Genomic DNA, 52,295 nt, shown 5'->3' on the forward strand with positions numbered 1-52,295 from the left:
AATTCCGCTGACCTACTGCTGCCCGATAAAACCAAGTGCCTGGCTCCAGGTCGGCGACTACCAGCCCATCGCGATATGCAGTATCCAGCCAGTTACGCGCCATACCAATTGCAAGCACCTGGTAGAACAGGAACGAGCCACCCGCGAGGACACCCAAAGTCACCAGCACATTCCAAAGCCATCCCCAAAGTTGCCGCGGCTCGAGAAGCCCTCTGAGCAAAGCCTGCAGGTCAGCTGCGAACGCTGACAACCCTGCGCCCCCCCAGGGCAGAACGAACGCCCACTCACACAGCACTACCCCGCCCAGCGCCCCAGCAACCAACATGGGCAAGGCTTCTCGGGCCGCGGCATAATGCGTCAGTGGCGCCGCAACCACCGAAGCTCGAAGAGCCCAGGCAGCCCTTGGGCCGAACACCAGCAGCAACGCAACCCCGACCACCAGGCAACCGGCCGCTGACTTTTTGGCGAAGCACCCGAACCCCAGGAACGACAGCACTGCAAACCAGGCGGTGACTTTCCACATTGGCCAGATTTCAGCAAACCAATTCCCGACTGCATTGCGGGAGTAGTAATACTTGAAGGTCTGCTTGGCCCCCTCCCCTTTCCGGGCCAACCCGAGCAGCCCATAACGCTGAGCCAGCAGCAGCAAGACCCGCGCCTCACCACCCAGTAATTTTGTAGTCCATGGCATTCGAGCCGCGCCAGCTGGCGACTTAGCCACAGCCAGAGCAGCAGCATCAATCAAATTGGTGCAGTCCTGGTAAGAACTGCGACGCACATCCCCCATGCCTCACCTCCTTGCATGACTAGAAGCGGAGCGCTTCCTTATCCGTACCTCATTGTGCATGAGGGCATAGGTCACGTCAAATACATTCGCGCGCCGCGACTATATTATAAATTCAACTCCAACGTGCTATGCTCGCCGCAAGCTGCCTCCACTATGAGCGGCAATGCTGGTGGGCTGCCAGCCCAATGTTCAATGCGCAGAGGAAACCATGACTGCTAACAAAGTCGGGCGGCCAGAGATTTTCGGTGCCGAGTCAACACTAAAAGCTTCGTATCGATTTCGAGAGGACCTCTACGAGATCCTCTCCCGCGGAGCTGAGCTTCAAGCGAGATACCTAGGAGCACTACACCCCAAAAAGCGGGAGTTGAAGCCCAGCCACAGTGCGTGGATTCGCGCACTCGTTGACTATGCCTATGACAACAGGGGGCAACACTGCATCGAAACTGAGATCCTGCCTGGAATGGCCGCTGCAGTGATTGAAGATGAGTCGATGACCAGGGTGTCAGTAAAGATCCCAAATCAGACTCGTGTCCGACTCAGAAAGTACGAGTGCGAAATGCAGGCGCATGATTGGGATATGGACTTCGACCGGAATGCCAGCATTGCGCTGATGGTCACTCTCGACGGCGAAGCTCTCAACAAGTCGTTTGTGTGAGTGATAAGCGGGGCGCCTTGCCCCGCTATCGCAAATCCCGATTCACCCACCCATAGCAGCCAATACCCCAGCCCCCATCTTTCGCTTGGGGCTCGGAGCGCCGCCCGACTCAACCGCTGGCACAGGAACTGGATCAACCCGTGCTGGCGCTGGCTCGAGCTGGCGCACCAGCAGCGAATCGATCAACGAATCAACTTGCGGTGGTAAACCCTCTACCTCGCTTGCCGCGGGCGCCATGGTAGGGCGGCTCGGCGATGAAACAGCTGGATTGGATGATGGTACTTGCACCCGATCCGATTGTTTTTCTGCAGCTTCGCTTTGATTGGCAACTTGTTGCAGTGATGGAGCGCGAGGAGCAGCCTCAGCAGCCGGCAAGGGTGACTGAATACCGGCCTCATCAAGCCGCATTTGATTGAGCATTGCTCGGAGCACGAAGGACGAGGTATCCCCCGTACGCTCATGCTTCACGAGCAGATCAATCAAGCGGCTAACCTCAGAGTTCGTTTCTACATCATGCTGAGTCGCTCGTAACGTAACACCAGTCCGCAACTTCAGAAACTTGGCAGAAAGTATTTTTCTACGAGCCATTATGTTTACTCGCCGTCTTCTTCCTGAGCAATCATGTATTTCAGAACCCCGTTTGCGATGGAGTACTCATTGCCAAAGCTCGAGCCAGCAAGTACATCCTTCAGCCATTCTCTGAAAAGTACTGCGCCGCCACCAACGATGTGAATGACCTGGTACTCGGAAATATTTCCGACCTTCTGAGTGATGAAGCCAGTGATTCTCTGCGCAAGGGCCCACATAACGGCGTCAACCTTGGATGTCCAATCCACTTTTCCGCCCGGAGTGACAAGCTGTTTGGTTTCGAGAATTTTCTTTACCATACGTGGAGACAGCGCCGAGTTGTGTCCTGAGCCAAAAGCCTTCTGATACTCAAGGTTGATAGCCTCGCCGGCATCCAAAACGCCCAGCTTAACCGAGCCAGACTTATCATGGGCGATCTTAAGATTCCCCTCCACCATTCGCAACGAAACGATGTCAGTTGTCGAGCCGCCGATATCGACGATAAGCATGCTCCCGTCAGTTTCTTCGAGGTACTCATAGCCTTTGGTGATGTTGCCACTCTCATCGAGACCCCAGTCATAAAATGCGCTGAGAGCCTCGGGATAGACGCGCACTTCGACGACTTCAGGGTTTGATGCAGCCCCATCGGCCTTAACGTTGTTCTGCATGAAATTGTCAATGCATCGTTGTTGTAGTTCTTTATTCGGCGTCCCGTCCGCCTTGAAAAAGTCACTGAATGGCAAGGTTACGCCAACGCGAACCTTTTCTCCTGCCAGTCCAGACCTGTGAAGAGCGTGGTGCATCAGCACCCGGTTCGCTTCACTTACAGGATAATCCTGGTTACGGATATGCATGGGCTCTGTAACTGCAACACTGCAGCAGTATTGCACCGAACCTGCCTGCCCACCTTCGGTCGCTGCTGGCCTCTCGGCATTATAGGTATCTTCTTTTGCACCATCGATGGAGGTCAGCGAAGAACCACCGATTTGAATCAGAGTAGGAAACTTGCTTTGTAAAAACTTACCATCTTGACCTACCTGAACGATCTTGTGATCGGCGAAGCCATTATCATCGGCGACCAGGCGTGGGCGAACACTACTTTGAGTTTTTTTCACTATATTCTCCAGTATCAATATTTGCCCAGACGGGATTTTTCCATCGGGCTAGTTTTGGTGCGGTATGGACCGGCAGCCCATCGCCTGAAGCGACGGTAGAGATACCCAATCGTCCAACCACGTCGCTCTAACAAAATCATCGCAATGATTGCGCAAAGACAAAGTTTTCCAACAAATGGGAAAGGCAGCATCGGCCAAATCAAGAGTGGAACTAGCACGCCACTGTGGACCTCAATCACCTTAAAGTTGATTTTGGACTGCTTACTCACAAAGGCAGTATTGATCTCCTCATCTTTCTCAGTGCGTAGGATCATCTGTAGTCACCTCTTCAGCTACTGCATCGAGTTGGGCCTGGGAAATATTTCCGAGTTTCCACTGCTTTTCAGCTGACGCGAGCAGCGTGATCCCGTGGCTCTCCGTATATTCCTTTACCAAAATCGGAATGTGGTCTACTGACGCGCGGAGTAGTTCGTCCCGCATCGGCCTGGTAACGTTCAATGCAGACCTGATGCCTACAAGACCGAGGCCATCACGTTTCGGCAGAAGCTTTTGTGTCACGATTAATCGGACCTGCTCGCAGAGCGCCTTTGAAATTCGCACTCGTTCAGCGCCGAACTCATCAGCCATTCGGGGTATTGTCATGTGAGTACTCGAGGCGTGCGAAGTCGTGAACGTCAAGTGTCCAGACAAACAAGACAGAATGACGCCCTCGATAGTTGCCTTGTCGCGCGCTTCACCGAATAGTACTGCATGCGGATGACGCCGCAGAAAATTCTTAACCGCTTCCAGCCAGGTCTTGACATGCCCGCCTTGCCCAGGAAGGCCAATGTCATGCTGAATGACTTGTCCAGTGCGCCCCACTACGAGGCGGAGATCTTTTTCAATAGGCGCACAGAATGTCAAAAGCCTCTTAGCCTCTGGGCTTTGAAGCAATTTCATCATCATCGCGTCAAGCAACACAGATTTACCTGTACCTGTCACCCCAGTAACAATTACCAAACCGTCTGGAGGATTGCAGTTGTCCGCTATGTATGGCTCAACGCCCAGCGCATCGAGACTTTCCACCTTGTCGCCAATGCCACGGAAAGTGATCTCAAGCCCAGGGCCACCGCTAGCCATGTGGGCAGTAGCGTTCACGCGAAATCGAATGTACTTCCTCCGACCGATCTCGACTGAATAAGCTCTATCAAGGGGCTCACCTCGCCCCACTGCCATCGATGCTGTTGGGTCGCCGTACATCTTATCCAGCAACGCGCTGATCTCTTCGTACTCTAACTCGCGAGTATCAAAGAACCGAATAGACTTTTGCCACATCACAGCCACAGGGTCTCCTGTGGCCAGGAAAACATCTGAGCACTTTTTGTCAAAGCAGAATTTCAGGAGCTTGTCTAGGAACTCGATATTAATTGCTGCCGGCAGCGGCTCAGGTAGCGCCGGCAACGGCTCAGTCGAGTTCAACGACGCGGCAACCCCAGGAACGACCATAGATGGCGAGGTGGCTATCGTGTCCATACGGGGGCCCAGGTCTGCATTTGAGTGAAGTTACCTTGGTTGCGAACAGTAATGATCTGCTCGCCAACGTTCATGGTCCGCCCCTGGAACGTTACCTGTGAGTTCACCACCTTGAGATCCGCTGGCGTAAACATGCCACGCGCCTCAAGGGTCAGGTACTGATAACGGCCCTCCACTGCACGAGTCAGCTGGTTTAGACGGTCCTGGAAATTCGCATCAGCCTGATAAATGCCAGCTTCCCATCCTTGCTTCAGAGCTGCCTTCCAGATTCGCTCTTCAACTTCACCCACCGGGTAGAGTGTTTCATGAGGCAGTTCGGGCACGTCGTAACGCTGGTACACATAGTCTCGCCATGTTGGGGTGGAGGAGATCACGTCTGCCTCTTCAGTCACAGTGATACCCGCCTGTACGCGACGAATCTCCCCATCCTCTTTGGTGAACTGGTCGCGAACCTCGGTTACAGCTGGAATCAGCAAATGCACGTCTCGCACGAACTGACTGAGGTTCCACACCACATTCATTTTCGCCTCGACCGAATCGCAGTAGTCCATGAGCATTCCGTAGCGGTATGCCAACCCAGACTGGGCTCCGACACGGAGGGCCTCTTGCTTGAGCGAGTCGGCTCTTAGCTGTATCGACTCGTCCTTGGCCATGTCGGATTGTGTGCGCCCTTTGATTTCACTCAAGCGGCGAAGCTCTTCAGGCTCCGAAGGGCCATTCTGCGCGGAATGAGAAAAAACCTGAGCTTGGCCAGCGCATCCCGCAAGGCTTCCCACTGCAACACAAAGAGCCAGCTTGAAACTGATTCTGGAGGAAACGGTGAACATCAAAAACTCCGTAGGATGTAATTAAACCTTGCGATGATGGGTCAAAAATAAACCCTTGCACAGGGGCCAGGGCTTACGTGTGGTACAGTACCACAGCGATAATTGTGATGCCACAGGAATGGCAGCATTTCCATATGCATAAAGATTCCTTCCTTTAGGGATGGTCTGAAGTAGTCATGTCTTTCTGGCCGACTTCAGCCCCAGCTGTTTTTGAAAGCGGAGAATCGATCAAAAGCGATGCGATCATCCGCTCATTGCTGCGTTTTTAGCCGCCGAGAGCGCAGCAGCCATTGCTCGCCTTACAGGCGCACCTCTCCTGCAATGGTCAGAAACTGTCGACGCGCCATCCACAGTAGGTTCGACAGAGCGAACAGCGTCAGCTGCGCGGTGTTCTTCGCCAGACTGCGGAAACGCACCTTCACGTAAGCGAACTGGCGCCTAATCACTAGAAACGGGCGCTCGACCTTGGCGCGCACCTGCGCCTTGGCCTTCTCGATCTTGCGGGGCTGCTTGTAGAGCAGGCTGCGCTTGCCGTGTTTCAGGTAGGTACTGCGCCGGACCGCGACTGCCAGATGACCTGGCAGCCTTCATGCTCGAGGTGCTTCTCCACGCCGGTTTAGCCGGCATCGGCACAGACGTTCTCTTCGCCGCGCAGCAGTCGGTCGACCTGAGTGACATCGGCCACGTTGGCCGCCATGCCCACCACGATGTGCACCAGGCCGGACTCGGCAGCGGCGCCGATATGTGCCTTCATGCCGAAGTACCATTGATTGCCTTTCTTGGCCTGGTGCATTTTCGGGTCACGCTGGCCGTCCTGGTTCTTGGTCGAGCTCGGCACATGGATCAGCGTGGCATCGACGATAGTGCCGTGGCGCAGCGACAGGCCGCGCCCCCCCAGTTATCCGTTGATCACGGGCAGAATCCCCGCCGCCAACTCATGCTTCTCCAGCAGACGGCGGAAGTTGAGGATGGTGGTTTCGTCGGGAATGCGCTCCATGCTCAGTCCAGCGAACTGGCGCAGGATGGTGGTCTCGTACAACGCTTCCTCCATCGCCGGATCGCTGTAGCCAAACCAGTTCTGCAGCAGATGCACGTGCAGTATCGCCCTCAGCGGATAGGCCGGACGACCACCTTCACCCTTCGGGTAGTGCGGCTCGATCAGGGCAGCCAATACGCGGCTCATCACAGTAAGGGTATCAACCTCAGCTGGAAGATTCATGAGTTGGCAATCAAGATTTCAGCCAGGTGCAGGGCTGCCAGGTGTTGCGTCGACTTCGCGTGCTCGCCCACAAACCAGCCAAGCTCGTCGCGTACACCTGCCGATGCCAGGATGGCTGAAAGTTGCGCCGGCGGTGCTGATGCCCCATCAAATGTCGCCAGCGACACAACCTCTAGAGGTATTTCGGCCCCCCGCGAAGAGACAGGCCAGATACATCGCCAACCTCCGGACCGTCACCGTCGTCTAGCCAGCGGCTACTTGAGCCAAAGCTAAAACTGAGTGCAGTACGGATTTGACGCCATGGGGCGGCCAAGAGCCCTGCCTGCTCCAGCATAAAACGTGGATATGCGCAAAAGGGGGCAATTCGCCGCGCCCCGCTGGACGACGCGTGTAAACCATAAGGGCCACACGAATAGCCATGACTTGGACAGCGCTCTGTGCATTATGTCCACAGGTTCCAAATCAGCGGCCGACCTCAGCGTGCGTAGCGCTGCGCTGCAGGTCTATAGAAGGCTTAGCAGTAGGGCCTCATTGAGGGAGCCAAATCCGCACAGAGGACTACCAGTAATAGATGTCGCTGACCGGCACCAACGAACTGTCGATCGGTATGCCGTTCTTGGTCTGCGAGCTGCAGTGCTCGAACAGCCTATACACGCCGTCGCCTCTAATGTCGTCAGCGCTGAGAGGCCCGCAGGGACCTTGCAGTTACAGCCGCTGCCCAGGGAGCAGACACTCAAGATCCTGCCGGAGGGTGCCAGCCAGGCCCCATCGCTGGTCACTACCACCGAGCCTGTCGGGCTCACTCTCATGCGGACGTCGACCGCTCTGCAGGCCAGGCAGGCTGCCATCCACTTACTGGGCAGCCCTGCACATTGGTGGTGCCTGCGAGGCCATTGGTGCCACTCAATTGCCCTGCCTTTTTCAGTGTCGATGTGCCGTCGAAGGTCACGCCCTGCGCACCCTGGATGCTGCCAGCAGCAATCAGTTCACCTCCAGCACCCGCGAGGGCGTAGCAGATGGCGTGCCGTATGAAGGATGCTGCTATAGCCGTTGCTGCCCGACAGGCCAAGTTCAGCAGAATTGGCCTGATTCACGATGCCAACGGCGGCGAGCAGCTCCGCCGGAACGCGGCGCCCGTTGAAAGGTACTTTGAGTGCGCCGCTGACGGCGATGACATTGCCCAGCGTGATAGCAGTACTGACATCAAGGTCGTTGGTGTCGCCACTCCCAGTCCCCCGACATCCAGCACTGGGTTGTTGCCGCCTACAAGGTGGCCAGCCTGCATATCGGTGCCGCCACAGTAGGAGTTCCGCCGGTGAGGTCCAGAAGGGACCTGCGCTGTCCACGGTACCGGAAAGCGTCAGGTAGTTATTACCCTGCACACTGTTCGGCCACTCGATGTTGACGTTACTGGCCGCGGCACTGATCGCTCCGGTCCCAAGCACTGTATCGCTGGGGACGATCAGACTGGCGGTGCTGCTGGTGGTGCTGGTGTTGCTGGTGTTGCTGGTGTTGCCGGTGTAGCTGCTATTGCTGTTGAGCGCCATTGTGCCGTTACCGCGCTTGTTCCGCGTACTCCTTCCAGCCAAGGCCTGGCCAGCATCCGGTCGTTCCATAGTGCATTTCTGACGCGCTCACGGCCGGACCAAAACAATGGCGATTTAACGCCATTCCAATGCCATAGGAATGTCAAAAGAGCACCACATCCGATCAAGAGGCCCCTGCTCGCTCTCCGATTCGAATCTGTGCCATTGAAATGGCGTACATATGGTTTTCTAGCGCCGTATCTTTGCCGTTTGAATACGCCCCTTACCCTCCCCCTACAGTCCGTCAAACACGTTGGGTTCTAACGCTGGTCAACTCTGAGTTTTCGATGATCTTCATCGCGTTCGTATCGGGCTATGGACATTTTCCGTATCAGCCTTTGGACATTTCATGTATCAGCCTACGGACAGGGCCTTGTATCGGTGTCTGGACTTTTTTAAAATGTCCCGAATCTATTACGTTTTTGGTTTTTTTGGTGATACAGACATTTGCGTTGGCAGCTCAGCATCACCTGGGCTGTCACCTCTTCGTATCTGATCGAGGTGGTTTGTGGTGATTAGTTCTGACATTGCTTCCCGAGCCAGTGGGATCCTCAAGACCTTCTTTGATGAGAGACCTCAGTGCATGCCCTCCTCCGAGCTAGGCGGCGCAAATCGGACTGCCGCAGAGATTGCTCGCGGTGTACGGGTCAGTGATCTAGTCGAGTGGCTAGATGACCGGGTGCTTTCCAAAGGGCTATCGGGCTCTACCGCCCTTTGCTATCGACGTTGGGTGGCCAGTTATCTGGAGTCGATCGGCTGTGAGGAAACGGAGCGGCTGCGCTCATGGATACCCCCGGCGCAAAGGGATGAGAAAGTGATTGTTGCCGCTGAGAGCGCGGACTATGTGCTGCGGAACGAGATTGATGACGAGGCATTCTTCGTCGCTTCGTCGAAAAACAATCACCGTTACCTGTCCTTTGTGAGTGAGCCCGTACTCAACATGCTCATCGCTGAGTTGATGCCTCCAGAACCCGCTTACAGCAAAGGAAATCCCTCCAGGAACCAGATCGCTGGCATGGAAACGGCAATGTGGTTCATGTGCACGGTGTGGACAGGCCTCCGCCCACACGAATGGCCCTACGCGCGGTACCTTGAGAACCACTTCGACCCCGACACAAACCGCACGCAGGCGAAGGTGCTGGAGGTCAAGTCGCTAAAGCAGTCTGGTCGCCGCGAGGACAACCCGTTGAAGGAAAAACGCTACCTGGTACTTGATGGGTGGCCGCCGCAGCAACTGAGCGCGCTTCAGATCTTCCTGGGTATTGTCCAGAAGCATGAAGATGAGGGGGCATTTGACGAGTTCTATGAGCGCAGGCGGAAGCTCCTCGGAAGGACATGGAGACGAGTGCTTAAAAGCGCACAGGTGCCGATCACCCACGTCCATGCAGAAATATCAAAGGCCAACAGGGCTAAGCTTGTCGGAGCGGCGCGCTCAACATCTGGTCCGGCTGTTCTCGAAGGTAACTCCATCAGCTTCGTCACTGCGCGCCATGTCTTTGCAGAGGAGGCCCGCCGGTCTGGCGCCTTCACCCACTATGAGATAGCGGCCCTTCTGGGGCACTCAATGATCACCAACCAAAGTTATTACGGGCCGCGGCAAGCCACCCTTGATCGAGAACATTCCTTCATGCTTCCTGCACCGTGGCCAGGTGACGCTGATGCCATTGAGTTATGGGATCGAACAGCCAACCCTCTGCGGGACCAGTTCATGAATAGGGAGTCTCTGGCCCAGGCATTGCTTGACACGGAAGCAAGGGCTCGGGCAAATGGGCAGCCGGATGGGGTTGCCAGTTTCTGGATCGGTTCATAAATTACGGGGGTGGGGTAGATTTTATCGATGCCCTGCCCCATAATCCTGGCACTTACACCTTCACCCCGCCTTGGCTGAACTCAAGTCATTTTGGATCGTACGATCCAAACGCAATGATTAGGCAAGCCACCACTGTTGTAACCTCGCTTCCTGCCCTCCACCGCCCTACCCTATCCCTACTTAAATTATCTTCCGCTGAAGACATGCGCGCCATTCGCTATACGGCCATGCCTTCGTGCCGGTGGGTCCCTCGCTAATTCTTAACCGTCCATCCAATGCCTCAAAGCGCCAAGCTATGCCGCTGTCCAGGCCTAGTGTTATTGCGCATCAGGACGCTGCACGTACTTCAAGTCGGGTCGTACCATGGTTGACCCATAAAGCGCGCCTGGTGAATGATCTGTGAGTACCGGTCAATTCTCATGCGTGGACGCCGCAGATTGATGCTGTGCAAACAGGGCATGCTGGGCGGCTACCGCACGCAAGTTCTAGAGTCGCAGTGCCAACATGGAATTTATAGTCCTACCGAACTTGTTCAAGCAGGATCGCGCGTCGACGCTCACTGACTGCGCCGGTCACCCCATTATCCAACCATAAGTGGGCAGCACAGAAACTCCGTATCTGGCCGGTTGGCGCCCCGCTGATCTGTCGCGCCAGGGGTCAGCATTGCCCTAAACAGTCTGTATCGATGCAATAGCAGCCTGGCGTCCGCTTCCCTTAAGGCTCAGGGCTGCACGATGGCTGGCACCCCGTGCTAGCGCCTAGAATGCGCTAGCACGGGGTGGGAGGACTGTAGCGTACAGCTTCGCATCACTAGGACTACTCCTAAGTGTGTACGCGGCCCAAGATGACTGGTTACGAAGAATTCCGCGAGGATACGAACCCATGCAATTCGCATTAGGCAACTATCAAATACCTATGCATTTGCCAGTATGTGCAGAAAAGTTCCACCGTGGAACTATGATCCGTGTTGGGCAGTTGATACCGTGCTGCGCAATCACAGTGAGTTGGCGCCTGCTGCTCGCTGTGTGAGGCAGCGCCATGTGTAGCTTTGCAATTAGTTTGGCTCTGCCGCGATGCAGGCTTAGCGCCTGGGGTTGGTGTGATGGCTAGCAATAGGTGATGTCCTTTAGAGGTGGACATCCAAAGGGCCCAGTCCCACTTAGCATTCATTCGAAGTGATCGACCTGGGCGCTAAAGCTTTGAGACGTCGGCGCGCGACGGAATGATCAAAGAGGATGTCAATGCAGGGCCACCCTCCCCACCCTTGATCTGTAGTGTCTAAGCCGGCATCGCTGGCCCTTCGGCGTCACCAGCAATGGGGCTTCGAGCTTCGCTATGTTCATTGGGAGGAGTAATTGGGTAACGGTTGCGGTCATGCCAGTCACACCTCAACCGATTGTTCAGGATCAGCACAGTGCAAGCCGCGGCATCCAGTAGTCGAAGCACATTGAGCTACTACTTTCCTGAGATTGGTCGCCGCCGGCCAGGGCGAGTCTCGAAGCTGATTCTGAGACCTCTTGCATGGTAGTGGCGTCTATGACCAGGGCGCAGTGATCATGTGAGTGTTGCGCTAACACAGAAAGCTGTAGCCAGCCGGCCGGCCGCTGATCGGGACTTCCATTACTCGCACCATAGTGCTTGCCATGATTAGCGCTGGGTATGTCAACCAAGCTAACTGACAGTGAGATTGGCCCCCGCCCTAGCAGCATCCGCCTTGTCCTCTGACGGTACACGTCAGATGTGGCTGCCTTGTTCCAGTGCTGTGCTTGAGCGGCGCGAAAGCTGACCCAAGATCATGCTCTGCGTGGGTCGTCGTTTGTATGCATGAGGGATACCTACAGTTCCACGGTGGAACTGCAGGCAAAAAGACCTTGGCATCCCTCGTCCCCGCGGAGTAACGCCAATGGTGCTTCCCGCTGGAGTCGCCCTTGAGGGAAGCGGGCGTCGTACGCTGCGACAGTAAGCTTGCCCCTCCAGCTGCCAAGCAGCATCTGTATTGCCCACCAATAGTGAGCCTGGGCTTAGCTGGCTGCTCAGCTTGACGCAGATGGTTATCGGCCTTCTAGCCCTTTCCTTGCGCTGGATATTTGTGGGTCTGAAGCTTCGTTCAGAGTTTCACGGTGGAACTTTGCCGACCCCGCTTGCTGCCTACCTGCCATTGGCTCTGAGGGGCAGTGTGGATCGTGCGCAGCGGCTGTAGCTGATGAGTGTATGCGCACACCGACGTGGCCTTGCCATTACGTTGACATGCGCTGCATTGCTGAGATGTAGGAGTGCCTCCACCCCATTCTATCCACGTGCCATGTTGGACCTAGCTCGCATCTCCTTCATTCCCTTCAGCACCGCCAGGTGACAAGGTGCGGCATGGCTATGCGCGGTTATCGCTGGACGACTCTATTGTCGCCTCGGGCAGACATTGGGCTAGAGTTCCACGGTGGAACTCAACCATGGCTGCTGTAGTTCCGCCGAGGCTCTCCATCTAAGCGCGAACACTGCTTGCAGAAGCGAGCCCGGCAGAAGGATCGCTTTGGCCCAGCAGTGTTTCACTGTGGGTTTTGGTTGCCTCCATCGATTGCTGCCAAGGAGACGCCTCTGCGCCTCGAGGGTGTCAGCTATGATCTTTTTAGCCCAGGTGGATCGTACGCTCCGATGGGGGCTCGACAGTGAAGCCTTCACCTGCCTAGTTCCACCGTGGAACTTTCCTATTGCGACGGGTCACAAAAAGCCAAATCGTCGCCAAAACCTGTTTGCAGCGTAGTGGAGTATGGTCTCGGTGGATGTTGCTCCTTGGTAATAGGCAGGCCGCATGCGACTTTCAATGGCTGCTACGAACATGCAAGGGTATGACAGCTATCCAAGTCTCCTGGTCTTAGAGGTGGTCGAAGGCCTGCGTGTAGTTAGGCTTTGAACCGACGCCGACTTGCAGTCGATTGAGGAGGCATGCTGGGCTGTTCGTGCCATAGCTTGATTAGGGCAGTTAAGCTCGCAAGTTCCACGGTGGAACTCGTTGTCTATGGGGCTCGCTCAGCTTCAACCAGTTGCTGGAGGCATGCTCGCCGGGCTGATTGGGCATGCAGTAGCACAGTCGACCGGCGTCCTGCGCGAGCGCCAGCGCAGAAGAGATCGTGGCTCTGGTGTGGCGTACATCGCCAGAGCCGCAGTGGGCTTAGGTGTGCGAGCCTTTTGGCCAGGTTACCTGCTAGAGCCTCAACTCGTCGGCATGCATGAGGGAAGCGGTGGTTGGTCCGGTTGATAGCGGCGGTGTGGCGTCTACCGATTGAGATGGATGGTTCCGTGGCACCGCTTGCGACGGTCACCGTGCTACCAAGCCCGTGCTTGTCTGCGACCGAATAGCCTAGGCGCGGGGCCAGGGCAGCTGCTACTCGGCGATGGGGTTCGGTGGGTTCCACCGTGGAACTCACCTGGCTCAAACCGCATTCTTTTTTGCGCTCGGCCACCTCCGTGCGTCGAGGCGAGCGCAGCGATCTGAGCGATCTGGGATATGACCCGCCTAATGGGTCGCGGGTCGATTCTCTGCTCCTTACTTTCTTGAAGCTACGCTTTATAGAGTGCCTGGTTTGAGCATACTGGGGTGCCTGATTTTGTGGGTACATTGACGCCGGCTTAATGGCGCCAGCGCAAACAAGCACCATTCAACGAGAGTTTTGGTCAGGGCAGGGCGGTAAATATGGGTGCGGTACAGTGGTGCTGCGCGCCGATGCGATGTCAGTCGCCGAGAGGGATGCAAATGTCGTAGCGGGGCTGTTTAGGAGGCGAGCGGATCCGCGACTGCTTGGGTCAGTCGTTCAATATCCGTTTCAGGCTAGCCAGCGCAGTTATGCCAGTGCGCTTGTCTTTGTCGATCTGCCCAGCGGGAGGTGGGCCGGTCGCGGGCGGGGGAGGGGCGGTACCAGAGGTAGAGTTCCACTGTGGAACTTCTTCTTTTGCCGCAGTTGGCGCGGAAGCTAATCCGCCTACGCTCAGGCTTGCAATCAACTTGCGGACTGATGGGCGAAGGGCGCCAGCACGATTGAAGCGATGGAAATTCCTGTGAGGGACAATCCCCTCAGGGTTTACCACCAGGCCTCGGTAGCCTGGGATGCGAGCCAGATCCTGCAGGCTGCGAACAATTACCTTGGCGGCGGTCATCACGCCCATGGCTTTGTAGAAGCGTGGCGTGATGCCAATCAGCGCAACTCCACGATTGATCAGCTGATGCTTGGCGAGGTTACTGAGCGCCCGCTGGACAGTTCTCTTGCCAAGCTGCGTTGCCTGGGCGATCTCTCGAACGTACAACTCCCGATATCGCCTCTTGCGAACACTAAGGCAGAGGCCGCTCACCATGTCGCACCGATCAACCAGGTACTGCATGACCTGGGAGATGCTGCGGCGCAGCTGCTTGTGCATCATGTGTCCACCGCGAGTGTCACGCTCTATCTGAATGCGCGCCTTCAGCGGATAGCTGCTTGTATCGGCCTGTGGAGAGTTCCACCGTGGAACTGGACGACCGGCCTCCTTGGCTTCTCGCATCGCGCGATAAGCCAGGTAATGCTTGCGGTTACCGTAGTAGTCGGTGCTGGCGTCCCAGCGCGTACGTCGCAGGGATCGCAGGTAGGCGAGCTCTGGGAGGATCTCGGGATCTGTCTCGAAGAGGCCGAGCCGCGCTTTTAGGGATGCCTTGAAGTCGAGTACGGCCTGTGGGCGCTTGGAGTAGTTAGGGCGGGTCATTGCTTTGAAGAGCATCAGTGCGCGGCAGGCACGGTTTACAAAGCAACTTGGGTGAGGAGGGGAGGTATTTGAGAGGAAATGCAGGTTTTCGTGATTCAAGGCTTGACCTGAATTCCACGATATTGGATTATTGCGGCTACAGGGCTCCGCTAAGCTCTGTAGGTCCAGAATAACCCGGCTTTTGCATTTCGACCGATCCGCCTGCCAGCGATCCTAAGGTCTCTGATGTAACTGCCGGTTTTTTTTGCTCGAATCCCCCCTAAGCATGACAAGGCACTGCCACAGGCAGTGGAACTAACAATGGGAAAGTTCGCCCTCCGCTAAAAGAGCGCACTTAACCCCACCCTCAAGTTTCACACTGTCGGGCGTGCGTGTTGCTGTAGTACGTTTTTTCTATTCGTGTGGTACAACGCCGCAGGATACTACAGCAGTGATCTTTGATTTTCCTACTGGTCATTCATACAGTTACACGATTTCGCTAACAACGTACAATGCCATCCTATCGAGCTGATTGCAAAACCAGCTCATCCACGGCATTAGCGATCAGCGAGGTGATGCATGGGCGACCGCTTGTTCAATGACGAAATCCAATACGGTGGTGCGGTCAAACTGCACGGTCTACGCACTCCATGGTTCGCCCTGGAGTGGTTCAGCGTGCGTGGATCGGCGAGCAGTGCTGATGAGGGGCAAGGGGTCTTGTCCAGGATGTGCACCCCAGGATGGAACGGGCTGCTGGCAGCGATCAGAGGCCCATCACTCACTCACAGGCTGAAAGCTGGCAAAGTAACCGCCAGCCCGACACCACTGGTCCAACGCATTCGGCGCCACCAGTTTCTGGCCATGACTCCATCAGCTCCGAGCGTTTTATTCATCGCCATGCGTGCAGGAAAGCGTGGCGCCCGATACCAGGCGCAGGAAGTATTGGGCGATCAGGTGGCGAGCGTGAAGATTGAGGAGGGGGCAGTGCGGGATCGCTTGATAGAGCCACCGATTGAGGTGGTTCACGAGGAGTGAGGAGCGGGGAGGGCGGGGAGAATACCTCCCTGCCCATTCAGCAGCCAAGCTTTCCGAGGTTTCCAGGCCGCATGCGACGTGGCCGCGCATCGGAGGCGTCGTTAGCCGGCTCCACAATCGGTTCGGACTCTGGCGCCAGCGACTCTGCAACCGTTGGCGTATTAATCGCCTGAACGGGATCTTGGGTGGGCAGGGACAATTCAAGCCTTGCCTTCGCCTGTTTTGGAGGCACGACTAGACCAACCCACTTCGGTGGTGCCTGGTCGAGCATGCCCTTGCCGCTGCTGATCTGCGCGATAAAGTGCCTGACCGAGACCTCATGCTTCACGACCACGAACCCCTTGTCGCCGAAGACCTTTCTACGGACCGCGGCATATGCTGACGAGGCCTGCTCGACAAGCGTGAGCATCGGCACCTCCCTATCGTCGACATAGCACTTCAACTCCACAAAAGCGTCACCATTCACGCGGGCGTGCTCGTTGTAGAGAGACATGAAGCGATCGGCAACCATGATAAGGTTCTCGGCGCTTGTGTCCTTAATCAGGATCGTCCTGGGCGAAGGCCCGCCATCTGCGAGGGTGATGCACACCACGGTAATTGCCATCATCTGCTCCGAATTAACAACATAGGATTATATTACGCGCTGTAAAACCTTCGCTCAAGCAGGCTGGAGGCTTACGACCCATTCTCTCTAGGTGGAAAGGGTATGGTCAAAGCGCGTAATATCACCGTGCAATGTAATTGTACGCTGTCAATCGCTATCTGATAATTCATTCTGATAAACGCTACTTGCGAACTTTGAGGCCCCCCCTATGACATCTCTCGAAACGGTCGCGGATCTAGCCCAGGGCGAGGAGGGGGTCGTGGTCGACCCAACCAAGGACACGTACGCGGAGTTGAGCCGTGCGTATCGTTTCTACAACGAGCACCTTTTTGAAGGTCGTTTGCCGCTCGTGATGATTACCCTTCAGCGCAAGCACAACAGCCTCGGCCATTTCAGCGCCAATCAATTTGTTCCAGCTGCAGGCAGCGGTGACTTCGCGCATGAGATATCACTCAACCCCGTGTGGTTCGCTCTTCATCCAATTCCACGGACGCTGAGCATCCTCGCGCGCGAAATGGTTGCCCTGGACCAGTATTTGAATTCTCACAAGCCTCCGCGCCGTAGGTACCGAAACGGCGAATGGGCCGACATGTGCGAGGCCATCGGACTGATGCCGTCTGAAACAGGCATGCCTGGTGGAAAGCGTACGGGCGAGAACGTAGATGTCTACATCATCGACGGGGGCAAGTTCGACCAGGCAACAACTGAGTTGGTCGACACGGCATTTCGACTCTCGTGGCTAGACCGCTATACGCCGGCGGAGGACGACCCGCTTCTACAACACACCCCAGCGGCGCCAGCCATGGATCTGTCCTCGGCGCCAACTGCCCTGGAAGAACTTACCCAAAATTCAAGCCCAGCAGCATTAGTCGCCGCTCCGCTTCTCGAGGAAGTGGGCGATGACGCATCCTCACCTCAAGAGTTCGAGGCGGGCACCGTGAAAGGGGAGGGTGGCAGCGGGCTCATGGCGCCAGCACCAGCCGAGGTGATCCCTATCAGTCCCCCAGCGCCAGCTGATGATGCACAGCCCAGGATGAAGGTCTTTGCTCGGGCTCCCCTTGAAAGACTGCAGGAATTGGGGATTGAGCGTGTCGATACGGCGAAGAAATCCAGTAAGACGAAGTTCTGTTGCACCGTGCCGAAATGCAAGGGTAATGCCTGGGGCAAGCCTTCGCTTCGCCTTGGGTGCTTCGGCACTGAAAAGCACCCACATGAAATGCGCATGATGGTGATCGAAGAAGCCGGCAAGCCTGCACCGCAGGGTGGTACCCCCGACAGCGAAGAGGACGGCGAAGAATGACTGCCGAGGCCAGGCTGAAGATCAACTCAATTGCTAATCTGCTCGTTCGCTACGGCTACAGGTTCAGTGATGAAGCAGACCTGCAGGCGCGAATGGCCGACGTGCTTCAGCAGCACGGCTATGAGTGCACTCGGGAGTACAGTGTGGATGCCAAGAACCGTGTCGACCTCTGGGTGGGTAACGTCGTGATAGAGGTCAAGGTAGACGGATCAATGTCGCACGCGCTGCACCAGGTCGATCGCTATATCAATCTTCCCCAGGTGCATGGCGTGATCCTAGCGGGCACCCCTAGGTGGGCAGCAGAGCCCTTCACACATCGCCCTGTATGGCAGGGCAAGCCGTTCGAGATGATCAAGCTCACGAGGCAATTCTTATGAGCATGACCTATGGGGCCATAAAGCGAACCAGCACTGATTGGGCGATATCTTGCGAGCCGCAGGTACGGGCGAGGCTGAAGCGTGTGTTCCCTCGTATGCCTCAGTCAGCCGGCGAGACCCAGCACCTGAAGGCGACAGCTGAGAACAGCCGCGAGTTGCTCTGGTTTATGGAGCGCTACCCCATGGAGGTTTCACGGGCCGACAGAGATGAGCTCGAGGCCTTGGCGGAACAGCATGTCCAGCTCGAGGTGAGCATGGCGGAACTGGTCGCCGGGCGTATGGAGTTGCCGCCTTTCGACTTGTCGAGGCCTCCGCGTGAGTACCAACGCTATGCTGCCGCTCAACTCGGCATAAGGAGCGGTATGCTCCTCGCTGATGATGTAGGGCTCGGGAAAACTGTTACCGCCATGTGCCCGATGACGATCCCTGGCAACCTTCCAGCGGTGGTCGTGTATCCAGCGTCGCTTCCTAACCACTGGCCTGAAAAGTTGGCGGAGTTCTTGCCCAATCTGCGGGTGCACCGTGTCCGGACAGGTGCACCATATCCCCTCATCAAGAAGCCGCGCCAGCGCATCAAAGATCTTTGGGACACTCTCCCCGATGTCATCCTGATCAGCTATCACAAGCTCCGTGGCTGGGCCGATGTGCTTGGCGAGATCGTAAAGTACTTGGTATTCGAGGAGTGCCAGCAACTGCGAAACCCTGGTACCGAGATCTATAAGGCGTGCGTTCACATGGCCGAGAGAGCCTCCCCTCGCATGGGGCTGAGCGCAACGCCAATCTTCAACTACGGTGGCGAGTTCTTCCATGTCGTGAACGTCCTCTCGCCTGGCGCGCTGGGCAGTTACCATGAGTTCCTAAGAGAGTGGTGCATCAGCGCTGGGTCGAATGAGAAGCCGAAGCTCAGGGAGCCTGAGGTGTTCGGTGCTTACCTACGGCGTGAAGGCATCATGTTGAGGCGCACACGTCGAGATGTCGGCCGTGAACTTCCAGCGCTCTCGAAGATCGTTCACGAGATCGAGCACGATGCGAAAGTTCTGGATGCGGTAAAGGGTGATGCGATCGCTCTGGCCAAAACCATTTTGGCGAGCCACGAGGGTTTCCGCGGGCAGCGCATGCAGGCGGCCGGTCAACTGGATGTGTTGCTCAGGCACGCTACTGGCATCTCGAAGGCTCCGTACGTGGCCGAGTTCGTGAAGCTGCTGGTGGAGAGCGGCGAGCAGGTGCTGCTTTTTGGGTGGCATCGAGACGTGTACCAGATCTGGGCCGAGAAGCTCGCAGAATTCAACCCAAGCTGGTACACCGGCACCGAGTCGCCAACCCAGAAGCAAGCAGCAAAGCTGGCGTTCGAGACCGGCGAGAGCCGCGTCATGATCATCAGCTTGCGCGCCTCAGCTGGCATTGACGGACTCCAACACCATTGCAGCACTGTGGTCTATGGCGAGCTCGATTGGTCGCCTGCTGTGCACGAGCAGGGAACAGGCCGTGTCCACCGCGACGATCAGCTGCACCCTGTCCAGGCTTTTTACTTGATGTCGAACGAAGGCACCGACCCGCTGATGGCTGAAGTGCTTGGAATCAAGAAAGAGCAGATCGAGGGCGTCCGTAACCCTCAGGACAACTTAATTGAGCGCCTAGACACGGGCGGCAACTCGCTCCGGCTCCTAGCTGAGAAATTCCTGATCGAAAACAATATCCCCATCCCGAAACGCCAGGCCACCCCGATCCCCATCAGCGCCAGCGTACAGCCCGAGCAACCTGAGCTCGCCTGGTAGGGTGAGGTCGGCGCCAGCAGCGCACCCCATACATACATGGTTGCGATTCTGCTGGCGGGGTCGTAAACAGATATGTGTATACTCCCGCGACCATCAGACCGCGGGATTTTTATGAGCGAGAACGAAGCACCACCCCTGGCAGCGCCACTGACCCCAGGTTCAATCACAGCTGACCACCTGGACGGACTGGTCGCTGGAACGGGCATCAAGGGTAAGGAAGCCATCCAGGCACTGCATGACCACCTGGTTAAGAGTGAGCCGGCGGCGGCAGTCATTGCGCGAGCTGGCTTCACCAAGGCTCACTTCTACAGTCGGGTGAAGATTATCGAGAAGGCGCATCAATACGCCGCGAGGATGAGCCAGTATTACGAGCCCACCGCTGAAGGTGTTCGGGTGCGCCCCGTCACTACGCAGGGGTAACCACCAACGCTGATAGCCACCTGAATGGAGCACCTCGACCGGATAGTTTGGGTGGGGCGGTCTGCTGTTGCGGTGTAGAGCGCCAAGAAATTAATTTGGTCGCAGGATGCGAATTTATTTGCATGCCCCGGGGCTGCGCGCTACTATGAGCCAACAGAAACAGCACGCAATTAACTTTCACAAGGGATTTGAAGATGACCGCGAAAAACCCAGCCGTAAAGCCTGCAGCAAAAAAGCCTGCAAAAAAGCCTGCAAAGCCTCGCGAACAGGCGCAGAGCATCAGCGCACTCAAGGAAGCAACTGACGCTCTTGTGGAGGACAAAGCAGCAGAGTTGATCAAGCGTGTCGACGCTTGGGACATGGACTGGAGGATCATTCAAGAGGAAACCGGGATCCTCAAGAACCGTCGCACCTACACATCGCCAGCAGTAGTTGCTCATATCCGGATGCTGGCTGACGGCTACAAGCGCGGCGATCGGTTCCCGCCCTTTAAGGTTGTGGTAAGGAACGGCGTCGTCTACATGCGTGACGGCCATTGCCGCGTACGTGCCATTGCCCTGGCGGAATCTGAAGGTGCGGTGATTCGTCGACACCGTGTAGAGCAGGTCGATGGTGACGAAACCCAGCAGCTGAAGGTGCAGTTGCACGCGAACGGCGGCCTGCACTTCACCCCGATCGCTCGTGGCGACATCTACGCTCAGTACAACGCGTGGCGCTGGAGCGATGCGGAAATTGCCGCAGAGTTTGGTGGCACGCCTGAGCGTGTTCGCCAGCTGCGAGCGACTGTTAACTTCCCTCTCGCCCTCAAGAAGCTCATCAACGAAGGTTACGTGAAGGTGACCCTGGCGCTTGAACTGTTCAACATGTTCGGTGACAAGTGCGTGAACATGATCCAAGGTGTGATCGACGCGCGTGAGAACGACATGAACGCGCTGACCAGCAATAGCGATTCGGCAAAGGCCGCGCCTACGCAACAGCCGCAAGCTGCTCTGAGCTTGGAACCAGAGCCAGTAGAAAGCACTCCACAGGTGCCTGCTGACGAGCAAGAGCAGAACTCGAAGGATGGCGCGCAGGAAATCGAGCAGACTGAAGCCCTGAATCCGCCCCGCCCAGTGCAACGCAAGGACCTTATCAAGAGCGGCGCCATCAAGGCCAGCCTGCCGAAGAAAGTGGTCGACAATATGCGCAACAGCTTCACCAAGCTCACTGGCCGCCTGGATCAGGTCAAGGTCGAGGGCGACAAGCTCTATCTCCCCGTCACCGCCGACGAACTGGACGAGCTCCGCGCGCTGAAAGCTGAACTGGATGCGAAGAACCTCGCCACTCCTCCGACCGATCCTGAGCAGGGCAAAGAGGCGGCGCCAGCGAACGCTGACGACAAGCAGCTGAAAATGCTAGAAGGGGCTGAGGCCGTCAGCTGAGGCTGTGCGCGCACCAGCTAATCCCACAGGGGCCTCAGGGCCCCTTTGTTTTGTCCGCGTTTTGCTCTTGATCTTCCCCCCGCCAGGTCCGAAGGACCTACCCTGACCACCACAAGCGCCAGCGCGCTCCTGCAGGTGGTTACCGGTGTCTAGCAGTGCCGGCTCGACCAAGCTTGACCGGCTGCACAAACCTGAAGTGGTCACACAGGATCGTTGTCATCTTGCGATAGATGTCTGGGCTCACAGCGTCCATGCGGCCCATAGGTCGCAGGTCAAGTGCTCGACGATCAGCGCGCCGCCTGGGCGTTGTTCGCGAATGATAGAGTGCCGTTGGCCACAGACTCGAGGACATCCGTCAGGGTGGCCTCCATCTGGCGGTCAATCTTGGCGCTGATGGTGCTCTTACGCTGGGTGCTAATACTTGCCTCGCTGGCTGGGTTAGGTCGCCTACAACAGCATACCGCTGAGGAGACATTCCAGACTCTACCGCTGCCGCGGAGGCGCTCCAAGCCCTATCTTGCCTTGGTCCTGGTGGGCTTCAGTTGAGCGCGTATCCAGTCAACACCCTTCTCACCCAGCGCTTTCCATTCGTCCGCGTCGAGGGGGAGTTCGGCGTCCAACACGTTCCTGAGGTACTCGGTTCCGCCGTAACTCATCAGGCGTCCGTGGTGTACATCGTCAAGGCGGACAGAGCGGATCTTTACTGGCCCGTTCTCGCCGGTCGTCCGCCCAGCTCCAGGCCGCACGCCGCCCTGTGGTGGGAAGGAGGCAGCCTTGCTGGCATTCGATATCTTCTTCCAGCTGGAGCCGCCTGGCTGAAGACGCCACACCGCCCCTGGATCAGAAAGCGCAAGCTCGCACTCGTCGCTGGCGCTGGCAGTGCCGACTTCGGCGAACTTCACTCCAAGCAGCTTTGAGGCCCTGGTCGGTGAGGTCGTGGCGACGATAGTGCGGGAGCCGTCTTCGGCGTCGGTGGTGAAGGTTTTCAGCTGGCTCAATGGTCACCCCGTGGGCCTGATCTTGGAGAGGGCTGCACGATACGCACCTTAAGTGCCCGTGGCGAGTTGTGTCTCAGCGCCAGCAGGATGGCCGCCCAGGGCAACGCGCATCGCTGTTGCCAGCGAAGCACAGCCCTCTGACCGTTCACCGCCAGCGCTGACTGCAGACCAGCCGTCGGCGCTCTCGCGCGCAGGGAACACCTTGGCGCCGGTTTCATGCCGATAGTGGCGCGGGCGGGTCCGTGTCCAGCCGATCAAAGCACCCATCACTCGACCTCCGCCGGCGGGAGCTTGCGCGCTCCGTCACCGTTGTTCGTTTTGTCCCACCCTGCCACCCACTGTTCCAGGGCGAACTCGTTCGGGCGCTGATCAGGGTCGACCTGGCCGATCATGTAGCTGCAGAACTCTGTGACGGCCTGCAGGCGGATCGCCTGGGTGTCTTCGCTCAAAGCGCCAGCTACCGCTATGAGGTGCGGGTTGCCTTGGGCAGTTGGCGCGACCTCAAAGTCGAGCACCGGCTCGATGGCCGCGTACAACAGCGCCGCCCACTTGGTTGGGGCTGCGCTCGACTTGAACCCAGGCGCCAGCTGCAGCACCTCGACGAACTTGCTCTCTAACGTGCTGCGCAGGTCGGCACTTGCCGGCAGATTCGCTTCCATGGGAAATGCCTCCAATACTTGTGAACCGTGAAATCAGTCGAAAGCCGCTCTCGTGGGAAAGGGCTTTCGGCTGGCCCCGCGTGAGCAGGGCCCGGCATTAGTGGGTGAGGTAGCGACAGCCCTCGAGCGCCTTGATGACAGACTGCTCTGTGAAGGCTGGCAGGCGCATCAGCGTGTGGTAGTCACCGACCGTGACAGTCACCACGTAGAGGTCGCTGTCATCGCTTGGGCTCGGCTCGATGACATCCCATGCAGCATGTGCTTGCCGGCCGTTGAACGAACAGGTGATGGTTTTGGGCGTGCGCAGGAAAATGGCGAGCTCCTGCAGGCGGAAACGGTCACCTTCAATGCGTATGCCATTCAGGTAGCGGCGGCAGCACTCGCGGTAGTCTCTCGGGATGTTTGGCAGCGTCAGCACGTGGCGAAGTACTGCGCCATTCCAGGTGGCGTCACTGGCGATCGCGTCGAGTTGGCCAGGCAACTCATCTACAGCCGATTCGAACTGCTCCTCCACGCCAAGCGCTTTGCGCAGGTGCTCGCCGGCATCGAGGGCAGGGCGCTCGAAGGGGCTCATGCCAGCCAGGCCGATCACGCTTACCGAGTCGATGATCCAGCGACCTTCTTCTGCCTGCGCGGCCTGGTCGTATGTGACCTGCACCAGTGCGCCTTTGGCTTCTGCGCGACGAATGAGGCGGTTGAGTTCTTCGCTGCTAATCATGATGGTGATGACTCCGTGTGTACGTTTATGGTTGATAGTGTATATACAGAATCAAGTGAGAGAAAGTGCTTTCGTGCAATAAAACTGGCTGTTAGTATTATCGTCATGTAATACAATTGTGTTCGCGAGGAGCACCATGCGCCGCTTCGATGATCGTCAAAAATGCTTTCTGTCCGGCAAGATGGTCAGCCCACCTACGAACGAGCGGCGCCAGTGCGCCTGCTGCGGGCTTAGAATCGTCAAGGGCCACATTGTCGAGATCGGACACGTGGGCGAGGATTGCGCGGACATCATCCGGCGGTACCAGTACGATGCGAAGCTGCTGGGGCTGTCCGTCGATGACTTCGCCGCCAAATACAAGCGCTCCACCGGCTGGACGCTGAAGCCTGTAGTAAAGCGGACCCTGAATAGTCACTACGCCCCAGCTGTCACCCAGGAGTAATCGTCATGAAGGAACAGGAAGTAATCGCTTGGACTGGGGCCCTCAAGGCCGGCGACGCGGTGGGCGTCTTCAGTGGCGCGAAGCTGGTCTTCAACACCACAGTTGAAAGCGTGACTAAGTCCGGTCGGGTCGTGTGTGCAGCTGGCGGCACCTTCAAACCCAATGGTGAGATCTATGGGCGCCTGGCGGACCAGTCACGCCGCATTCGCCCCGCACCTCAGAAGATAGGTCAGTAGGCGCCAGCCTCTACCTTTGGGAGACCGTACCAGATGAGCTACTGGCCAAACCGACTCGGACCTTTGGCGCGGCGCGTTGTTGAGGCGTTGGACAACGCGAACCATGCGCGCTGCATGACAGGCCTCTATCTTGGGTTTGGGTGCAGGCAGGGCGCGGGTTGAAGCCCACGACCAATCACACGACAAAAGGCGGGCGTCTACCGCTCGCGCTAGTCCGCACCGAAACTGTCAGGTACCTTGATCTCATCCAGGTACCAACCCCACCCGTTCGGCGTGGGGGTCACTCCAGCAGCAGCGGCAGCAGAACGTTTGGCTTTCGTCTTCACCAGCAGCGTTAGGCCGCCCCATAGCACCTCAACAACTGGGTCTCCCAGCGCGGGCTCATGTGCGATTGACACTCTATGCGCCAGCTTCAGGGTGCGCGCTTCAAGGTCCATTTCCGCCATCACGTAATGGGTTCGGTCGGCCGGTATCTGGTGCACCTGGTTGTCGATGTACAGGACGTGCTCTGGATAGGTGCTGACGACCAACAATTGCAATTCCTCGCCGGCGCCAGCGAGCTGGTGGCGCTTGGTCGAAAGGTGCTGCATGTAGATGGATTCGCTGGTCCGGCGCTCGCGCCGGGGACGCTGCGGCTCAAATCCCATCTGACGCCAGAACTCCACTGACCGTTCAGGCATGCACTGGATCACGAGCACCGCGTTGTTCGCCCGTTCCTCGCTGGCCAGGGCTCGCTGCACCAGCGCTCGACCTATGCCGCGGCCCTGGTCCTGGCTCCGCACCTGCAGAATGGTGTCGAGGGTGATCCCACGAGTAAGGAACCCGACGGGGGCGCCCAAGTTGCCCCACACAAGCATCTCCCGTTCGATACAGGCTGCAGTGATCCCTTCCCAGTTGTTGATGAAGCCTGCGGCGCCATGCGCCTCCCTGGTCAGCCAGGCATGGATGTAAGGGAGGTCGGCGAGCTCAGCTTCGCGGACGTGCGCAGCTGGGTCGATGGTGGGGGAGATATCTTTCACGGGGTCCTCCTGTCCAGGTGCGGCCGGCGGTGGCCGTTCATTCATTCGCGGCGTACCTGGCAGCCTCGCGCCAGCGATCTACCGCTTGGCTGCTCGAGCAGCCATGGGTGACTATCAATTTGCTGCGGAACGCACCCCAAGCCCGGTAAGAGCGCTTGTCTTGTGCGACCCAACCTTGGACCTGGTCACCGTCGATCATTGCATAGAAGGGGGTTGCTGCGCTGCTCATCGGTGGATGCCTCTGCTGTGATGGAATGAACCTGCAGAGTGGCATCACGACTGTTTGAGAGGGTAGGGGATAGGTGCGGGGCGCATGCGGCACCCGTTCGCGATGGGGGAGGCTTCACCATGCCCGCTGGCGGGCTGTGCGCCGTTACGGGCAGAGTTGTCCGGTTTTGCTCACTCGCCTTGCGTTACGTCTCCCGATACCGAGCTGGCGTTGCCTCGTATGGCTCTGGCCTCGATGCTGCCCGACATGGTGTTGACGCTGCCCTGGATGTCTCCCTTGGTGCGCACGTTTCCACTCATTGTCTCGACCTGGCCAACGTTACCCGTTACCTGGACGCTCCCTGAACTGGTCTTCACCATCTCGGCATTGCCATTTACCACGATGCTGACAGGGCCTGACAGGGTGCCATCCTGGCGCTTCCCGTCGACAATGACGTTGTCGCCGTCGACGGTGATGTTGCTACCCGAGTAGCCCTTGCCGTTGATGACAACGTTCGAGTCGCCGGTGACCACCACCGAATTGGCAGCCATGACCGTTACAGGCAGGAAAGCCATCAGGCCGATGAGCAGTACTTTCATGAAAACTTCCTTCACTACGCGCCGAACTGTCCGGCGCTTCTAATGGCTTGGCCCCGGTATCGCCGAGGCTTGTGGTGCAGCTGAACAGCGCCATCAGCGCTTAGGGCGTGGCGGCCGTCTTCCGTTCGTGCGCCGTTGCAGGTAGCGCAGAACTCCAAGGGTCATCCTGGCGTCGGCATGGGCGCGGTGCGCGCCGTCCTCAAGCACGCCGCACTCTCGAGCAGCCTCTGCCAGCTTGATCCAGCGCCACTGCGAACTGCCGTAGCGACCTTCCACCCACTCGCCGTTCCATGAGGCATACAGCAGCATTGCGCAGGCAGTAGTCACCTCTGGCGCTGTGAGCCCGTGCAACTGGTGCGTCTGCGCCAGCAGCCGCTGGTCAAAGGGGGCGTTATAGGCAACGACCGTTCGACCTGCCACGATCGCAGCGTACTGGTCAGCAACTTCTGGCCAGGCCGGCGCGGTGGCAACCATATGGTCAGTGATACGGTGGATCCCTGTAGCCTCGGCTGGGATCGGTTGGGTAGGGCGCACCAGCGTATCGAGCAGCGGCGTGCCCTTCGAGTCCAGGATCGTGATTTCACAGATTTCAGCGTCATGCCCCACTCCCGTGGTCTCGGTGTCGAGGACAACCGCCAGCCCGTCGCCGCCAATCAACTCCTGGGCGCGCGCAGCTACAGCCTGTCGGCGAAGCTGCGTCGGGCCTGGTTCCCATTTCCAAGGAACGCATTCGGCTGGATCGTAGACATCGTAGGCGCCACGACCTTGCCAGACGCTTCCAGCAGGCCGGGTGTGTAGCCCAGGCATCAAACGGTCGGCCCTGAGGTGCTTTTGGCAAAGCCACCCTTTCGCCGCGGCTTCGGCCGGCGTGAGGTGGATTCTCTGCTTGGCCATCCCCGATCCCTCAGGCTTCGTCGGTGAGCTGCAGCACGCAGCTGGCCGAGCCGATCGCGCCGTAAGCGCCAGCCACCTCCTCGGCACTGGCCAGCGTTGGGAACGGCGTGGCCTCCTCGGGGTGGTACGTTCCGCCATAATCGCCGTCTTCACCGCGCAGGAAATAGCCTGCGCCAGTACGAGGTGTGTGGTAGACCACAAAGCTTGCCATGGTGTCGCCCTCTCAATTCATGATGTTCGCAGCTTTACCTATCCAAACCCAACGAGGTTGGCCCGCACCATCGGGCCCCCTGTTGGTACCAAAGCATGTCAGCCGATCTTGGCGGTCCTCTTCGCTTGTCTTTGTGCGTCCCAATAACCCGAGTCGAAAGATGCCTGTAGCTCTGTGTCGAGCGTTCGGCGGGCGTAATGAGGCGCATAGACGGCGGATCCATCGGCGCAGAGATGACGGTTTTCAGGCTCGTCGCGATAGGCGCAGTACCCATCTACCCACGCTTTAGCGTCCTTCCGGCGCGCGAGATCAACCGTACCACTCCGCGTGTTGTTGCCTGAGTCGTAGCCCCCGGTGGCTTTCTTCCCCTCGGAATCAAAAACATACCAACAGGCCACGTGGTTATGCCCAGCATGGGAACCCCAGCAGTAGATACGCCAGATGTAGGCGGGGGTATTCTCAATGCGAAAGCCTTTGTAGTTCACGGCTCATTATCCTTGTTGGTCCAACAAACCGCGGAGCGGGTCATTCGGAGTTGGCTTCGTCTTGTGGCTGGCAGTCGTCACAAAGACCGATCTGCGACTCCTCGAGCTCTGCCTGGCAGTAAGTACATTGTTCGATGGGCATGGTATTTCCCGGCGGGACCTGGAACAGCAGAGCCCCGCGGGGCTCTGCTCAGGCGGTGATTGTTAGGCCTCGACCACTTGGCCGTCTTCGTCGATGGTCACCCATACCAGCTGGGTGACGTCGAAGCGGTCGCCGTAGTAGTCGCGAGCCTGTTGCTCGGTGAAGGTCATGCCTTGCAGATTCAAAAGTACTTGGCGGTTCATCGTCGCTATCCTTTGGGTGGGGCGCTGTATCACATGATCCATTATAGTTCCGTTAAACGGAACTATCAAGGGTATTGCATTACTCTCCGGCTAAGCCGCCTCAACGATCAACCTATCTCGCCAAGCGCCAGCAGACGCGCGGCGGCCACGTCGTCGACCAAGATAAACAGCCGCTCAATGCGCTCCGGCTCCAATGCCCTGGCCAACTCCAGGCCCCCGACCAAGCCAATCGCGAGCTGTTTGGCCAACCGGCACGATTCGACACTGGGCGCTTCCTCGATCTCGGCCAGTGCGATGCGCAAGCGTTGCTGGTAGCTGGAGGGCAGAGTCAGCTTAGGGGCTAGTTCACCAACACCATTACGGTAACCGCGGCTCATGGCAGCAACGTCGGTGTGCTGGTGTGGGGCAGGGGGTCGGCATGCTGAAAACGGCTTTCGCTCATTGGGTCCACTCATAGAATGCGTAGGGGCGCAGGCCCTGGGGTTTTTGGCCCATTCTAGCGGTATGAATGGAAAGGCCCCCACCTCGCTAAGGAGAATGGGGGCCTATTCCGATCAATGCACTTGGGCCTAGATGACCCGGCGTGCGGGCCACTGACACGAGGCGCCGGCTCAACCTTGGGGCTGGCGATCGTCGTGAGGCGCAGCAGGGAGCTTGGAAATCAGCTGTCTAGCCACCTCGCTAAGGTCGGAGATGAACTCACCGAACAAGAAAGCACCATCCTCTTCCTCGACGATGCAAACTGAGCGCGGATCCTCTGGAACCTGTACACGGATGCTGGGGGTGATCGTGATATCGCCATCGCACATTTCGTCGGGCTCGAAGCACTCAATCACTGGCACACCGTAAAGCCTCAGTTTGGCTGCAATCTCTTCAACGCTGGTCATGGCAAATCTTATCCGGGCGGTTTCTGTGGAGGTGGTTGCAGGCCGGCGCCGTCGCTGCTGGCGCCAGCCGGCCCTGGTTGTACTTCAGGCTTCTGTAGACGCGACCTTCGTGGCTTCGATGTAGGCGAAAAGGCCTTGGCTGCTCACACCCTCTTTGGGCCAGTAGAAACGCGGGTTCTCGATGTACTCGACGGTTTCCTGTTCTGCGCCGCTCCAACCACCGCGCTCGTCGTCAAAGGCCGATCTGTCGAAGTCGTAGACTTCGGCGAGCACGATTTCGCCATTGACGAGGGTGCAACCCACCAGATCGCCGTCGAGCATGAACGCTACGTTGAATTCGTTCTGAAGGATGACTTTGCCGGGGTTCTTTTCAAGGATCGCGCGATAAGAGTCGACGGTGTGCTTGAAGGTGTACTTCGGGCTAATCACTTCCGGCTCGTCGAGGTCCTCCACCCGCAGCACTTCGAATTCCTCGTCGAACTCTTCTTCGAGCAGCTCCGCGAAATCTTCCTTGCCGAAGTTGTTGATGGCCGGCACGAGGTACAAATAGAGGCTCTCACCGTGCTTGTGCTCGTGAACGCCCAGCTTCACCTGCTGCTTGCGACTCATGAGCACCTCGACCTCGCGGAGCAACCCTTGCACCGCCTTGGCGCGCTCTTGCTCCTCACGGATGAGGGACTGGAGGGCAGTGGACGGGGCGAGTTCACGAACGAACGCCTGGAGCGCCTCGGATGGTTCTTGCTGCAACGCGCCGATCATCTGGAAGAGTTGGTTGACTTGACCGTTCGAGTACATGATTGATCCTCTTGGTGAACTTGGATGCGCCGCAGTAGGGGCGACTTGCTTGAATAGGGCAGATGTTGCCCGGCGTACCGGGCGGGACCTGTTAATGCGGCGTCGCGGTGAACGTGACACGCCCCTTACCGCCACAGAGGTGGCCGTCGCGATCAGCAAGGGCTCGCGCCCAGGCGTTCGCCTGCGCCTTGGAGTCGGCCAGAATGTCGGGGTAGCGAATGCCTTCGACCTCATCCCACGCTGGGTACTCAAATCGCAACACCACGTTGAAGAGCTGTTTCTCGGCGCCAGCGGCTTCAGGCATGGCGACTTGAGCCTCAGGGCTCCGAGGCAGCCCCAGTGCGTCCTCAACGAGGTGCAGCGAGCCGACCACGGGCTCCGCGGCGTAGCCTGCTACGAAAGCGTAGAACGAGCCGTTGTTCAGCATGCCAATGCGTGGATCCATGGTTAGCCATCTCAGGAAGTGGGGTTCGGTACGAGATAAATATTACCCATAGCGGAAATATTAAACAAGAAGAATATCACCTTTATCGGAAATATTAATCCGGCCCTTGTCCAGGCGTGAGCACCTGTAATGCGTTCGCTGAACCATTGGCAACTGCGCCCCTTGGCCCCGGTCATTGCCCGCTTGTGCGTCATCACTGAGAATGCTGAGCTCACCAGTGACCACTATCGAGCAACCAATGACAACGCGTATTCAACGCTCTGCGCTTCTTCCATACCCAGCGCGAGCCCTTTATGACCTGGTGAACGATGTGGCCAACTATCCAGCGTTCTTGCCCTGGTGCTCGGCCGCAACTGTGCTCGAGTCGACCGAAACCGGAATGGTGGCGAAGCTCGATATCTCGAAGGCCGGAATGAGCCAGCAGTTCCGCACCCGCAACAAGCTGGTGCCCGGCCAGTCGATCGAGATGAACCTGGAGGAGGGGCCATTTTCGCAGCTTCACGGCCTGTGGGTTTTCAAGGCCCTGGGCAACAAGGCCTGTAAGATCAGCCTCGACCTTTCCTTTGAGTACGCCGGCCCTCTGGTGCGCACCACCCTCGGCCCCTTGTTCAACCAAGCCACGAATACGATGGTTGATGCGTTCTGTGAGCGCGCCAAACAGGTATGCTGCTGATACTGATCGAGTCGCACCCGAAGGTATCCGTCTCTCACGCCAAAAGCCCCGAAAACCGGGGCATTGAGCGCTGATGGCGAATTGCTTTTTAGCTTACGGCTTAAATTGCTCAGCCCAGGTTTCGACGCTCCCGCCGAGTGCTACCACCTCGGTAGCTCGGCCATTGGAGCAATCCACCCCGAACTGAATCATCGAGTCGATACCCGCCTGTGCGATGATGACCTGGCGGACAAGTTCAGCTTTAGATGCGGACTTACTCATGGCCAGTTTGCGGACCGTCGCCAGCGTGCAGTCGGTCAAAAATGCCAGTGCCCCTGATGCGTCGCGGACAAGGTTCTTAGTCATGATTTCATTCCTGTACAGTTCGTAAGCCGCGGATGTCGGCGTGAAACCAATATTACCGATAACGGGAATATTGGTAAAGATAAATATCTCCTTAATCGGAAATAAATCTGCACCCCATGCGCTACCTCGACAACACGACTGCAACCCATCAACGCTCCGTGGAAGCCCGAGAGCATGGCCGCAGTTCGGTCTATCCTTCAACGCTGTGCAAGCCATCAATGTCCAGTCCATCACCGTGAGCCCACCCCTAATGCTCTACCTGCCGTTGGCCAGCAACGTGGCCTCAGTTCTCGCCAGAGCCGAGGCCGGCAAAGTCGCACCCATCTCCGGTGTGATGGAGGCAACAGCGGTGCTCTTCGTCCAGAAACTTTCGCGCCAGCGCGACACAGGTACATCCGAAAAGCATGAGCGGCGTTTCGCGGAGATGCTGCGCATCGCAGATGAGGTCGAGGCTGCGGCACCAGGTCGTTTTGCCAAACAAGTTGTGGACCACTTCGACGCTGGCGCCTTCAGGGATGGGCTGGCCGTACTCGAGGAGAACGGCATCGCGCTTCTGGTACCGGACATCGAGTTCGACGTGACCCAGTTGCGTGATGAGCAGGGAGGGTGGAACTACAGCTTTGCGGTGTCCTACGCGCAGCGCCTCAATCCCCGCCACAGGCTCAAGGTTGATAAGCTGCAGACCGACCTGCTACTCAGTGACCAGCAGCATCGGTTTGTGCGTGAGGTGCTCAGCGCCCCCGATGAGTCGGTGGTGGTGCAGGGCTTTGCCGGTACCGGGAAAACCTACCTGATTGACCGGATCGTCCAGGTCCTCAACCCGGCCAGCACCTTGCTACTCGCCCTGACCGATGGCCAGCTACGAGCTCTGCAGGCGCGGATCGCTGGCGGTGAGGCCTTCACCGCTCGCACATTTGGCCAGATGGCCGACGATCTGCTTGATCGTGACCTGACCAACAATGGCTGGCGCCTGCGAGACCCATCACGAGCGAAGCTCTCCTGGCGACCGTCTGAGGCCTCAGTAGCGAAGTGGCTGGGTATCAGCAGCGTCGGCCCCCTAACGCCGCGGGACGTGATCGCCATATGCGTGAGGTCCATTCGCACATTCTGCCGCAGCAGCGACCTGGTGCCGATGGATCATCACCTGCCCAAGGCTGGCCCAGGTGTGACGGCGGTGGATCGCGCGGTTCTTGTCGAGATCGTTGGGCGGTATTGGCGCGAGCTCATCCGTCCATCGGCGAGGGATATTCAACTGCCGGTGCGCGACTATCACCGCATCAAGCTTCTCTCGCTCACCGGCGAGGTGATCGACGCGAGGTTCACCCACGTGATCGTCGATGAGGCGCACGAGCTCTCTCCGCCGATGCTTGCTTTTCTCGACCGCAGCCCACAGGCCGTTATTGCCTTGGGCGACCAGCTGCAGAACCTGGGTGGGGTCAGCGCCAGCAATAGCAGCGGTGTCCGCCGGCGGCTCATTGAGAGATCGCTACGCGCAGGGGCAGCGATGGATGGGATCCTGAACCCGCTCATCCAGGCGCACCCTGCCGGCCTCCAAGCTGCTTTTGCTGGCGCGGCAGGGCACACCACCCGCCTGACATACTTTGATGCCCTGCCGCTCCCACAGCAGCTCACTACGCTGCTCGTCCAGGACGAGTGGGGGCTTTTCGGCTGGTTCCAGCGGTTGAGCCACCAAGGCGTTCCCTTTTTGCTGTTGCCTGGCGCCCGCAAAGAGTTCGAACTCTTCGTCGAGGACTGCATTGAGCTGTACCGGTACGGCACGCGGCCACGGCACGGCATGCTCTTTCGTTACACCAGCTGGTCAGCTGTCGAGCAGGACATGGCCGGCGACAAAGCTTTCGCCGCGGTGGCCAGCATGCTCGCCAAAGGGTACACGCCCGAACACTTCGCCAAGGCCAAGGCCCAGTACCGCTGGGCAAAGTCGCCCCTGGTACACCTGGCGCGGGTCCGCGATGTGAAAAACATGGAGTTCGACAGGGTGATGATATCGCCCGAGCTGGTGGACGCCCTGGGCGGGGCTGCATCACGGCCGGATCAGGCGAAGGTGCTGGCGGGGCTTTACACGGCATGCTCGAGGGCGCGGCACGAGCTGATCCTGCCTGGTGAGATGCTGGGGAGGGTGCAGGACCTGGTGCGGGGATGAGCAGATGAGGGAGGCCCGGTACATTATCTAGAGGGCCCCGCGTTTTCCATTGTTGAGGTAAGCGTAACGGCTCAGGCGCGTGAACGCTGCCAGTCGCTTCGGGCACGGTCCAGGCGGTCGAGCCACTGGGAAAATTCCGGCTGGCTAATCAGGTCAGCATCAAAGGCGTCACTGATTCGGCGATCGGCGTCGTTATCGGCCTGGCACATGTCCGCAAGGGTCGCAGCCGCCGTCACCTCGTCCACGGCGGCTGCCAAGCGGGCTAGCGCGTCGGTGCGAGATTGCTCATAGGTCAGTTGCATAGGTGGTACTCCTTTCCGTTTACCTAACTGTTTTTTTTCTGTTCTATTTTCCAAGCCCAGTAGATGATCCAGCCGCCCAGTAGGCCAAACTCGAAACTAATCGCCGCCGACCGTACGCCGAATCCCAAGTTCTGCCCCACCAGCCAGTCCTGCGCTAGCTTACCTACGACCACAAGCAGGAAGCCGCTCAATACTCCGAACCGCCTTGATGCAAGGAACGCCAAGATCCCCGCTGGTACTCCGAACATGATCATTGCTACTGCGTGTAAAAGGGATTCCACAAAATACTCCTCGATCAGTTGCTCTACGGGCACACCGCGACGGCGGCAGCAGTAGCTTTTTCGCACGCACCATCACGCTCGTCCTCGGTGATGATGCGCGTGCCACTCAGAAAACTCGTTAGATCCGCCAGGGAAAGCCAATCCATTTCCGCCAACTCAATTTCGATCGATAGTACCCGCTCTGCCCACTCGGCAATGCGGTCTTGAGCGTCCTGCTCATCTCGCAAATCTTGTTCGGTCATTCCAAAGGACAGCATCATGTTCTCGCAGCAATACCCGCAGCTGCAGACGCCATGAAGCTTGGTGCCGGAACAAACGTCCACGAGTCCAGCACAAAATACACAGGGGCAGTCAGCTGCCAGCGATTCAGTAGCCATAAGAAATTCCTATGCGCTTTTCGACGCCAACTCTAGGGCAGCTGCATTCAGCCGCAGCCGAGGGGCACCACGCACCTCTACGGACGCCGAAACGGTGTTACCGCACAGATCGCGCAACTCGTGCCAATGGCCGTTACCGTTGCGCCCTTGGGAGCGACCAACGAGCACCGCAACCTTGCGACCATCGACAAGCACGTCATAGCCCGCCGGCTGGTACTTGGCGCCGTAGTTGCTAGCTGCTGTCGTCTTGCGCAAGGTTACTCGGCTCACGGCACTCACGTCCTGGGTTCACATGGTGCGTTGGCGTTGTTGTCACGCACGACGAGTGTCATGACGTTGAACAGCACCTTTTCGCGCGCTGTGCGCACGCCGTCCAGGTAATAGTTGACCCGTGCGCCGTGCCGCTTGGCTTGGAGGCTAAGCCCCAGGATTGTCTCCGGCACACTCGCACCGACTCGCGACGCCTCAACGCGGTGGTCGTCCACTGCTTGAAGCACCGCCATGCCGGGCGTCTCGCGGGCCTTCTCGCGGTTGAATTTGATTTTTTCCATGCCCCATTGCCTCTTGACTTGTAAATCCTGGCCCTTGCGACTCAATGCGCCGCTTGGCAAACGTGCGCGAACTGAAAAGCCCCCGAAGGGGCTGTTGTGTGATCTAGGCCTGCTCGGCTTCACGTTGAGCGCATGCCCAGCCTCTTTTCCAAAGGCGATCGGCCTCGGTACCGACCTGGTAAGGGGACTCGACTATGTCGCAGTTGACGGGTTGAACCCCAGAGACGTAGAGGTCGAAGTTGAAGGATTTGACCCCAGCGAAGTAGAGGTCACGCTTCATGTATTCAGTGAGTTCCAGCTCCAAATCCATCTCTCCAGGTGTTCGCTTTAGAGACTGTATATTACCTTAAACGGAAATCATGAAAAAGCAATAAATTACCGTGTTCGGAAATAATAAGGACGGCGCTAGGGCTCCAATCTCTTGGCCTTGAGGGGCTAGCGCATCATCTCTAGCTGCGGGTAGGCTTCCAACAGCCAACCCGATCCTGCGGGGAAGTGCGTGAGTGACCTCTAGCAAGCTACCAGTGGGATGGCAGCGGGAAGCAGTCATCCACATCGTATGGAATCGGGATCACTTTGAATCCCATCAGCAGGATGTTCAGCAGCGTCGCATCGTCGTCCGGCAGATCGGACCAACCGCCTTTGCCGAAGCGCCTGGCGCTGCTGTAGTCATCCCACAGGCGTTCGATATCGTTCTCGCTGGCCATGTAGCCAGCTTTGGCCAGTGTCGCCCGCATGCGGCGCACGTCAGCGCTGTACTGCGTTTGAGCTGGCCTGTACTCAAGGTACTCCATGATGACGCCTCCCTAGATCAAATCGACTTCAGGGCATCACCGAGGCGCGAGTGCAAGTCGCGGGCTTCATCCGCCGTCATGATCGCACGCAGCTCAGCGCGCTCGTTGTCAGCGGCTCGAAAAGACAAGCTGATCTGCTTCGCCTGGCGGTTGGTCTCAACGCTGCGCAGAACGGCTGCGACAAGCTGGGCGTTGCGGATGGTGAACCTGCGGAACAGCTCCATAGCGATTTCCTTTGGGGTGAAAGACTCTCGGCAGCCGGCTCGTTGTGAGTCGGCTCCCGACAGGCCCCGCCATCGGCAGGGCAAGAGTACTGCGGTCTAGCGCGATGGTTGGCCAGGCCAGTTCGAAACATAGCCCTGAGGCTGTTGCTGTTCGCAGCGGACATTCACCACTGCCTCCGTGTAATCCCAAAGCTCGGCCTCCAGCTCTGCGCGAGCGTCGGCCTGGCTAATGCCGCAGGTTTGCTCAAGCGCAATGACGAAGCGCATCTGTTGCTGGGTGAGGCCTTTGGCGACCGATGTCGAAATCATGTTTGTTCTCCGGTGTAGGGCGTAGCAGGGGAGATCATCTCCGCTGGGTTACATGTAGTGGGACTGCAAGTAGGCCATGCTCTCCCGCAGAGCCTCCTGCTCGGACTCTTCAGCGCCCCAGCCGTAGCCATTGGCACCAGACACCTCCCACCCCCACATGTCAGGGTGGGAGGTGTGCAGAGCGTATGCAACACGCAGACTGGTCTCTTGTGGGCTTTCTGTGGTTTCCATGCCTTGCTCCTGGCCGGTCAGGCAGTTGGGGTTGTAGCGGGAGCCAGGTTCAGGTTCCGCGTGGCCCACTGTTTTGCTCGGCGGACGTAGGTACTGCGAGTCTCCTGCGCCTCACGCTTCGAACGATTCGAGAAGGTACCGGAATTCTGGCGATACGGCTGCTCCACACCAACCAGCTCGACGGTAACAGTGACCGAGTAGCCTGGGGTGGTGTAGGACTGGTACAGATCGCGAATCTGGCTGCTGATGCTGCCGACCTCCACGCCATCGCGTTTGATGACCCAGTTCTTGCGGGCAACATTGTCGCCCGGCACCTGGTACTCGGCGGACTCGGGCTTAAAAGTAACTTTCTGGGTCATGGCGATTCCTGATCTACCGGGGAGCGCGCCAGCGCACTCTACTACGGGCTCAGCCCCACACTTGGCGGGGCTTGACGCTATGGGTGACCTAGCGGATCACCCCAACTCTGCGAGTACGCCGTACACATCCGCAGATGACCGAGAGGCGACGAAGGCCTGGGCCCGCTCCTTGGCATCGGAAAGGAATTCAGTCACCAGCGCTGCGTGCTGCCCACGAGCCTTCGCGTCCTGGGCACAGGCAAACGAGCTGAACGCGCCCTGACCAATCGTTGCAACCACTTTGGCGCTGCCTACCCGCGCAACAGCGGATTCGAATTTTTTCAATTTGTCGGCGTCAGTGGCGGTGCTCATCGTTCAGCCCTCCTGGGCAATGATCGTTTCGATGAGCTAATTGTAGTTCCGTTTAACGGAACATGTAAAGCCATTTCTAGAGCTTCGCGTTCCCAAAAACGAACAACCCGAACTATGAGTCGGGTTGTTAGATGGGCCAGCCAGCTAGGGGCTTCATTCTTTCCAAGGCGTGCTATCTAGCCGCACGTGTGGCTCGCCGTTAAAGGGTGGCTGCGACACTGCTATTAGCTATTGAGATGCCAGCGATCAATCGGCCAAGCCTTGTCTACGTGGGCCATGGCCGCCTCTTTAGTTTTAAATCGCCGGCGCATCACCTGGTCGGGGTGGCCAGGATCGCTGCGATCACCGGTGATGTATGGCGCCCAGGCCAGCCAGTAATCAGCTTCGGGCTGGTCGTCTGGACCATGGGGCTGCGAAGCACCAGCTAAGTCGCTGCGGGTCCAGCTACTCGGGCGAAACTCTCGCCATAGCGGCTCGGTCACAGCCACTTACTCTGGGTTTACCGCGCGCAGTTCGGGCTGGAACTGGGCGAGGTAAGCATTCGGTACATGCGAGTGCTGTGGTTAACGAAATACTGAATATTCAATTCAAACGACTCCTAACTGGGTAGCCTCAATCGACATCGGCGAATAGTTACAAGGGGCGCACTCGGCAATAGCGTCAGACAGCGTTTGCTCAGCCCAGGGCGCCGAGAGCCTCGGCGCCGTTGATCTTTGGAAGGGGAATCACTTGCTTAGGAAGGAAGGCTGTCGAAATAGCGATCGCCAGCGTTGTAACGGTCAACCAGGCCCTGCACCTCTTCAAAGGGACCATAGTGATCCCAGCAAGCTGAAGCAGCGGAGTCCAGGTTCTTCAGAATGCGCAGCTGGCCATCCTGGGCAACCTCGACGAAGTTCATGATCCGCTGAAAGATCGGACGCTTTCCGTCAGGCACATCAGCTTTGAGGCCTGGGGCAACAAGACCTTGCTGCGGCGCGCGAGAGAGGCGGGCGCTGCTGCCGCGCTTGGGCAGGGTGGTGTTCGGCAGGAACGCGCCACCCTTGTAGAACTCACCGTTGTTGCCGATCTCGCCGCCTTTCTTCGCTCTGCCTACAACCATGACCCACTCCCAACTAATCAGTTTCGTTGGGCTCCACTGTAGTTCCATTCAACGGAACTTTCAAAGTGGTTTTTACGCCAGCACGCTTGAGGATAACCCCCCAGTCGTCAATGCTGTAGACCGACTCAGTCTTGCTGATCTTGACGCCCAACTCATTGCAGAGCGCCTGAACATAGTCATCGACCTTACCCTTACTCAGCCCCGTGAGCTCAGCGATGGTCGTAACCGTTGGGCGCTTCAGCTGTTCGATCGCGGCAAGCGTCACCAGGAGGCGGCCAGTGTGGCCCTTGGGGTACTGCGGCACCCCGTGCTCATTGAGCTGCAAAGTAGTCATTTCCAAACCTCGAATACCAATAAACGGAACTATAATGGCGCGAGATGAGCTCGTCGATTGGTTTGAGTTATCGAGCTGGGGCAGCCGCGGCCTGAGAGGCAGTCTTGCGACTACTTGGACCCGCCTACTGTGCGCGTTGCTGGCGCATCTGGGATGAGGCCTTTGGCAGACCGGCCGGTGGTGATCTTCATGTATACAGCTTCGCAGTGCGGGCACTGCGAGGTACTGTCCCAGCTGGCACCTTCGGGGGCCGGCAGGGTTTTGATGGCGGTGTTGCAGCACGGGCTTTGAAAGACAACCAGGCTGATGCCCTTGGCTTCAAGCGTGGCAATGGTATCGGTGTAGCGCTGCAGCGTGCTGGGGGTGACGGTGGTCATGGGATCGGTCCTCAGGTGGTGAGTAGAGCGAGGGAAGTCCTCACGGGCTCGGCCCCGCGGGTGCGGGGCTCAGAATTTGTACTTGCCGACTACGGCTTGGCAGGAGCCTTGTAGGGGGTGAGTTGCTGAGGCACAGGCTTACCGCTCCGTACCAGCCGGCCACGCACTGATTGCGCTTTCTTGGTGGCCTCATCACCGCTCCGCGCGGTGATCAGGTAGACCTCGCACTCCTTGTAATCTTCGCTGTCTGGCGCCCCACCATAGCTCCACGAGCCCACTGGGAACCGCACCACCGTCCATACCTTCTGCTGCATTTCCTTTCCTCTGGCTGAGTAGGGCGCCCCTACTGCTGATTACCCTCTACCGACTTAGCCCCGCATAAACGGGGCTTAGGGATACAGGTGAAGGGTTAGCGCATCCCGTGACGCTGCATCAGCGCCGACGTGGCCCCACGATCTGGCTCCACCATGTAGTCCAGCAGATGATGAGCATCCGGATCAGTAACCTCCACATAGATCTCCTCCGCGGACCGGCCGTAGTGGCGGGCGATCGAACCGAGAATGAGCGCCTTCGCTTTTTCGCCGACTGCCGCAAGAAATGCTGTGGTGTTGTGACTCATGTTGTTGGTACCTGGCTTGAGGTTGAGCTGTTTACGTGGCCACTATAGTTCCGTTAAACGGAACTGTAAAGGCCTTTATTCCCGCTCCCCCATCCATTGGTTGCTTGGGCCTGACCCAAGCCCAGGTAGCCCTTTCGGCGCTATCAGGTAGTTGCGCTGTCGCTCTGGCACTCCAGCTCCGCCCAAACGCTCGGCGGCATCGGTGGGCAGAAACCATCCCAGTCTTGCAGCCAGCATGGTTCTTTCACGTTTGACAGCCGCTGGCGCAGGGTAGGGGCGGGCTGGTGGCTGGTGCAGGTCTGGACGGCATCCAGTTGCGTGTCGGTGCAGGGCAGAGCGTCGGCCAGGCCAAAGCACTGGTACGCGGTATCGCTGCTCAGGACCGCAAGAGCCTGTTCAGGCGTGTACGCTGCCACCACGACCGTTTCTGCGAACCGAAAAGCGATCAGCCCGGTTGCGCCGTGCAAAGCGCCAGCAGCGCTCACGCCCGGCAGCCCGCGATCAGCCGGCGTCACCTGCAGACAATGAGGACAGGAGGTCTCGCCATCCTCGCCGATGACCACGCCTTTGTCGTAGCAGCTCATGCAGAGCGGCTCCACTGCCGGGCCTGGCAGCCTGGCGATCGCTGCACGCTCTTGGCCCATGTCGTCGTACGGGTCCGCATCGGCCACCGTGCTCGACTCCGAGCGGTATGGCTCGCCGCACTTGCTGCAGCCCTGCTGAAACGGCACGAACTCATGCGCTCCATCAGCGCACAACCCATCCATCGGCGCTGCGTCGGCGCGTACGCCGTCGCCAGTGGTGTCCTCGCAGAACTCCGCGTCGCATTCCGGGCAGAACGTCAGGCCGCATTCCTGGGCTTCGGTACACTGCTTGCAGCCAGGGGTTGGACCGTATTCGGTGTCAGGGGCGGCGGCAGCCTGATCCTGTGCCAAATTGCTTGTCATGACTGATTGTCCTTCGTCAGATATTGTTCAAAGGGGGCGCCCGCTACTGCAGTGGCACGAATCCAAGCTTGATTGATCTATCAATGCGGTCGAGCATTCTCACCGTCGCCTCTTGCGTCCTAATACTGTCCTCGTAGTCGTTGAACAGAGGGTCATAAGGAGGCACGGGGTTTTTCACGCGCTGCCTGAGAGCGGTGATTGCCTCGTCCGTGAGCGTCCGGTCTGCAGCAGCAGCCAGAAACTTCTTAGCGACATCGTCAACCTCTACGTCGAACAAGACCATGGCGATCAGGTTCAGCATGTAGCCAAACTCAGGCTTCGAATACAGCTCACAAATGTCGGTGAGCTGTCCCTCGCTCTTGTCAGGTGATACGGCTTGAGCGGCCGGGTATGTCATAGCGGCATGTCCTTAGTCAGCGGCTGCGGCCAGGCGGGGCATGCCGAGGCTCAGGGGCCGGCCCGACGTAGACGTACTCGCTCAAGTCGAAGTCGTAGAGATACCCGTGCCGGTATGCCTCCTCGCGCGCATTCGAGAGCTTTTCAGCCATCGTTTTCACGGGCTTGCGCATGGCTGCGCGGCACCTGGCTTTTACCCACTCGGGAAGGCCCACGGCTGCACTACCCGGCGGCTGCTTAGCGGCGGCGCCCGCACATGGAACCGATGTATGGACGATCTGGACGCTGAGACTGCTTGCAACGACAGGGTCCACAAGGCGCTCACCTCCAGCGGACTCGGCTTTACACATGGTTTTCTTCCTTTCGCAGAGGAGTGCAGCCCGCGGCGCCAGCAACTGCGCCACGGTTTGTCGATGTAAAAAATAATTATACCTTGTGCCCAGGATCAAAAGGTTTGCTACTGGACCGCGTTTGCCTTGGCTTCGCGCGCTGCCTTGATGTCTGCTCGGCAGGCCGCCTCGATATCGAGTAGGGCGGAGAGCTCATGGTCATACCAGGCACGATCGTCAGCATCCTTGGCATGGCCACGCTGGAACTTCAGGGCACGCCGGTAGTTATCCAGGTGGGTGACCAGCATCTCGGCCAAGTTCTCATGCCCCTTGTAGTCAGCACCCGACGTGATTGGCGCCACTGAGTCAGAGACGACATCCTGATAAAGCATGGCACCTACCTTTGGGGGTTCAATGAACCAGTGCAACTTCGGCACCTGCTCGCCGAAGGCAACACTAAAGCCAATGACTTTCGCCACGGCGAGGGCTTGAGGCGCCTTGGTCCCCTCACCCTGATCGGCAACCCCATCAACCACGTAGAGCTTGGTGCCGATAGAAGGCTGTACCGACCAGCGCAGCTTGGGAGCCCACCCACCATAGGTGAAAGTTCGTGCAATCACCTCAGCTACAGCGATGCGCGCAGCGACGCCGGCAGGCGCATCCGTCACGAGAGCCGAGGTTGTCTGGGTCTGAGTGGTGTTCGACATAGTCTTGCTCCTTTATGCCTAATGGCCTGCCAAGAAACACGAAGCAGGCTGGGTATGGAGTCTATTGTGTTCCATTTAACGGAATTGATGCAAGTGATATATTTCCGTAAACGGTAAAAATAAATCTTGCCGAGTATATAGTATGTTGTATCCTTTGACGGGTCAGATCAACTGCCAGAAGGGAATACAGTCATGTCCGAGCCAGTAGTAAAACTCCCTACCAAATGGGTGATTTGCAGCGTTTGCAACGGCGAAGGCCACGTATGCCACCCAGCCTTTGAAAACGGCATCACCCAGTCAGAAATGGCCGAGTGGCATGAAGATGAAATCCGCCATTACTTCGCCGGCGAATACGACGTCAACTGCGAGGAGTGCAAAGCGACCGGCAAGGTGAGGATCCTCGACCCGTCGCGGATGACCTTTGCCCAGAAGCGTGAGGCGGTACTGATCCGCCAGGAAGCACGGGAAGAAGCAATAGCGCGCCGCGAAATGGACGCGGATGTCCGCGCCGAAAGATCCATGGGCTGCTGATTACAGAACGAGGTGTGCAAGTGGCTTTCAAGCTCGAAGTGAAGAAGGTGAAGCGCAGCTGGTGTGTTGTGGCCGGAGTCTCTGTCCTGGCCAAACACAAGACGGAACAGCAGGCGACCACCGACCTGCAGGAGAATCTGGCGCTGTTCGAGTTCTGGGCAGGTAGCGCCAGCGTAAGCGTCGAGAACACCCCACCAGTGGTGGTCAACCTAACCACGCAAGCGGGCTAGTCGACAAAGAGCACCGCCCCACCTGGGGCGGCTCACAAAGTTTTGCGAGAGCCCGTTCGATGAGCAGGCTGCCGAAAACACACGGAGCGATGCAATGACCAAGACTCAATACCAGCTCGACAAGGAAGCCCGGTACCGGACCGAGGGCTTCACCATCATGGATGAGGAGCGGCCGGCGATCGGTAAGCGGGTCGAAGCGATCCGCGTTTTCCAGCCTCGCGGATTAGGTGGGGTCATCCTGGGCACCGAGTACAAGATCGTGCCGATCATTCGGACCTCGGAGCACCACTACACCGACACGCTCAACAAGGACACCGACCTTGTGTACAGCGCGTTCGAGGGCTGGCGGGAACTGCAAACCTACGCTGATGAGCCTGATGGCCAGGAGCGTCCGCCAACAGTGTTCGATCCTCTGCAGCTCCCTGAAGCCGTTCATGCCGCAGCGGTGGAGATGCTCAGGCTGATCGGAGAGGCGGATACCAGCGCCAACCTCGATCATCACCATGCGCGTGCCGACAGCTTCGTGCTCGGGCTGGATACCGGCCGCTGCGTTTCTGATGAGGTGGCCGGCAAGATGTGGCTGTACTTCGAGCGCGCCAAGGCCACGCGGCTTGCCCACCTGAAAGATCAGCAGCCCATCTGAAGGAGGAGGCCGAGCCATGACCCAGAAAGCACGAAGCAAGTTGGCGCTGTCGCTGAAGCTGGCTCGCGAATGTTCGCGTGATAGCTGGCAGTGCACCGACCTTTCACTACGCGACCGGCAGTGCATGCGGCAGATCTCCCGAGAGAGCATCGCGGACGCACGTTACTGGCGATCACAGCTGTAGCAGCCAGATTTCACTAGCTGGCCTTGGAACGCCCAGGGCCAGATGGGAAATCAACCACGAGATGGCGGACAAACTCCCCGTCCGCTCCAGCAGGTACGCAGATGAAAATGCAGAAAGTCGCGGAATTGGAAGCCCAACTGAAGGTGACCGGCGGCGCCGAACGTCAGGCAATCGAAGACCAACTCACCATCGCGATGGTGGAGTTGGAATTGAGCGAGCTGGCCTTGCTGGGCGCGTGTTCCATCACCGAGCTGTCACCCCAGCAGAAAGTCGACGCGGTAGAAATGCGCCATGGCGGCATGAAGCTCAGCGAAATCGCCAGCTACTACGCGCGCTAGGGCAATGGGCATGGACGACCAAGGAAAGGCAGCAGCGATAATTGATGACGCCGAAAAGGCGTTGGATGAGTTACGCCTTAATGCCTCCCGCTGGCGCTTCTACAGCGCGAAAGTCGCGGCCATTCTGAACATCTCCATTGAAGAGTTCGAGCGGGAGGTCGACGGTGCAATGGCCGCTCAGGGCAAGGCCGATGAGTAAGCCAGCTGGCGCGGATCACCAGCCCCCGACCTTCCCCTAGCTGGTGGTCGGTAGGCTGGCGATCTGGCCAACCTAGCAAAAGTATCCTGGCGGCAGGGTGATTAACCGGCCAAACCATTTGAGTTCTGCCTCCAGGTTCTCACCTGAGATATTCCTCACATACTCGCCATTTACGGCAATCTCGATGCGCCCATGCTTGAGGTCCAGTAACCGTGCAGTGAGGACCTTCATCACACCGTCCTCCTCCTCGATCGAGTACGGGACTGGTGTGCCGGCCTTGAAGTACTCCAGCTGCTGGTTGATCTTGTACTGGTTGGTGAACAGCACAGCTCCGAGCGCGGCCGCTTCCCACATGTCCTGGTTCGCGTCGGACCACGCACCCAGCGTTCCGTCCTCCTCCTTGGCGCCAGCAAATGCGGCCTCCCCTGGGCTTGAGAATTCCACTGGTGCAAGCATCTTTCCGGCAATTGCCAGTTTGAGGCCGCTGAACGCCTCTTCAGCCTGTGCTGCCCGCTCGGCCAGGGACTGGTGGGCGAGTTCGCTTTCCTTCAGCTGGTGCTCCAGCTGCGCCCCGATCATCTCGGCGCCTGCAGCGCGAGCCTCGAGGCTGGCCTGTAGCTTGTGAGCCTCGCTCAAAAGGGCTTCAAGCCTGGCCACCTCTGCAGCGTGTGCTTTCTTCGAAACGAACATGGTCACTCCATCCAGGGTGTACGTGCGTCGGCCGTTATCGGGCCCTCATACGACAAAAGCCCGCAATCAAGCGGGCCGAGGTGAAACGGTGCTTCACTTGAAGAAGGTGTTGAACGCTCCAACGAACCCGTACACCGACCAGATACAGCCCGCCAGAGTGGCGAGGTCGTAGATAATCGCGTCCTTCGTTTTGCTCTTGAATGGAGAGCCGTGCACTGATGTCCTGGACGAATAGAACCAGCCTGTGAAAAGGACCGGAAGCGCGACACCTGCAATAGCCATCCCTTTATCCTTCCCGAAGGCGTAGAACACCCAGGCGTTGACCGCGAAAATGGCGAGCACAGAGCGCCAGAAGTAGTACCTGACCAACAGCCTGAAGCCGTCGAGGTTGTCGTCCTCCTTCTGCGCGTTTTGGTCGTTACTACGGTTGTTCATTGCCATTTTGATTCCCGCTCCTTGCTGGTGGGGTTTTCAGTGATTGAGTTGCAGCTTCCAGGGAGCGTAAGGTCGAACCGTCGATGACCGGCATACCACCTCCGTGTTTGCGAACGGGGCGGGCGCTTTCTACGCGAATTCGATCGACCGTTGCTGCTGCGTAGGCAGCCAGCTCGGGCACAGTCAGCGGTGTTCCGTTGAGGGTGTACTGATCGCCGCTACAGGCGACAGTGGCCATCTCCGAGCTGCCCTCCTGCTTGACCTCGATCACCCGAGGGATCGTGATTTCGATGCTGTCTCGATACCGCCAGGACGCTATGGCTGTGCCGGCTGGGCATGACACGTGAGCTGAGACGTATTGAGCCGCGAGCACCTCTTTGGCAGCTTCAAGCTGTGCAGGCGGGGGAGATGCCAGCGCCGCCCCGGCAGAGATAAGCGCAGCGCCGATTGGAGCGTAAGGCATCAGGCGCCCCCGCTACACGCAGCGCTCTCGGCCACCAGCCGCGAAGGGTTCTGCTCGACGCCTTTGAAGGTCTTGCCCTGGGCGACGGCCTCCAGTTTGGCGGCGCTCATGACCTCGAATTGCCACAGTGCAGGGGACCCTGCACGGCAGAACGTGAAGCTGAACGGGTACTTGGTCTCGACGACGTGGGCGTCTGCGATCTGCGCTTTGCGCAGGGTGTTGTTGGCCCAGGCCGTGAAGTCGGGCGCCCCTAAGCCTGCAGCGCCAGCGGCCGTCGACGCGAGCGCCAGCGGGAGGAACAAAGTCTTAAACATCTTCAACTGCATACTCCTGAAAATCCTTGGGGCGTCCGCGCCCTCAAGCAAGCCTATTTGAGCGGTATCGGCGCTACGACTTGCGGCTTGAGCCCGACTGCGCGATCTCCGCTTCCAGCTGGGCGTCACGCGCGGCCAGTTCCACGGCCAACTCCTCATCACCGTCAAACCAGCCGCCGTCGGAAAGCCCGGCTTCTTCGCTCAGCAGGACGCTTACATTCATTGCGGCGACATCCACGTCGCCTTGAGCTGCAGCGATCGCCGCCTGAATTTTTTCTCGTAGGAGCATGCGTGGATCATCCTTCAGTGGCTGGGACCGGTGGGGTAGAGCAGGGCGACTCCTCAATGACCAGGTCCTGCACTTCGTCCCAGTCATCAGGTCGTGCGGCGCCGGTTGCGAATGCAAAGCGCATCCCGACGCTGGGCATACGCTTTTTCATGAGGTATGCGGCTGCGCCAGCGCACATGGCCTCGTGCCCAGACGCTGTGTAGTTGCCATCCTCGTCCCATTCACCGCCGCGCGCGGAATGAACGGTCTTGTGACATTGAAAGGTGCTGTGGTCGTCCTCGACCAGGGCGCTGATGATGCCCTCCAGTCGACCTGGCGCCAGCTCAATCGCGCCCTTCTTGAGAAAGGGGCAGTTGACGCAAGGGCGCTTGAGGCGCAGGTGGTGCTTGAACGGGTTGCGCATCGGCTTGGTCCTTGTCATGGCAATGCGGCGACCTGCAGCTGGCGGGCCCCGATTTCCGTCAACTCTTGGTCGTACTGGTCGACCAGAGCGCGGTACTCCTTTTCTTCCCAACTCGCCAGTCCACCGTTGACGAGGACAGATAGGCAGTACGCCTTCTGGCCCCGCAGGGTGGTGAGCTGGTCGTTGATGAGCTGCTCGTAGTGGCTCACGGCTCGCAGCCCTCGTCAGTGACAAACAGCAGTCAAAGGAACTTGGCCGGCACTATCTACCAGCGCAGCGATCCCGCGCCAGCTCTTGTAGTTGCGCTCAACCTCTTCGAGGCTGCCGAAGTCTTTCCAGCTTTCGCCCCCCATGCCCCAGACCCGAGTAGCAGCATTTTTCGTTTTCATGCGCCAGCCATCGCGGTGCTTCTCCAGCACCATGTGGGTGCCGCGATTTGTCACGGTGTAGCTGTTGTCGTCGATCTGTTGAATGGTGGCCATCATTGGTGCTCCGTACTGGGCAACTAGGAATACGCCTATTGTAATTCCGTTAAACGGAACGCGCAAGACGTAAATAGGCCAGCCCGGCAGACCTTTCGGGCTCAGTTGATGGGTGGCGGCGGGAAGTCAGCCGCGATTACAGCAGCTGGTGATTCTCCCGCCAGGAAGCGGTCGACGTACTCTGCATCAGGGTCATCTGGGGTGCCTGCAACGTCCTCATGGCCGTACTGCAGGCCGAGCTTGTTCACATCTCTGATCCACTGGCGCAACGCCATGGCCTGCTTGTGGTTCATCGTCTTGCTCCTTCTGTGCTGAGGCAGCCAGGGTACTGCCCCCCCGCTGAGGCTCGTTTACGAGGCCTTCTTGGCCTCCTCCAGCAGCGCGCGGACGCGTGCGATCTCTTCCGGTGAGTGAGGGGTTCCGCCAGCGTTGAACGCCAGGTAGTGCTCAAGGAGGTCAACGCGTCGTGTGAACCCATGAATGGCGATCTTCATGTAGAACCGGGACGGGCCGAAATTGGTTCGCGCCAGCTCCTGCGCAGTCCGCCCAAAGGGCTTCACGTTGCCTTTCAGATACTCAGCGATCGCGGTGTAACGCTGCAAGCCGTCAACACACTGCAGCCCAGGTGGCAGATCGGTTTCGGACGGATCGTCATTCCAATGAGGACAGTTGAACTGCAGAAGAAAGCCGCTGCTTGGGACAACGCCACGCAAGCAATTTTCGATGAAATACTGCTGCTGATCACGCGACCAGTCGTGCCCGCGTTGGTAGTCGGGGTTCATCTCCAACCCGCCGTAGTCGGCGCCGAGATTCGCAAAGCTTTCTTCAAGGCGATCCCAGCGGCAATCGGCGGTGTACTTCGCAGTGTTGAGCGGCTTGATCAAGCTGATGAGTTGTTGCTCGAAGTCGGAAACTTGGCGTGGCATAGGGTACATCCTTCTCAGAAGGAGCCCGGATAGCCGGGCGGGGAAGTAGTAGTGGCGCCATTGTTGTTCCGTTTAAAGGAACTGTCAACGCTAATTTCTACCGCCCCTGTCTGCCCGGTCAGACATCCATCGAGGTACTACCCGGTTATTGAACTACGCGCCGGCGAATAGGAACCATTGCGCCTGGGCTGTAGAACCTACCCACGAACAGGTCGGGCCCGGCTGGTAGCCAGGTGGTCGCGTTGTCGTCCAGGTACTCGTCTGCCCGATCGATCACATCCACTGCCGTCAGTAACCGGTAAGCCTGCCCGGCGGCAGGCGGGGATGACGCTTGCGCCTGGTCGATCATCTCTACCAGATGCTTCTGCGGCGTATAGGCTAGCTTCACTTTCAGCAGGTCCAGCAGAGCTTCACGGTCGGCCAGCTTCCGCTCGGCCGCCCATTGCAACTCCTCAGCTTGAGTGCGTGCGTCGTTCAGAAGTTCGCCGCGTGCTTTCTCGATCCGCACAGCTTCGCCAAGCCGTTCGACCTCCTCGAGCAGGGCCTGTGCACCGGTTGCAAGCTCTCTGTGGTACTCGTCTGCACAGAACCGGCGATCGGTGGTCACGTGTTCAGCCAAGGCCTTGATTTGTATTTTGTCGATGGTCATGGCTGCACCTGCTGCGTGTTGCACAGCACAACTTCGTCGCCATCCAAGGCTTGTACAGGACCAAGACTGGCCAGGACCTTGAGCGCGGCAGGTCGGTTTGCCTTCAAAGCCTGTCGCTCGGCCGCCATCCAAATGTCTAGGCCTGTTCCACTTCCCCCGGTGCCGCCATAGGTAGAGACGGACTCTGCCTCTTCCTTGGCGGATTCGAGGAAATCTTGCGTGCGGCAATGTGGGCACAAGTGCGAGCAGTCTTGCGGATCGTAACCCTCGCCGGTGCCGGCATCGAACAGGTACCCGCCAGGGCGGCATTCCCAATCGCCGACCGAATAGCCGCAAGCAGCTTCGGGGGCGACTTCATTGTTTTCGCTCACAGCTGATAGCCCTCTTGATTCTTTGGCGCAGGCGCACCTGCTGGTGTTGTTCCGTTTTGCTGTTCGTGCGTGGAGGGCTGGCCCTCCCGCCACTCAATCGCGTCAACCGGAGAGCCGAGTTCGCCGGTGACCTGGCGGCGTCGGCACATGGATGCAAGCTGAGTCGCGTCGATCTCGACGGCGCCGGCCTGCACTGCCAGCGCGCGCTTGCTCATGGCGATGTCGAAGTGCTCCATCCAGTTGCCAGGGTATTGCAGCCACTTGCGCTGCACACCGATCTTATCGGCCATTGCCAGCAACTCTTCCCGAGAGTCGGCCACCATGTGGCACATTTTCATGCGCCCGAAGCTGGCTTTCATGTTGTCGACGTAGACAGTCATCGGCACGCCTCCTGGGCCAGGTGCCAAGGCGTCCAGTAGCCATCGTCCATGGGAACTGCCAACGGCAGAGTCGGGCCGTTCCAGCGAAGGCCGTAGCGCGGCAAGCCTTGGCCAGCTGGTGGCCGCGGTGGCGCCTCGGGCATCAGGCCTTTCAGGCGCTCAACTTCTCCGATCAGGGCCAGCACTACCTCAGGAGTGCATTCACTGTAGAACTCAGCCAGGCGGCGTTCCTCTTCAGCCTGATCCGCGCAGCGTGTTGCGTCGCAGGCCAGGGCAGTCGCTTTCAAGTCGTCGTGGTTGTATGTCATACGCCGGTCACCTGGCCATCCTCAGCCTTGGGGAAACGAATTGGCGCACCACAACGGCACCGGACATCACCACCACTCAGGGCCTTGTAGAAGCCTTTATCGTTGCACCACTCGCACGGGGCGTCACGGCGCAGGATCTCCCGCAACGCGGTCAGACCAGCACCGATGGCATCATTCGCCATTTCGCTGAACTCATTAGAGCAGCGCCATGACATTTCGATGTTTCTGGCCAAGTCCAGGGGCAGGCTGACCATGCCCTGCTGCTTGTGATGGAAGGCATCCGCTAGAACTTTGGGGCGCTCACCGCGCTGGTGCAGCATCATGCACAGGTTGGCCAGGTCTTCGAAGTTGCCCGCGTTGCCCTTCGGTATGTGCTCAATGAACAGGGCGGCCAGGTTCTCGGCGCTGCTGGTGGTCGTGTCATCCCAGCCGCCCCGGCCTTTCTCCCGCGACTTGGCCAGCTTGGCCTTCATCGCAGCAGCAAAGCGGTCGACTGCTGCGTCATCCGGGTGCACGGGCGCGACGGTGCCCGCCAACTGGGCGAGTAGTTCATCGTATGCAGCAGCCATGACAACGTCAGGGCCGTGCGGATCGTAATCGATGTGCCCACCACCCATGGAAAGTAGCTGCACAGCTTTGTAGCGATGGACTCCGCTCATGATTTCTTCTCCTGGCCAGCATGGCCTTCGAGCAGTGCATCACCCTCGCAGGTGATCTCCCACATCGCCGGGCTCCGCTGGACTCGATGGAGCAGACCCAGCTGCACGAGGGTGTCGAACCACTGGCGACCGATATCCGCGCCCTGGCCATCTTCGGCGCAATCCCGGAAGCGCTTCAGCTTGCTGATGACCTTGTTCGCGAAGATGGGAAGATCGCCCTGGTGCTGCTCGGCTGCCTGATCTTTGAACTGGCGCAGAAACTGAGCAGCGTCATTCATGAAGACAAGCGCGCCGTCGCCGGCATGCGCTTCTTCAAGAGCTTCGATTGTTGCTTGCACGCTTATCATATCGGTGTTGCTGGATCGGGCTTCTGTGGTCATGAGCGCATTTCCTTTTGGCGTTCTACGTCGATTTGTTCGTACAGGGCGTCTATCCGAGCCTGCTTTCGGTCAAGCGCTTGATAGCGCTTCATGTGCTCCTTAAGCGCTTTCTCGTAGGGCTCCATCTGCTCCAGGATGCGAAGGCGCTCGACAGCGCTTTCGGTCTGGTTGAAAAGTGTGGCCAGCCTGTCGCGCTCTTTGAGGTCGATCCCATCCAGTGCGTGCCTTTCTGTTCGGCGTGCCTCGATGACTTCCTCTGATTGCTTCTGCCAGCGCTGATACAGCAGCTCGCTCATTTTCGGCTGCCGGAAAAGGCAGTTCTCTCGAACCCAGGCAACCAGCTCGTCCTTGGTCATTAGGTCGAGCACGTCCTTTTGAGGCTTGCCGTGTTTCATGCCGCCACCTGGTCGCGTTCGCTGATCAGTCGGCGGTACTTCCACGGGTCGTTGGCGCGGGCGAAGGCCGCCATCGTCCCTGGGCTGACACTGTTGCCGCACATATGGGTTTGCTCGGTGATAGTGAATTTTTCCCCGTCATGGCCGTGGGTGATGTTGTACGAGTAGGGGAAACCCTGGGCCAGATAGAGCTCGCGAGGGCGCAGCATGCGCATGCGCAGGTCGACGATCAGCCATGGGGTGCCGTCGATCCACACCGTTACGAGCGCAAGAAGGTCATCAATGGAGATTGTCTCGAGGTATGCCTCAACCGAATCCCCATGCCAGCCGGTGTGGTGATAGCGGATCAGGAACTCGGCCACACGCTTGGCGCCCTTGATGTGCTCCTCGCTCAGAGGCGCCTGGGCGAGATCGCTGACAGCCAACCCATGGTGCGTGCCTCCGGCGCTGAGTGTGCGCAGGGGCTCAGGTACCGCGCGGGCGTCACAGTTACCGCGGAAGTGCACCAGGTGAGCCGCGGCTAGTTGCTGCTGGCTGCCGGCCGTCGTGATCGTGCTGACCGCCTTGCGCACGCTGTGGGCCGCAGTAGTGTTCTTGCCGCC

Annotated in this window: 74 protein-coding genes and 1 pseudogene (2 of these 75 cut by a window edge); 19 read left to right on the top strand and 56 right to left on the bottom strand. The window is 58.5% G+C overall.

The annotated features are described in order from the left end of the window. Positions 1-787: the 5' portion of a hypothetical protein gene (locus F6X61_RS02560; protein WP_153785243.1), read on the bottom strand. The gene continues 74 nt to the left of window position 1, outside the view; 787 of the gene's 861 nt are visible here — the first part of the coding sequence; it begins with the start codon at positions 785-787; its stop codon lies beyond the left edge, outside the window. A gap of 208 nt (positions 788-995) precedes the next feature. Between F6X61_RS02560 and F6X61_RS02565 the strand changes: the two genes are divergently transcribed. Then, positions 996-1,442, top strand: a complete 447-nt coding sequence (locus F6X61_RS02565; protein WP_153785244.1) for a hypothetical protein — start codon at positions 996-998, stop codon at positions 1,440-1,442. Between the two features lie 254 nt (positions 1,443-1,696). Further along, on the top strand, positions 1,697-1,858 hold the full coding sequence (locus F6X61_RS02570) for a hypothetical protein (RefSeq protein ID WP_153785245.1): 162 nt from the start codon (positions 1,697-1,699) through the stop codon (positions 1,856-1,858). A 177-nt stretch (positions 1,859-2,035) separates the two neighbouring features. Here F6X61_RS02570 and parM read toward each other — a convergent pair whose 3' ends face one another. The 6 genes and pseudogenes from parM to F6X61_RS02600 form a co-directional block, all read right to left on the bottom strand. Further along, entirely contained in the window at positions 2,036-3,124 is a 1,089-nt protein-coding gene (gene parM, locus F6X61_RS02575; RefSeq protein ID WP_153785246.1) for a ParM/StbA family protein, read from the bottom strand. A gap of 14 nt (positions 3,125-3,138) precedes the next feature. Continuing rightward, positions 3,139-3,438, bottom strand: coding sequence for a hypothetical protein (locus F6X61_RS02580; protein WP_153785247.1), 300 nt, complete (start codon positions 3,436-3,438; stop codon positions 3,139-3,141). Then, positions 3,422-4,636, bottom strand: a complete 1,215-nt coding sequence (locus F6X61_RS02585; protein ID WP_153785248.1) for an ATPase, T2SS/T4P/T4SS family — start codon at positions 4,634-4,636, stop codon at positions 3,422-3,424. The genes F6X61_RS02580 and F6X61_RS02585 overlap by 17 nt, the downstream gene beginning before the upstream one ends. After that, on the bottom strand, positions 4,624-5,463 hold the full coding sequence (locus F6X61_RS02590; RefSeq protein WP_153785249.1) for a type IV secretory system conjugative DNA transfer family protein: 840 nt from the start codon (positions 5,461-5,463) through the stop codon (positions 4,624-4,626). Before F6X61_RS02590 ends, F6X61_RS02585 begins: the two co-directional genes overlap by 13 nt. 299 nt (positions 5,464-5,762) lie before the next feature. After that, positions 5,763-6,634 (bottom strand): annotated as a pseudogene (locus F6X61_RS02595) (IS5 family transposase); the annotation flags it as partial. Between the two features lie 1,034 nt (positions 6,635-7,668). Continuing rightward, positions 7,669-8,298 (bottom strand): hypothetical protein, encoded by a 630-nt coding sequence (locus F6X61_RS02600; protein WP_153785250.1) that lies wholly within the window; start codon positions 8,296-8,298, stop codon positions 7,669-7,671. A gap of 700 nt (positions 8,299-8,998) precedes the next feature. Here F6X61_RS02600 and F6X61_RS02605 point away from each other — a divergent pair. Further along, positions 8,999-10,078 carry a hypothetical protein gene (locus tag F6X61_RS02605; protein ID WP_153785251.1) on the top strand — a complete coding sequence of 360 codons (1,080 nt, stop codon included), beginning with the start codon at positions 8,999-9,001 and terminating at the stop codon, positions 10,076-10,078. 3,798 nt (positions 10,079-13,876) lie between these two features. Here the strand turns inward: F6X61_RS02605 and F6X61_RS02610 are convergent. After that, positions 13,877-14,905: a hypothetical protein gene (locus F6X61_RS02610; RefSeq protein ID WP_153785252.1), complete on the bottom strand. Its 1,029-nt coding sequence runs from the start codon at positions 14,903-14,905 to the stop codon at positions 13,877-13,879. A gap of 459 nt (positions 14,906-15,364) precedes the next feature. On the opposite strand from F6X61_RS02610, the gene F6X61_RS02615 reads away from it, so the two are divergent. Then, positions 15,365-15,820, top strand: a complete 456-nt coding sequence (locus F6X61_RS02615) for a hypothetical protein (protein WP_153785253.1) — start codon at positions 15,365-15,367, stop codon at positions 15,818-15,820. 37 nt (positions 15,821-15,857) lie between these two features. On the opposite strand, the gene F6X61_RS02620 is transcribed toward F6X61_RS02615, so the two are convergent. Next, positions 15,858-16,424 (bottom strand): hypothetical protein, encoded by a 567-nt coding sequence (locus tag F6X61_RS02620; protein WP_153785254.1) that lies wholly within the window; start codon positions 16,422-16,424, stop codon positions 15,858-15,860. 259 nt (positions 16,425-16,683) lie between these two features. On the opposite strand from F6X61_RS02620, the gene F6X61_RS02625 reads away from it, so the two are divergent. From F6X61_RS02625 to F6X61_RS02645, 5 genes are all read left to right on the top strand, one after another. Then, positions 16,684-17,724 carry a hypothetical protein gene (locus F6X61_RS02625; protein WP_153785255.1) on the top strand — a complete coding sequence of 347 codons (1,041 nt, stop codon included), beginning with the start codon at positions 16,684-16,686 and terminating at the stop codon, positions 17,722-17,724. After that, positions 17,721-18,101, top strand: coding sequence for a hypothetical protein (locus F6X61_RS02630; protein ID WP_153785256.1), 381 nt, complete (start codon positions 17,721-17,723; stop codon positions 18,099-18,101). Before F6X61_RS02625 ends, F6X61_RS02630 begins: the two co-directional genes overlap by 4 nt. Further along, positions 18,098-19,876 carry a DEAD/DEAH box helicase gene (locus F6X61_RS02635; protein ID WP_153785257.1) on the top strand — a complete coding sequence of 593 codons (1,779 nt, stop codon included), beginning with the start codon at positions 18,098-18,100 and terminating at the stop codon, positions 19,874-19,876. Before F6X61_RS02630 ends, F6X61_RS02635 begins: the two co-directional genes overlap by 4 nt. 111 nt (positions 19,877-19,987) lie before the next feature. After that, positions 19,988-20,296, top strand: a complete 309-nt coding sequence (locus F6X61_RS02640; RefSeq protein WP_153785258.1) for a PapB/FocB family fimbrial expression transcriptional regulator — start codon at positions 19,988-19,990, stop codon at positions 20,294-20,296. Positions 20,297-20,490: 194 nt separating this feature from the next. Continuing rightward, positions 20,491-21,717, top strand: coding sequence for a hypothetical protein (locus tag F6X61_RS02645; protein ID WP_153785259.1), 1,227 nt, complete (start codon positions 20,491-20,493; stop codon positions 21,715-21,717). Between the two features lie 512 nt (positions 21,718-22,229). On the opposite strand, the gene F6X61_RS02650 is transcribed toward F6X61_RS02645, so the two are convergent. The 3 genes from F6X61_RS02650 to F6X61_RS02660 form a co-directional block, all read right to left on the bottom strand. Then, the gene (locus F6X61_RS02650) at positions 22,230-22,715 is read right to left on the bottom strand and encodes a hypothetical protein (RefSeq protein WP_153785260.1); all 486 of its coding nucleotides are present in this window, start codon (positions 22,713-22,715) and stop codon (positions 22,230-22,232) included. A gap of 266 nt (positions 22,716-22,981) precedes the next feature. Next, the gene (locus tag F6X61_RS02655; RefSeq protein WP_153785261.1) at positions 22,982-23,374 is read right to left on the bottom strand and encodes a hypothetical protein; all 393 of its coding nucleotides are present in this window, start codon (positions 23,372-23,374) and stop codon (positions 22,982-22,984) included. 97 nt (positions 23,375-23,471) lie between these two features. Next, positions 23,472-24,092, bottom strand: a complete 621-nt coding sequence (locus tag F6X61_RS02660; protein WP_153785262.1) for a hypothetical protein — start codon at positions 24,090-24,092, stop codon at positions 23,472-23,474. 136 nt (positions 24,093-24,228) lie between these two features. On the opposite strand from F6X61_RS02660, the gene F6X61_RS02665 reads away from it, so the two are divergent. Both F6X61_RS02665 and F6X61_RS02670 read left to right on the top strand, forming a co-directional pair. Continuing rightward, positions 24,229-24,534 carry a hypothetical protein gene (locus F6X61_RS02665; RefSeq protein ID WP_153785263.1) on the top strand — a complete coding sequence of 102 codons (306 nt, stop codon included), beginning with the start codon at positions 24,229-24,231 and terminating at the stop codon, positions 24,532-24,534. Between the two features lie 5 nt (positions 24,535-24,539). After that, complete coding sequence (locus tag F6X61_RS02670) at positions 24,540-24,770, top strand: hypothetical protein (RefSeq protein WP_153785264.1); 231 nt, start codon at positions 24,540-24,542, stop codon at positions 24,768-24,770. 209 nt (positions 24,771-24,979) lie between these two features. On the opposite strand, the gene F6X61_RS02675 is transcribed toward F6X61_RS02670, so the two are convergent. The 10 genes from F6X61_RS02675 to F6X61_RS02720 all read right to left on the bottom strand — a co-directional run bounded on the left by F6X61_RS02675 (position 24,980) and on the right by F6X61_RS02720 (position 30,658). Then, positions 24,980-25,789, bottom strand: coding sequence for a GNAT family N-acetyltransferase (locus F6X61_RS02675; RefSeq protein ID WP_178125747.1), 810 nt, complete (start codon positions 25,787-25,789; stop codon positions 24,980-24,982). Positions 25,790-26,188: 399 nt separating this feature from the next. Beyond that, the gene (locus F6X61_RS02680) at positions 26,189-26,596 is read right to left on the bottom strand and encodes a hypothetical protein (RefSeq protein WP_153785266.1); all 408 of its coding nucleotides are present in this window, start codon (positions 26,594-26,596) and stop codon (positions 26,189-26,191) included. Between the two features lie 93 nt (positions 26,597-26,689). Further along, positions 26,690-27,490, bottom strand: coding sequence for a 3'-5' exonuclease (locus F6X61_RS02685; RefSeq protein ID WP_153785267.1), 801 nt, complete (start codon positions 27,488-27,490; stop codon positions 26,690-26,692). A 10-nt stretch (positions 27,491-27,500) separates the two neighbouring features. Beyond that, positions 27,501-27,701 (bottom strand): hypothetical protein, encoded by a 201-nt coding sequence (locus tag F6X61_RS02690; protein WP_153785268.1) that lies wholly within the window; start codon positions 27,699-27,701, stop codon positions 27,501-27,503. 98 nt (positions 27,702-27,799) lie between these two features. After that, positions 27,800-28,186, bottom strand: a complete 387-nt coding sequence (locus F6X61_RS02695) for a hypothetical protein (protein ID WP_153785269.1) — start codon at positions 28,184-28,186, stop codon at positions 27,800-27,802. A 204-nt stretch (positions 28,187-28,390) separates the two neighbouring features. Next, entirely contained in the window at positions 28,391-28,531 is a 141-nt protein-coding gene (locus tag F6X61_RS02700) for a hypothetical protein (RefSeq protein ID WP_153785270.1), read from the bottom strand. A 107-nt stretch (positions 28,532-28,638) separates the two neighbouring features. After that, positions 28,639-28,908, bottom strand: a complete 270-nt coding sequence (locus F6X61_RS02705; protein WP_153785271.1) for a hypothetical protein — start codon at positions 28,906-28,908, stop codon at positions 28,639-28,641. Between the two features lie 234 nt (positions 28,909-29,142). Beyond that, entirely contained in the window at positions 29,143-29,418 is a 276-nt protein-coding gene (locus F6X61_RS02710) for a hypothetical protein (RefSeq protein WP_153785272.1), read from the bottom strand. Between the two features lie 84 nt (positions 29,419-29,502). Beyond that, positions 29,503-30,213 carry a hypothetical protein gene (locus F6X61_RS02715; RefSeq protein WP_153785273.1) on the bottom strand — a complete coding sequence of 237 codons (711 nt, stop codon included), beginning with the start codon at positions 30,211-30,213 and terminating at the stop codon, positions 29,503-29,505. Between the two features lie 91 nt (positions 30,214-30,304). Beyond that, on the bottom strand, positions 30,305-30,658 hold the full coding sequence (locus F6X61_RS02720; protein WP_153785274.1) for a hypothetical protein: 354 nt from the start codon (positions 30,656-30,658) through the stop codon (positions 30,305-30,307). Positions 30,659-30,896: 238 nt separating this feature from the next. Here F6X61_RS02720 and F6X61_RS02725 point away from each other — a divergent pair, with 238 nt between their 5' ends. Continuing rightward, positions 30,897-31,331, top strand: coding sequence for a type II toxin-antitoxin system RatA family toxin (locus F6X61_RS02725; protein ID WP_153785434.1), 435 nt, complete (start codon positions 30,897-30,899; stop codon positions 31,329-31,331). 93 nt (positions 31,332-31,424) lie between these two features. Here F6X61_RS02725 and F6X61_RS02730 read toward each other — a convergent pair whose 3' ends face one another. Further along, the gene (locus F6X61_RS02730) at positions 31,425-31,676 is read right to left on the bottom strand and encodes a hypothetical protein (RefSeq protein ID WP_153785275.1); all 252 of its coding nucleotides are present in this window, start codon (positions 31,674-31,676) and stop codon (positions 31,425-31,427) included. A gap of 250 nt (positions 31,677-31,926) precedes the next feature. On the opposite strand from F6X61_RS02730, the gene F6X61_RS02735 reads away from it, so the two are divergent. Then, positions 31,927-33,837 (top strand): AAA family ATPase, encoded by a 1,911-nt coding sequence (locus tag F6X61_RS02735; RefSeq protein ID WP_153785276.1) that lies wholly within the window; start codon positions 31,927-31,929, stop codon positions 33,835-33,837. Positions 33,838-33,908: 71 nt separating this feature from the next. Here the strand turns inward: F6X61_RS02735 and F6X61_RS02740 are convergent, their stop codons facing one another. From F6X61_RS02740 to F6X61_RS02805, 14 genes are all read right to left on the bottom strand, one after another. Continuing rightward, the gene (locus tag F6X61_RS02740) at positions 33,909-34,139 is read right to left on the bottom strand and encodes a hypothetical protein (RefSeq protein WP_153785277.1); all 231 of its coding nucleotides are present in this window, start codon (positions 34,137-34,139) and stop codon (positions 33,909-33,911) included. Positions 34,140-34,443: 304 nt separating this feature from the next. Further along, positions 34,444-34,797 carry a hypothetical protein gene (locus F6X61_RS02745; protein ID WP_153785278.1) on the bottom strand — a complete coding sequence of 118 codons (354 nt, stop codon included), beginning with the start codon at positions 34,795-34,797 and terminating at the stop codon, positions 34,444-34,446. 275 nt (positions 34,798-35,072) lie between these two features. Continuing rightward, positions 35,073-35,348, bottom strand: coding sequence for a hypothetical protein (locus F6X61_RS02750; protein ID WP_153785279.1), 276 nt, complete (start codon positions 35,346-35,348; stop codon positions 35,073-35,075). Between the two features lie 518 nt (positions 35,349-35,866). Continuing rightward, positions 35,867-36,142, bottom strand: a complete 276-nt coding sequence (locus F6X61_RS02755; RefSeq protein WP_153785280.1) for a hypothetical protein — start codon at positions 36,140-36,142, stop codon at positions 35,867-35,869. Positions 36,143-36,159: 17 nt separating this feature from the next. Further along, positions 36,160-36,366 (bottom strand): hypothetical protein, encoded by a 207-nt coding sequence (locus F6X61_RS02760; RefSeq protein WP_153785281.1) that lies wholly within the window; start codon positions 36,364-36,366, stop codon positions 36,160-36,162. 96 nt (positions 36,367-36,462) lie between these two features. Beyond that, on the bottom strand, positions 36,463-36,675 hold the full coding sequence (locus F6X61_RS02765) for a hypothetical protein (RefSeq protein ID WP_153785282.1): 213 nt from the start codon (positions 36,673-36,675) through the stop codon (positions 36,463-36,465). 248 nt (positions 36,676-36,923) lie between these two features. Further along, positions 36,924-37,265 carry a hypothetical protein gene (locus tag F6X61_RS02770; protein WP_153785283.1) on the bottom strand — a complete coding sequence of 114 codons (342 nt, stop codon included), beginning with the start codon at positions 37,263-37,265 and terminating at the stop codon, positions 36,924-36,926. Positions 37,266-37,361: 96 nt separating this feature from the next. After that, on the bottom strand, positions 37,362-37,616 hold the full coding sequence (locus F6X61_RS02775) for a hypothetical protein (RefSeq protein ID WP_153785284.1): 255 nt from the start codon (positions 37,614-37,616) through the stop codon (positions 37,362-37,364). A 733-nt stretch (positions 37,617-38,349) separates the two neighbouring features. Then, positions 38,350-38,763, bottom strand: coding sequence for a hypothetical protein (locus F6X61_RS02780; RefSeq protein ID WP_153785285.1), 414 nt, complete (start codon positions 38,761-38,763; stop codon positions 38,350-38,352). After that, positions 38,729-39,049, bottom strand: a complete 321-nt coding sequence (locus tag F6X61_RS02785; RefSeq protein ID WP_153785286.1) for a hypothetical protein — start codon at positions 39,047-39,049, stop codon at positions 38,729-38,731. The genes F6X61_RS02780 and F6X61_RS02785 overlap by 35 nt, the downstream gene beginning before the upstream one ends. Before the next feature lie 110 nt (positions 39,050-39,159). Then, positions 39,160-39,426 carry a hypothetical protein gene (locus F6X61_RS02790; RefSeq protein WP_153785287.1) on the bottom strand — a complete coding sequence of 89 codons (267 nt, stop codon included), beginning with the start codon at positions 39,424-39,426 and terminating at the stop codon, positions 39,160-39,162. A gap of 409 nt (positions 39,427-39,835) precedes the next feature. After that, positions 39,836-40,045, bottom strand: a complete 210-nt coding sequence (locus F6X61_RS02795; RefSeq protein WP_153785288.1) for a hypothetical protein — start codon at positions 40,043-40,045, stop codon at positions 39,836-39,838. 143 nt (positions 40,046-40,188) lie between these two features. Further along, on the bottom strand, positions 40,189-40,992 hold the full coding sequence (locus F6X61_RS02800) for a hypothetical protein (RefSeq protein WP_153785289.1): 804 nt from the start codon (positions 40,990-40,992) through the stop codon (positions 40,189-40,191). 43 nt (positions 40,993-41,035) lie between these two features. Continuing rightward, complete coding sequence (locus tag F6X61_RS02805) at positions 41,036-41,389, bottom strand: hypothetical protein (protein WP_153785290.1); 354 nt, start codon at positions 41,387-41,389, stop codon at positions 41,036-41,038. 268 nt (positions 41,390-41,657) lie between these two features. On the opposite strand from F6X61_RS02805, the gene F6X61_RS02810 reads away from it, so the two are divergent. Beyond that, a complete protein-coding gene (locus tag F6X61_RS02810; RefSeq protein ID WP_153785291.1) occupies positions 41,658-41,807 on the top strand; it encodes a hypothetical protein in 150 nt (49 codons plus the stop codon). Positions 41,808-41,845: 38 nt separating this feature from the next. Here the strand turns inward: F6X61_RS02810 and F6X61_RS02815 are convergent, their stop codons facing one another. Further along, positions 41,846-42,424, bottom strand: coding sequence for a hypothetical protein (locus tag F6X61_RS02815; protein ID WP_153785292.1), 579 nt, complete (start codon positions 42,422-42,424; stop codon positions 41,846-41,848). 192 nt (positions 42,425-42,616) lie between these two features. Here F6X61_RS02815 and F6X61_RS02820 point away from each other — a divergent pair, with 192 nt between their 5' ends. From F6X61_RS02820 to F6X61_RS02840, 5 genes are all read left to right on the top strand, one after another. Next, positions 42,617-42,955, top strand: coding sequence for a hypothetical protein (locus tag F6X61_RS02820; protein ID WP_153785293.1), 339 nt, complete (start codon positions 42,617-42,619; stop codon positions 42,953-42,955). Positions 42,956-42,975: 20 nt separating this feature from the next. Continuing rightward, on the top strand, positions 42,976-43,185 hold the full coding sequence (locus tag F6X61_RS02825) for a hypothetical protein (protein ID WP_153785294.1): 210 nt from the start codon (positions 42,976-42,978) through the stop codon (positions 43,183-43,185). A 94-nt stretch (positions 43,186-43,279) separates the two neighbouring features. Beyond that, entirely contained in the window at positions 43,280-43,828 is a 549-nt protein-coding gene (locus tag F6X61_RS26900; RefSeq protein WP_178125748.1) for a hypothetical protein, read from the top strand. A 285-nt stretch (positions 43,829-44,113) separates the two neighbouring features. Next, entirely contained in the window at positions 44,114-44,350 is a 237-nt protein-coding gene (locus F6X61_RS02835; protein WP_153785295.1) for a hypothetical protein, read from the top strand. A gap of 10 nt (positions 44,351-44,360) precedes the next feature. Beyond that, entirely contained in the window at positions 44,361-44,549 is a 189-nt protein-coding gene (locus tag F6X61_RS02840; RefSeq protein WP_153785296.1) for a hypothetical protein, read from the top strand. Between the two features lie 72 nt (positions 44,550-44,621). Here F6X61_RS02840 and F6X61_RS02845 read toward each other — a convergent pair whose 3' ends face one another. The 18 genes from F6X61_RS02845 to F6X61_RS02925 all read right to left on the bottom strand — a co-directional run. After that, the gene (locus F6X61_RS02845) at positions 44,622-45,239 is read right to left on the bottom strand and encodes a hypothetical protein (protein WP_153785297.1); all 618 of its coding nucleotides are present in this window, start codon (positions 45,237-45,239) and stop codon (positions 44,622-44,624) included. Between the two features lie 93 nt (positions 45,240-45,332). After that, positions 45,333-45,680: a hypothetical protein gene (locus tag F6X61_RS02850; RefSeq protein ID WP_153785298.1), complete on the bottom strand. Its 348-nt coding sequence runs from the start codon at positions 45,678-45,680 to the stop codon at positions 45,333-45,335. Then, entirely contained in the window at positions 45,661-45,945 is a 285-nt protein-coding gene (locus tag F6X61_RS26905; RefSeq protein ID WP_178125749.1) for a hypothetical protein, read from the bottom strand. The genes F6X61_RS02850 and F6X61_RS26905 overlap by 20 nt, the downstream gene beginning before the upstream one ends. A 191-nt stretch (positions 45,946-46,136) precedes the next feature. Further along, positions 46,137-46,463: a hypothetical protein gene (locus F6X61_RS02855; RefSeq protein ID WP_153785299.1), complete on the bottom strand. Its 327-nt coding sequence runs from the start codon at positions 46,461-46,463 to the stop codon at positions 46,137-46,139. 61 nt (positions 46,464-46,524) lie between these two features. Then, complete coding sequence (locus F6X61_RS02860; RefSeq protein WP_153785300.1) at positions 46,525-46,740, bottom strand: hypothetical protein; 216 nt, start codon at positions 46,738-46,740, stop codon at positions 46,525-46,527. Positions 46,741-46,747: 7 nt separating this feature from the next. After that, positions 46,748-47,143: a hypothetical protein gene (locus tag F6X61_RS02865; protein WP_153785301.1), complete on the bottom strand. Its 396-nt coding sequence runs from the start codon at positions 47,141-47,143 to the stop codon at positions 46,748-46,750. A gap of 14 nt (positions 47,144-47,157) precedes the next feature. Further along, a complete protein-coding gene (locus tag F6X61_RS02870; RefSeq protein WP_153785302.1) occupies positions 47,158-47,352 on the bottom strand; it encodes a hypothetical protein in 195 nt (64 codons plus the stop codon). Positions 47,353-47,367: 15 nt separating this feature from the next. Beyond that, a complete protein-coding gene (locus F6X61_RS02875) occupies positions 47,368-47,628 on the bottom strand; it encodes a hypothetical protein (RefSeq protein WP_178125750.1) in 261 nt (86 codons plus the stop codon). Positions 47,629-47,726: 98 nt separating this feature from the next. After that, on the bottom strand, positions 47,727-47,918 hold the full coding sequence (locus F6X61_RS02880) for a hypothetical protein (RefSeq protein ID WP_153785304.1): 192 nt from the start codon (positions 47,916-47,918) through the stop codon (positions 47,727-47,729). Positions 47,919-47,975: 57 nt separating this feature from the next. Beyond that, the gene (locus tag F6X61_RS02885) at positions 47,976-48,551 is read right to left on the bottom strand and encodes a DUF262 domain-containing protein (RefSeq protein WP_153785305.1); all 576 of its coding nucleotides are present in this window, start codon (positions 48,549-48,551) and stop codon (positions 47,976-47,978) included. Between the two features lie 145 nt (positions 48,552-48,696). Further along, positions 48,697-49,200 (bottom strand): hypothetical protein, encoded by a 504-nt coding sequence (locus F6X61_RS27090; RefSeq protein ID WP_218575526.1) that lies wholly within the window; start codon positions 49,198-49,200, stop codon positions 48,697-48,699. Continuing rightward, positions 49,197-49,571 carry a hypothetical protein gene (locus tag F6X61_RS02895; protein ID WP_153785306.1) on the bottom strand — a complete coding sequence of 125 codons (375 nt, stop codon included), beginning with the start codon at positions 49,569-49,571 and terminating at the stop codon, positions 49,197-49,199. Before F6X61_RS02895 ends, F6X61_RS27090 begins: the two co-directional genes overlap by 4 nt. Continuing rightward, positions 49,568-49,951 (bottom strand): DUF4031 domain-containing protein, encoded by a 384-nt coding sequence (locus F6X61_RS02900; protein ID WP_153785307.1) that lies wholly within the window; start codon positions 49,949-49,951, stop codon positions 49,568-49,570. The genes F6X61_RS02895 and F6X61_RS02900 overlap by 4 nt, the downstream gene beginning before the upstream one ends. Next, positions 49,948-50,259, bottom strand: a complete 312-nt coding sequence (locus tag F6X61_RS26910) for a hypothetical protein (RefSeq protein WP_178125751.1) — start codon at positions 50,257-50,259, stop codon at positions 49,948-49,950. The genes F6X61_RS02900 and F6X61_RS26910 overlap by 4 nt, the downstream gene beginning before the upstream one ends. Then, positions 50,256-50,918, bottom strand: a complete 663-nt coding sequence (locus F6X61_RS26915) for a hypothetical protein (protein ID WP_178125752.1) — start codon at positions 50,916-50,918, stop codon at positions 50,256-50,258. Before F6X61_RS26915 ends, F6X61_RS26910 begins: the two co-directional genes overlap by 4 nt. After that, a complete protein-coding gene (locus F6X61_RS02915) occupies positions 50,915-51,298 on the bottom strand; it encodes a hypothetical protein (protein WP_153785308.1) in 384 nt (127 codons plus the stop codon). The genes F6X61_RS26915 and F6X61_RS02915 overlap by 4 nt, the downstream gene beginning before the upstream one ends. Then, on the bottom strand, positions 51,295-51,693 hold the full coding sequence (locus F6X61_RS02920; protein WP_153785309.1) for a hypothetical protein: 399 nt from the start codon (positions 51,691-51,693) through the stop codon (positions 51,295-51,297). The genes F6X61_RS02915 and F6X61_RS02920 overlap by 4 nt, the downstream gene beginning before the upstream one ends. After that, a protein-coding gene (locus tag F6X61_RS02925) for a DNA cytosine methyltransferase (protein WP_153785310.1) crosses the window boundary here: on the bottom strand, positions 51,690-52,295 show its 3' portion. 1,164 nt of this gene lie beyond the right edge of the window; the window shows 606 of its 1,770 coding nt (coding positions 1,165-1,770); the start codon falls outside the window, past its right edge; the stop codon is at positions 51,690-51,692. Before F6X61_RS02925 ends, F6X61_RS02920 begins: the two co-directional genes overlap by 4 nt.

This window comes from Pseudomonas sp. EMN2 (genome assembly GCF_009650555.1).
GTDB classification, from domain to species: domain Bacteria; phylum Pseudomonadota; class Gammaproteobacteria; order Pseudomonadales; family Pseudomonadaceae; genus Aquipseudomonas; species Aquipseudomonas sichuanensis.

Excerpts from the sequence above, each read along its gene's own strand:
- F6X61_RS02565 (WP_153785244.1), top strand. The coding sequence starts at position 996 with ATGACTGCTAACAAAGTCGGGCGGCCAGAGATTTTCGGTGCCGAGTCA.
- F6X61_RS02570 (WP_153785245.1), top strand. The coding sequence starts at position 1,697 with ATGAAACAGCTGGATTGGATGATGGTACTTGCACCCGATCCGATTGTT.
- F6X61_RS02580 (WP_153785247.1), bottom strand. The coding sequence starts at position 3,438 with ATGATCCTACGCACTGAGAAAGATGAGGAGATCAATACTGCCTTTGTG.
- F6X61_RS02585 (WP_153785248.1), bottom strand. The coding sequence starts at position 4,636 with ATGGACACGATAGCCACCTCGCCATCTATGGTCGTTCCTGGGGTTGCC.
- F6X61_RS02590 (WP_153785249.1), bottom strand. The coding sequence starts at position 5,463 with ATGTTCACCGTTTCCTCCAGAATCAGTTTCAAGCTGGCTCTTTGTGTT.
- F6X61_RS02600 (WP_153785250.1), bottom strand. The coding sequence starts at position 8,298 with ATGGAACGACCGGATGCTGGCCAGGCCTTGGCTGGAAGGAGTACGCGG.
- F6X61_RS02615 (WP_153785253.1), top strand. The coding sequence starts at position 15,365 with ATGGGCGACCGCTTGTTCAATGACGAAATCCAATACGGTGGTGCGGTC.
- F6X61_RS02620 (WP_153785254.1), bottom strand. The coding sequence starts at position 16,424 with ATGGCAATTACCGTGGTGTGCATCACCCTCGCAGATGGCGGGCCTTCG.
- F6X61_RS02630 (WP_153785256.1), top strand. The coding sequence starts at position 17,721 with ATGACTGCCGAGGCCAGGCTGAAGATCAACTCAATTGCTAATCTGCTC.
- F6X61_RS02635 (WP_153785257.1), top strand. The coding sequence starts at position 18,098 with ATGAGCATGACCTATGGGGCCATAAAGCGAACCAGCACTGATTGGGCG.
- F6X61_RS02640 (WP_153785258.1), top strand. The coding sequence starts at position 19,988 with ATGAGCGAGAACGAAGCACCACCCCTGGCAGCGCCACTGACCCCAGGT.
- F6X61_RS02645 (WP_153785259.1), top strand. The coding sequence starts at position 20,491 with ATGACCGCGAAAAACCCAGCCGTAAAGCCTGCAGCAAAAAAGCCTGCA.
- F6X61_RS02655 (WP_153785261.1), bottom strand. The coding sequence starts at position 23,374 with ATGGAAGCGAATCTGCCGGCAAGTGCCGACCTGCGCAGCACGTTAGAG.
- F6X61_RS02660 (WP_153785262.1), bottom strand. The coding sequence starts at position 24,092 with ATGATTAGCAGCGAAGAACTCAACCGCCTCATTCGTCGCGCAGAAGCC.
- F6X61_RS02665 (WP_153785263.1), top strand. The coding sequence starts at position 24,229 with ATGCGCCGCTTCGATGATCGTCAAAAATGCTTTCTGTCCGGCAAGATG.
- F6X61_RS02670 (WP_153785264.1), top strand. The coding sequence starts at position 24,540 with ATGAAGGAACAGGAAGTAATCGCTTGGACTGGGGCCCTCAAGGCCGGC.
- F6X61_RS02680 (WP_153785266.1), bottom strand. The coding sequence starts at position 26,596 with ATGAAAGTACTGCTCATCGGCCTGATGGCTTTCCTGCCTGTAACGGTC.
- F6X61_RS02685 (WP_153785267.1), bottom strand. The coding sequence starts at position 27,490 with ATGGCCAAGCAGAGAATCCACCTCACGCCGGCCGAAGCCGCGGCGAAA.
- F6X61_RS02690 (WP_153785268.1), bottom strand. The coding sequence starts at position 27,701 with ATGGCAAGCTTTGTGGTCTACCACACACCTCGTACTGGCGCAGGCTAT.
- F6X61_RS02700 (WP_153785270.1), bottom strand. The coding sequence starts at position 28,531 with ATGAACCGCCAAGTACTTTTGAATCTGCAAGGCATGACCTTCACCGAG.
- F6X61_RS02705 (WP_153785271.1), bottom strand. The coding sequence starts at position 28,908 with ATGAGCCGCGGTTACCGTAATGGTGTTGGTGAACTAGCCCCTAAGCTG.
- F6X61_RS02710 (WP_153785272.1), bottom strand. The coding sequence starts at position 29,418 with ATGACCAGCGTTGAAGAGATTGCAGCCAAACTGAGGCTTTACGGTGTG.
- F6X61_RS02715 (WP_153785273.1), bottom strand. The coding sequence starts at position 30,213 with ATGTACTCGAACGGTCAAGTCAACCAACTCTTCCAGATGATCGGCGCG.
- F6X61_RS02720 (WP_153785274.1), bottom strand. The coding sequence starts at position 30,658 with ATGGATCCACGCATTGGCATGCTGAACAACGGCTCGTTCTACGCTTTC.
- F6X61_RS02725 (WP_153785434.1), top strand. The coding sequence starts at position 30,897 with ATGACAACGCGTATTCAACGCTCTGCGCTTCTTCCATACCCAGCGCGA.
- F6X61_RS02730 (WP_153785275.1), bottom strand. The coding sequence starts at position 31,676 with ATGACTAAGAACCTTGTCCGCGACGCATCAGGGGCACTGGCATTTTTG.
- F6X61_RS02735 (WP_153785276.1), top strand. The coding sequence starts at position 31,927 with ATGCTCTACCTGCCGTTGGCCAGCAACGTGGCCTCAGTTCTCGCCAGA.
- F6X61_RS02740 (WP_153785277.1), bottom strand. The coding sequence starts at position 34,139 with ATGCAACTGACCTATGAGCAATCTCGCACCGACGCGCTAGCCCGCTTG.
- F6X61_RS02745 (WP_153785278.1), bottom strand. The coding sequence starts at position 34,797 with ATGGCTACTGAATCGCTGGCAGCTGACTGCCCCTGTGTATTTTGTGCT.
- F6X61_RS02750 (WP_153785279.1), bottom strand. The coding sequence starts at position 35,348 with ATGGAAAAAATCAAATTCAACCGCGAGAAGGCCCGCGAGACGCCCGGC.
- F6X61_RS02755 (WP_153785280.1), bottom strand. The coding sequence starts at position 36,142 with ATGGAGTACCTTGAGTACAGGCCAGCTCAAACGCAGTACAGCGCTGAC.
- F6X61_RS02760 (WP_153785281.1), bottom strand. The coding sequence starts at position 36,366 with ATGGAGCTGTTCCGCAGGTTCACCATCCGCAACGCCCAGCTTGTCGCA.
- F6X61_RS02765 (WP_153785282.1), bottom strand. The coding sequence starts at position 36,675 with ATGATTTCGACATCGGTCGCCAAAGGCCTCACCCAGCAACAGATGCGC.
- F6X61_RS02770 (WP_153785283.1), bottom strand. The coding sequence starts at position 37,265 with ATGACCCAGAAAGTTACTTTTAAGCCCGAGTCCGCCGAGTACCAGGTG.
- F6X61_RS02775 (WP_153785284.1), bottom strand. The coding sequence starts at position 37,616 with ATGAGCACCGCCACTGACGCCGACAAATTGAAAAAATTCGAATCCGCT.
- F6X61_RS02780 (WP_153785285.1), bottom strand. The coding sequence starts at position 38,763 with ATGGAACTACAGTGGAGCCCAACGAAACTGATTAGTTGGGAGTGGGTC.
- F6X61_RS02785 (WP_153785286.1), bottom strand. The coding sequence starts at position 39,049 with ATGACTACTTTGCAGCTCAATGAGCACGGGGTGCCGCAGTACCCCAAG.
- F6X61_RS02790 (WP_153785287.1), bottom strand. The coding sequence starts at position 39,426 with ATGACCACCGTCACCCCCAGCACGCTGCAGCGCTACACCGATACCATT.
- F6X61_RS02795 (WP_153785288.1), bottom strand. The coding sequence starts at position 40,045 with ATGAGTCACAACACCACAGCATTTCTTGCGGCAGTCGGCGAAAAAGCG.
- F6X61_RS02800 (WP_153785289.1), bottom strand. The coding sequence starts at position 40,992 with ATGACAAGCAATTTGGCACAGGATCAGGCTGCCGCCGCCCCTGACACC.
- F6X61_RS02805 (WP_153785290.1), bottom strand. The coding sequence starts at position 41,389 with ATGACATACCCGGCCGCTCAAGCCGTATCACCTGACAAGAGCGAGGGA.
- F6X61_RS02810 (WP_153785291.1), top strand. The coding sequence starts at position 41,658 with ATGGACGATCTGGACGCTGAGACTGCTTGCAACGACAGGGTCCACAAG.
- F6X61_RS02815 (WP_153785292.1), bottom strand. The coding sequence starts at position 42,424 with ATGTCGAACACCACTCAGACCCAGACAACCTCGGCTCTCGTGACGGAT.
- F6X61_RS02820 (WP_153785293.1), top strand. The coding sequence starts at position 42,617 with ATGTCCGAGCCAGTAGTAAAACTCCCTACCAAATGGGTGATTTGCAGC.
- F6X61_RS26900 (WP_178125748.1), top strand. The coding sequence starts at position 43,280 with ATGACCAAGACTCAATACCAGCTCGACAAGGAAGCCCGGTACCGGACC.
- F6X61_RS02835 (WP_153785295.1), top strand. The coding sequence starts at position 44,114 with ATGAAAATGCAGAAAGTCGCGGAATTGGAAGCCCAACTGAAGGTGACC.
- F6X61_RS02840 (WP_153785296.1), top strand. The coding sequence starts at position 44,361 with ATGGACGACCAAGGAAAGGCAGCAGCGATAATTGATGACGCCGAAAAG.
- F6X61_RS02845 (WP_153785297.1), bottom strand. The coding sequence starts at position 45,239 with ATGTTCGTTTCGAAGAAAGCACACGCTGCAGAGGTGGCCAGGCTTGAA.
- F6X61_RS02850 (WP_153785298.1), bottom strand. The coding sequence starts at position 45,680 with ATGGCAATGAACAACCGTAGTAACGACCAAAACGCGCAGAAGGAGGAC.
- F6X61_RS02855 (WP_153785299.1), bottom strand. The coding sequence starts at position 46,463 with ATGCAGTTGAAGATGTTTAAGACTTTGTTCCTCCCGCTGGCGCTCGCG.
- F6X61_RS02860 (WP_153785300.1), bottom strand. The coding sequence starts at position 46,740 with ATGCTCCTACGAGAAAAAATTCAGGCGGCGATCGCTGCAGCTCAAGGC.
- F6X61_RS02865 (WP_153785301.1), bottom strand. The coding sequence starts at position 47,143 with ATGCGCAACCCGTTCAAGCACCACCTGCGCCTCAAGCGCCCTTGCGTC.
- F6X61_RS02875 (WP_178125750.1), bottom strand. The coding sequence starts at position 47,628 with ATGATGGCCACCATTCAACAGATCGACGACAACAGCTACACCGTGACA.
- F6X61_RS02880 (WP_153785304.1), bottom strand. The coding sequence starts at position 47,918 with ATGAACCACAAGCAGGCCATGGCGTTGCGCCAGTGGATCAGAGATGTG.
- F6X61_RS02885 (WP_153785305.1), bottom strand. The coding sequence starts at position 48,551 with ATGCCACGCCAAGTTTCCGACTTCGAGCAACAACTCATCAGCTTGATC.
- F6X61_RS27090 (WP_218575526.1), bottom strand. The coding sequence starts at position 49,200 with ATGACCATCGACAAAATACAAATCAAGGCCTTGGCTGAACACGTGACC.
- F6X61_RS02900 (WP_153785307.1), bottom strand. The coding sequence starts at position 49,951 with ATGACTGTCTACGTCGACAACATGAAAGCCAGCTTCGGGCGCATGAAA.
- F6X61_RS26910 (WP_178125751.1), bottom strand. The coding sequence starts at position 50,259 with ATGACATACAACCACGACGACTTGAAAGCGACTGCCCTGGCCTGCGAC.
- F6X61_RS26915 (WP_178125752.1), bottom strand. The coding sequence starts at position 50,918 with ATGAGCGGAGTCCATCGCTACAAAGCTGTGCAGCTACTTTCCATGGGT.
- F6X61_RS02915 (WP_153785308.1), bottom strand. The coding sequence starts at position 51,298 with ATGACCACAGAAGCCCGATCCAGCAACACCGATATGATAAGCGTGCAA.
- F6X61_RS02920 (WP_153785309.1), bottom strand. The coding sequence starts at position 51,693 with ATGAAACACGGCAAGCCTCAAAAGGACGTGCTCGACCTAATGACCAAG.